Annotated in this window: 47 protein-coding genes, 1 tRNA gene and 1 other RNA gene (2 of these 49 cut by a window edge); 20 read left to right on the forward strand and 29 right to left on the reverse strand. The window is 61.9% G+C overall.

Annotated elements, in window-relative coordinates:
* The 3 genes from hpt to B149_RS16650 form a co-directional block, all read left to right on the forward strand.
* Nucleotides 1-6, forward strand: the 3' end of a protein-coding gene (gene hpt / locus B149_RS0106670; RefSeq protein ID WP_018124407.1) for a hypoxanthine phosphoribosyltransferase. It extends 534 nt beyond the left edge of the window; the window shows 6 of its 540 coding nt (coding positions 535-540); its start codon lies off the left edge, out of view; it ends in the stop codon at nt 4-6.
* Nucleotides 7-30: 24 nt separating this feature from the next.
* Nucleotides 31-1,431: a DUF3426 domain-containing protein gene (locus B149_RS0106675; RefSeq protein WP_018124408.1), complete on the forward strand. Its 1,401-nt coding sequence runs from the start codon at nt 31-33 to the stop codon at nt 1,429-1,431.
* 141 nt (nt 1,432-1,572) lie between these two features.
* Entirely contained in the window at nt 1,573-2,838 is a 1,266-nt protein-coding gene (locus tag B149_RS16650; protein WP_051069525.1) for a GGDEF domain-containing protein, read from the forward strand.
* A gap of 66 nt (nt 2,839-2,904) precedes the next feature.
* Here B149_RS16650 and B149_RS0106685 read toward each other — a convergent pair whose 3' ends face one another.
* The 6 genes from B149_RS0106685 to B149_RS16660 all read right to left on the reverse strand — a co-directional run bounded on the left by B149_RS0106685 (nt 2,905) and on the right by B149_RS16660 (nt 8,432).
* Nucleotides 2,905-3,228 carry a hypothetical protein gene (locus tag B149_RS0106685; RefSeq protein WP_018124410.1) on the reverse strand — a complete coding sequence of 108 codons (324 nt, stop codon included), beginning with the start codon at nt 3,226-3,228 and terminating at the stop codon, nt 2,905-2,907.
* 11 nt (nt 3,229-3,239) lie between these two features.
* The gene (locus B149_RS0106690; RefSeq protein WP_018124411.1) at nt 3,240-4,373 is read right to left on the reverse strand and encodes a DegT/DnrJ/EryC1/StrS family aminotransferase; all 1,134 of its coding nucleotides are present in this window, start codon (nt 4,371-4,373) and stop codon (nt 3,240-3,242) included.
* Nucleotides 4,374-4,385: 12 nt separating this feature from the next.
* Nucleotides 4,386-6,638: an STT3 domain-containing protein gene (locus B149_RS0106695; protein WP_018124412.1), complete on the reverse strand. Its 2,253-nt coding sequence runs from the start codon at nt 6,636-6,638 to the stop codon at nt 4,386-4,388.
* Between the two features lie 87 nt (nt 6,639-6,725).
* Entirely contained in the window at nt 6,726-7,448 is a 723-nt protein-coding gene (locus B149_RS16655; RefSeq protein WP_018124413.1) for a hypothetical protein, read from the reverse strand.
* On the reverse strand, nt 7,445-7,924 hold the full coding sequence (gspM, locus tag B149_RS0106705) for a type II secretion system protein GspM (RefSeq protein WP_018124414.1): 480 nt from the start codon (nt 7,922-7,924) through the stop codon (nt 7,445-7,447). The genes B149_RS16655 and gspM overlap by 4 nt, the downstream gene beginning before the upstream one ends.
* Before the next feature lies 1 nt (nt 7,925).
* On the reverse strand, nt 7,926-8,432 hold the full coding sequence (locus B149_RS16660; protein WP_018124415.1) for a hypothetical protein: 507 nt from the start codon (nt 8,430-8,432) through the stop codon (nt 7,926-7,928).
* Nucleotides 8,433-8,581: 149 nt separating this feature from the next.
* Between B149_RS16660 and asnB the strand changes: the two genes are divergently transcribed.
* From asnB to B149_RS0106735, 5 genes are all read left to right on the forward strand, one after another.
* Entirely contained in the window at nt 8,582-10,522 is a 1,941-nt protein-coding gene (asnB, locus tag B149_RS0106715; protein ID WP_026167487.1) for an asparagine synthase (glutamine-hydrolyzing), read from the forward strand.
* Nucleotides 10,523-10,551: 29 nt separating this feature from the next.
* A complete protein-coding gene (locus tag B149_RS0106720) occupies nt 10,552-11,670 on the forward strand; it encodes a glycosyltransferase family 4 protein (protein WP_018124417.1) in 1,119 nt (372 codons plus the stop codon).
* Nucleotides 11,667-12,284 carry a sugar transferase gene (locus tag B149_RS0106725; RefSeq protein WP_018124418.1) on the forward strand — a complete coding sequence of 206 codons (618 nt, stop codon included), beginning with the start codon at nt 11,667-11,669 and terminating at the stop codon, nt 12,282-12,284. The genes B149_RS0106720 and B149_RS0106725 overlap by 4 nt, the downstream gene beginning before the upstream one ends.
* Nucleotides 12,281-12,703, forward strand: coding sequence for a universal stress protein (locus B149_RS0106730; RefSeq protein WP_018124419.1), 423 nt, complete (start codon nt 12,281-12,283; stop codon nt 12,701-12,703). The genes B149_RS0106725 and B149_RS0106730 overlap by 4 nt, the downstream gene beginning before the upstream one ends.
* 163 nt (nt 12,704-12,866) lie before the next feature.
* On the forward strand, nt 12,867-13,163 hold the full coding sequence (locus B149_RS0106735) for an SHOCT domain-containing protein (protein WP_018124420.1): 297 nt from the start codon (nt 12,867-12,869) through the stop codon (nt 13,161-13,163).
* A gap of 1,476 nt (nt 13,164-14,639) precedes the next feature.
* Here the strand turns inward: B149_RS0106735 and cysS are convergent.
* From cysS to B149_RS0106790, 11 genes are all read right to left on the reverse strand, one after another.
* A complete protein-coding gene (cysS, locus tag B149_RS0106745) occupies nt 14,640-16,097 on the reverse strand; it encodes a cysteine--tRNA ligase (RefSeq protein ID WP_018124422.1) in 1,458 nt (485 codons plus the stop codon).
* Between the two features lie 19 nt (nt 16,098-16,116).
* Nucleotides 16,117-16,995, reverse strand: a complete 879-nt coding sequence (locus tag B149_RS0106750) for a hypothetical protein (RefSeq protein ID WP_018124423.1) — start codon at nt 16,993-16,995, stop codon at nt 16,117-16,119.
* A complete protein-coding gene (locus B149_RS0106755) occupies nt 16,992-18,182 on the reverse strand; it encodes a bifunctional 2-C-methyl-D-erythritol 4-phosphate cytidylyltransferase/2-C-methyl-D-erythritol 2,4-cyclodiphosphate synthase (protein WP_018124424.1) in 1,191 nt (396 codons plus the stop codon). The genes B149_RS0106750 and B149_RS0106755 overlap by 4 nt, the downstream gene beginning before the upstream one ends.
* A gap of 69 nt (nt 18,183-18,251) precedes the next feature.
* Nucleotides 18,252-18,614, reverse strand: an RNA gene (rnpB, locus tag B149_RS17895) — RNase P RNA component class A.
* Nucleotides 18,615-18,651: 37 nt separating this feature from the next.
* Complete coding sequence (locus B149_RS0106760; protein ID WP_018124425.1) at nt 18,652-19,377, reverse strand: zinc ribbon domain-containing protein; 726 nt, start codon at nt 19,375-19,377, stop codon at nt 18,652-18,654.
* A gap of 39 nt (nt 19,378-19,416) precedes the next feature.
* Nucleotides 19,417-20,421 (reverse strand): Nif3-like dinuclear metal center hexameric protein, encoded by a 1,005-nt coding sequence (locus B149_RS0106765; protein ID WP_018124426.1) that lies wholly within the window; start codon nt 20,419-20,421, stop codon nt 19,417-19,419.
* A gap of 165 nt (nt 20,422-20,586) precedes the next feature.
* Nucleotides 20,587-20,662 (reverse strand) — tRNA-Ile (locus tag B149_RS0106770).
* A 54-nt stretch (nt 20,663-20,716) separates the two neighbouring features.
* Complete coding sequence (gene rfaE2, locus B149_RS0106775) at nt 20,717-21,205, reverse strand: D-glycero-beta-D-manno-heptose 1-phosphate adenylyltransferase (RefSeq protein WP_018124427.1); 489 nt, start codon at nt 21,203-21,205, stop codon at nt 20,717-20,719.
* Between the two features lies 1 nt (nt 21,206).
* A complete protein-coding gene (locus B149_RS0106780; RefSeq protein ID WP_018124428.1) occupies nt 21,207-21,977 on the reverse strand; it encodes a YkgJ family cysteine cluster protein in 771 nt (256 codons plus the stop codon).
* Between the two features lie 73 nt (nt 21,978-22,050).
* The gene (locus B149_RS16665) at nt 22,051-23,688 is read right to left on the reverse strand and encodes a glycosyltransferase family 2 protein (protein ID WP_018124429.1); all 1,638 of its coding nucleotides are present in this window, start codon (nt 23,686-23,688) and stop codon (nt 22,051-22,053) included.
* Complete coding sequence (locus tag B149_RS0106790; protein WP_018124430.1) at nt 23,678-25,747, reverse strand: glycosyltransferase; 2,070 nt, start codon at nt 25,745-25,747, stop codon at nt 23,678-23,680. Before B149_RS0106790 ends, B149_RS16665 begins: the two co-directional genes overlap by 11 nt.
* A 153-nt stretch (nt 25,748-25,900) precedes the next feature.
* Here B149_RS0106790 and B149_RS0106795 point away from each other — a divergent pair, with 153 nt between their 5' ends.
* Nucleotides 25,901-27,331, forward strand: a complete 1,431-nt coding sequence (locus B149_RS0106795; RefSeq protein ID WP_018124431.1) for a sigma-54-dependent transcriptional regulator — start codon at nt 25,901-25,903, stop codon at nt 27,329-27,331.
* A gap of 155 nt (nt 27,332-27,486) precedes the next feature.
* Here the strand turns inward: B149_RS0106795 and cydB are convergent, their stop codons facing one another.
* The 3 genes from cydB to B149_RS0106810 all read right to left on the reverse strand — a co-directional run bounded on the left by cydB (nt 27,487) and on the right by B149_RS0106810 (nt 31,319).
* Nucleotides 27,487-28,521 carry a cytochrome d ubiquinol oxidase subunit II gene (gene cydB, locus B149_RS0106800; protein WP_018124432.1) on the reverse strand — a complete coding sequence of 345 codons (1,035 nt, stop codon included), beginning with the start codon at nt 28,519-28,521 and terminating at the stop codon, nt 27,487-27,489.
* Nucleotides 28,522-28,546: 25 nt separating this feature from the next.
* A complete protein-coding gene (locus B149_RS0106805) occupies nt 28,547-29,851 on the reverse strand; it encodes a cytochrome ubiquinol oxidase subunit I (RefSeq protein ID WP_018124433.1) in 1,305 nt (434 codons plus the stop codon).
* A gap of 139 nt (nt 29,852-29,990) precedes the next feature.
* Nucleotides 29,991-31,319, reverse strand: coding sequence for an ATP-dependent 6-phosphofructokinase (locus B149_RS0106810; RefSeq protein ID WP_018124434.1), 1,329 nt, complete (start codon nt 31,317-31,319; stop codon nt 29,991-29,993).
* Between the two features lie 98 nt (nt 31,320-31,417).
* Here B149_RS0106810 and B149_RS0106815 point away from each other — a divergent pair, with 98 nt between their 5' ends.
* From B149_RS0106815 to B149_RS0106835, 5 genes are all read left to right on the forward strand, one after another.
* Nucleotides 31,418-31,840 (forward strand): Hsp20/alpha crystallin family protein, encoded by a 423-nt coding sequence (locus B149_RS0106815; RefSeq protein ID WP_026167489.1) that lies wholly within the window; start codon nt 31,418-31,420, stop codon nt 31,838-31,840.
* A gap of 94 nt (nt 31,841-31,934) precedes the next feature.
* Entirely contained in the window at nt 31,935-32,609 is a 675-nt protein-coding gene (locus tag B149_RS0106820; protein ID WP_018124436.1) for a substrate-binding periplasmic protein, read from the forward strand.
* 90 nt (nt 32,610-32,699) lie between these two features.
* The gene (locus B149_RS0106825; RefSeq protein ID WP_018124437.1) at nt 32,700-33,554 is read left to right on the forward strand and encodes a zinc metalloprotease HtpX; all 855 of its coding nucleotides are present in this window, start codon (nt 32,700-32,702) and stop codon (nt 33,552-33,554) included.
* A 2-nt stretch (nt 33,555-33,556) separates the two neighbouring features.
* Nucleotides 33,557-34,888 carry a trypsin-like peptidase domain-containing protein gene (locus B149_RS0106830; RefSeq protein WP_018124438.1) on the forward strand — a complete coding sequence of 444 codons (1,332 nt, stop codon included), beginning with the start codon at nt 33,557-33,559 and terminating at the stop codon, nt 34,886-34,888.
* A gap of 45 nt (nt 34,889-34,933) precedes the next feature.
* Nucleotides 34,934-35,539: a class I SAM-dependent methyltransferase gene (locus tag B149_RS0106835; protein WP_018124439.1), complete on the forward strand. Its 606-nt coding sequence runs from the start codon at nt 34,934-34,936 to the stop codon at nt 35,537-35,539.
* 88 nt (nt 35,540-35,627) lie between these two features.
* Here B149_RS0106835 and B149_RS0106840 read toward each other — a convergent pair whose 3' ends face one another.
* Nucleotides 35,628-37,232, reverse strand: a complete 1,605-nt coding sequence (locus tag B149_RS0106840) for a lytic transglycosylase (RefSeq protein ID WP_018124440.1) — start codon at nt 37,230-37,232, stop codon at nt 35,628-35,630.
* Nucleotides 37,233-37,422: 190 nt separating this feature from the next.
* On the opposite strand from B149_RS0106840, the gene rlmB reads away from it, so the two are divergent.
* From rlmB to B149_RS0106865, 5 genes are all read left to right on the forward strand, one after another.
* On the forward strand, nt 37,423-38,193 hold the full coding sequence (gene rlmB / locus B149_RS0106845) for a 23S rRNA (guanosine(2251)-2'-O)-methyltransferase RlmB (protein WP_018124441.1): 771 nt from the start codon (nt 37,423-37,425) through the stop codon (nt 38,191-38,193).
* 206 nt (nt 38,194-38,399) lie between these two features.
* Entirely contained in the window at nt 38,400-39,002 is a 603-nt protein-coding gene (locus B149_RS0106850) for a TetR/AcrR family transcriptional regulator (RefSeq protein ID WP_026167493.1), read from the forward strand.
* Complete coding sequence (locus B149_RS0106855) at nt 39,002-39,985, forward strand: HlyD family secretion protein (RefSeq protein WP_018124443.1); 984 nt, start codon at nt 39,002-39,004, stop codon at nt 39,983-39,985. The genes B149_RS0106850 and B149_RS0106855 overlap by 1 nt, the downstream gene beginning before the upstream one ends.
* On the forward strand, nt 39,978-40,898 hold the full coding sequence (locus tag B149_RS0106860) for an ABC transporter ATP-binding protein (RefSeq protein ID WP_018124444.1): 921 nt from the start codon (nt 39,978-39,980) through the stop codon (nt 40,896-40,898). The genes B149_RS0106855 and B149_RS0106860 overlap by 8 nt, the downstream gene beginning before the upstream one ends.
* A complete protein-coding gene (locus tag B149_RS0106865) occupies nt 40,895-42,034 on the forward strand; it encodes an ABC transporter permease (RefSeq protein ID WP_018124445.1) in 1,140 nt (379 codons plus the stop codon). Before B149_RS0106860 ends, B149_RS0106865 begins: the two co-directional genes overlap by 4 nt.
* Here B149_RS0106865 and B149_RS16670 read toward each other — a convergent pair.
* Entirely contained in the window at nt 42,031-43,044 is a 1,014-nt protein-coding gene (locus B149_RS16670) for an HD-GYP domain-containing protein (RefSeq protein WP_018124446.1), read from the reverse strand. The two genes, B149_RS0106865 and B149_RS16670, sit on opposite strands and share 4 nt — an antisense overlap.
* On the reverse strand, nt 43,041-45,647 hold the full coding sequence (locus B149_RS17885; RefSeq protein WP_018124447.1) for a PAS domain-containing sensor histidine kinase: 2,607 nt from the start codon (nt 45,645-45,647) through the stop codon (nt 43,041-43,043). The genes B149_RS16670 and B149_RS17885 overlap by 4 nt, the downstream gene beginning before the upstream one ends.
* Nucleotides 45,648-45,762: 115 nt before the next feature.
* Here B149_RS17885 and arfB point away from each other — a divergent pair, with 115 nt between their 5' ends.
* Nucleotides 45,763-46,188: an alternative ribosome rescue aminoacyl-tRNA hydrolase ArfB gene (arfB, locus tag B149_RS0106880; protein WP_018124448.1), complete on the forward strand. Its 426-nt coding sequence runs from the start codon at nt 45,763-45,765 to the stop codon at nt 46,186-46,188.
* 10 nt (nt 46,189-46,198) lie between these two features.
* On the opposite strand, the gene B149_RS0106885 is transcribed toward arfB, so the two are convergent.
* The 6 genes from B149_RS0106885 to B149_RS16680 all read right to left on the reverse strand — a co-directional run.
* A complete protein-coding gene (locus B149_RS0106885; RefSeq protein ID WP_018124449.1) occupies nt 46,199-47,284 on the reverse strand; it encodes a mechanosensitive ion channel family protein in 1,086 nt (361 codons plus the stop codon).
* 153 nt (nt 47,285-47,437) lie between these two features.
* Nucleotides 47,438-51,673, reverse strand: a complete 4,236-nt coding sequence (gene glgP / locus B149_RS0106890; RefSeq protein WP_018124450.1) for an alpha-glucan family phosphorylase — start codon at nt 51,671-51,673, stop codon at nt 47,438-47,440.
* 10 nt (nt 51,674-51,683) lie between these two features.
* Complete coding sequence (locus tag B149_RS0106895; protein ID WP_018124451.1) at nt 51,684-52,889, reverse strand: glycoside hydrolase family 57 protein; 1,206 nt, start codon at nt 52,887-52,889, stop codon at nt 51,684-51,686.
* A complete protein-coding gene (locus tag B149_RS0106900; RefSeq protein WP_018124452.1) occupies nt 52,886-54,172 on the reverse strand; it encodes a glycosyltransferase family 4 protein in 1,287 nt (428 codons plus the stop codon). Before B149_RS0106900 ends, B149_RS0106895 begins: the two co-directional genes overlap by 4 nt.
* 1 nt (nt 54,173) lies before the next feature.
* Nucleotides 54,174-56,138 (reverse strand): amylo-alpha-1,6-glucosidase, encoded by a 1,965-nt coding sequence (locus B149_RS0106905; protein WP_018124453.1) that lies wholly within the window; start codon nt 56,136-56,138, stop codon nt 54,174-54,176.
* A gap of 184 nt (nt 56,139-56,322) precedes the next feature.
* Nucleotides 56,323-57,671, reverse strand: the 3' portion of a protein-coding gene (locus B149_RS16680; RefSeq protein WP_018124454.1) for a DUF1365 family protein. The gene runs 706 nt beyond the window's last position; the window shows 1,349 of its 2,055 coding nt (coding positions 707-2,055); its start codon lies beyond the right edge, outside the window; it ends in the stop codon at nt 56,323-56,325.

Raw genomic sequence — 57,671 nt, forward strand, 5'->3', positions numbered from 1 at the left:
AAGTAAACCGATCACCCAAAGGTGCGCGCCATGATCGTTACGTGCCCGAACTGCGAGACGAAATACAATCTGCCCGAGGATCGCATCCCCGCCGGCGGAACCAAGGTAAAGTGCTCCCGTTGCAGCCATATTTTCAAGGCTGAACCACCCGCTTCCATGCCCGAGGAGGAAGTGGAGAACCTGCTTGATCAGGAGCCCGAAACCGGTGCCGGAGCCGCCGCACCGGACACGGACGACGAGTTCGACAAGGCGTTCAACGAGGTCGCCGGACAGGGCGAAGCCCCGGCCGACGAACCGGCGGAACAGGAATCGCCCGCTCAGGAGACCGCCGCTGAAACGGAAGAACCCGCCGAGCATGGTGGCGACGTCTTTGCTGACGATGACACGCCCGCGGATGACGACTTTGACAGCCTTTTCGACGAGCCTGTCGGAAACGCGGACGAAGTTTCCTCAGAAGACTTCACCCCAGAGGCCGACGAGCAGCCCGCCGAAGAACCCGAAGCTGCGGCTGCCCCCTCCGAGCCCGAAGACGACCTGAGCGACCTGTTCGGCGACGACGAGCCGGAAGAGGCTGATGCCCCGGCCCCGGGCGGTGCGCAGGCCCCCCCGGAAGATGATGACTATGCCGACCTGTTCGGCGATGACGATGACGAGCCGGAAGCCGCGCCCGAATCCTCTGAAGCGCCTTCCGAGGGAGACGATCTCGAAGGCGGTCTTTTCGATGAGGAACCCGAAGAGGGGGACCTTTTCGAGCAGGAAGAGGACGAAACCGACGAGCCTGCCGAAAAAGCTTCCGAAGGTCCGTTCGAAACCGACTTTGATCTCGACGAGGGCGGCAGCGAACCTCAGACGGGCGGCAAGGGCAAATGGGTCGCCATGATCGTCATTTTCCTCATTGCCGCAGGTATCGCCGCAGGGTGGTATTTCAAGGCGTGGAAGTTTTTCGGCATCGACCCTGCCGCTCTCCTTTCGGACGTACCGGTCATTGGCAGCATGTTCGACGAAGGTGAAGCCGAGGCTCCGCTTTCCCCGGAAGAGAAGATCAAGAACATCGAACTCAAGAACGTCCGCCAGTACTATGTGCAGAATGAAAAGGCCGGACTGGTCTTCGTGGTGCAGGGCGAGGCGGTCAACGCCTTCGATACGCCGCGCGAGCGCATCGAGGTGGAGGTCTTCCTTTATGACGCCAACGGCAATGTGCTGACTTCACAGCGGGTCATGGGCGGCAACACGCTCTCCATGTTCCAGCTGCGCGTGCAGTCCAAGCAGGAAATCGAGGAAGGTCTTGCCTCCGAGGTGGGCATTCTCTCCAATAACACCTTCCTGCGGCCCGGTGCATCCACGCCGTTCATGGCTGCCATCTTCGAACCGCCGACCGACAAGGTGAAGGAGTTCGGAGTCAAGGTGGTGGACGTCCAGAAACCCGAATAGCCCTGTTGCTGAAGAAGTGAATACGCCCCCCGGTCGTTATCGGCCGGGGGGCTTTTGTTGTGGCGAAGCTCTCATTGACATCCGTCGTGATTGCGGATGCAATCGGAGAGAAGGATAAATCAACCCTAAAAGGCGGTGTTCATGGCGCGTTCCAGACAGCGACTCAGCATTCTGGTGGCCCTTGAAGACGATTACGAACGCGAGCGGCTCGTGGAAATGCTGGGCAGAGCCGTGTCCAGCGTCGCGGCGGCAGCGGACGCAGCTACTGCATTGGAGCGTTTCCGGGCGGAGTCGCCGGATGTGACGTTGGTGGATATGAACCTTTCCGACAGCCACGGTAACGACCCCGTGACGCTCATTCGGCGCGAGCGGGAGGATGCCCCGGTGATCGTTGTCTACGACAGCTACAACCCCCGGAGGCTGCTGGAGGTGGTGGAGCGCAACGTGGATGCCTTCATCAGAAGCCCCGTGGATCAGGACCGGTTGCTGACGGCGTTGCGCCGTTGTGCGCGAAACGTCTTCCTTCGGCGCAGGCTGCGTCAGGCGGACCGCGACCTGCATCGCCTGCTGGATGCGTTTCCGGCCATGGCCCTGCTGGAAAAGGATGGGCGCGTTATTTACGCAAACCGCCCGCTGGCCAATTATTGCGGCTACGAGGACCATGAAGCCATGAACGCGGACGGTGCCGGTCCCGGAGAGTATATGGAACGGCTTGACGGGACTGTCTATGAGGGCGGTGACGAACGCTGGATCGCCGCCGTGACTGACGACAGACTGGACGTGGACCACGTGGCGCATTTGGTGAATCCTGCCAACCCGGACGGTCTGCCGGGGGTCTTTTCGGTTAACCACAGTTCACTTCCCGGTTCCGGGATACGTCTCATCAGCTTCCATGACGTGAGCGCGCTGGAGGACGAGCGGCGGCATCTGGCGGACGAGGCATCCACCGATCCGCTGACCCGCGCCCTGAATCGGCGCAGTTTCCTGCGCATTCTCGAAGAGTGCGCGGTTCGCGACAGAACCCTGTCGCTGATCATGTTCGACATCGACCATTTCAAGTCCATCAACGACACCTACGGTCATGACGTGGGCGACAGCGTCCTGCGGGAGATATCCGCGCTGGTGCGGTCGGATATCCGCCGTTCGGATTTCTTCGCCCGCTGGGGTGGCGAGGAATTCATGGTGCTGCTGCCAGCCTCGGACATGGACCGCGCCGTGGAAGCGGCGGAGCGGCTTCGCGAAGCGGTGGAGGCTTCGGACTTCACCGGCGTTCCCCGGCAGATAACTTCAAGCTTCGGCGTCGCCATGCGTCGCCCCGCCGAGTCGTCGGACGAGTTCGTCAAGCGTGTGGATCAAGCCCTGTACGACGCCAAGGAAGGTGGCCGCAATCAGGTGGTGGTTGGCTGAATCGGCATGAAAAACCGCCGAGCGCAAGGCGCTCGGCGGTTCGTGTTTTTGTATCTTCTCTTGTCGCTATTCCGGTGCGACCCAGCCTCGGTATTCTCCACTTTCGCTGTCTCGGTTCACGGACCAGCCGTTGTAGTCCTGTTCGGGGACCAAACCTTCAAAGCGTTCCTCCTGCCCGTAGATGGGGGCCGAGAAGGGGGAGCCGATGCGCAGGATGTTGCGCTGGGTGACCAGAAGCGCTTCGTCGCCGCCCACCACGCCTTGTGCCGTGGCGGTGTGTCCGCCCAGCCGGATGGGATCCGGCAGGTCGGCAAATCCCGTCAGGCAGTATGCCACGGCCAGTCCGAAGGCAAAGGGCCGAAACAGGGCGAAGAAGGTGGGCATGCGCATCAGGAGGCTCCCTAGCAGGCGGTTTTCAGCGCGGTGACGATGGTCTCCTGCTGCTCGGCCGTGAGATACGGGTGCATCGGCAGGCTGAAGATGCGCTCGGCGATGCCTTCGCACACGGGCAGGTCGCCGCGCTGGTACCCCAGCGACTTGTAGGCGGTCTGCAGGTGCAGCGGGATCGGGTAGTAGATCACGGACGGAATGTCCGCGGCCTTGAGCCTGCCCATGAGCTCCTCGCGGTGTTCGGAGGATTCGGCCAGCAGGGAATACTGGGCCCACACCGATTCCAGTCCTTCCGGAACCGTAGGCGGGGTGACGCCCGGCACGTCGGCGAGCAGCTCGTTGTAGCGGGTGGCGATCTCGTTGCGCTTCTCGATCTCGCCGGGGAAGATGGCGAATTTCGCCAGCAGCACGGCGGCCTGCATGGAGTCAAGGCGGCCGTTGATGCCAAGGCGCACGTTGTCGTATTTGTCGTCGCCCATGCCGTGCACGCGGATGGAGCGCAGCAGCTTGTCCATCTCGTCGCTGTTGGCGAAGCACATGCCGCCGTCGCCGTAGCAGCCCAGCGGTTTGGCCGGGAAGAAAGAGGTGCAGGCCACGTCGCCGAAGGCGGTGGTGCGCTTGCCGTGGTAGGTGGCTCCAAAGGACTGGGCCGCATCCACGATGAGGAACATGCCGTTGTTGCGGGCGCGCTGCTGGAGAGCCTCGTACTCGGCGGAGAGGCCGAACAGGTCCACGGCAATGACGCCCTTGCAGCGCAGCTTGCCCTCGTCCTTGACCTTGGCGATCTTGCGCTTGAGGTCGGCGGGATCCATGTTGAAGGTCACGGGATCGATGTCCACGAACACCGGGGTCGCGCCCAGCAGGGACACGGTCTCGGCGGTGGCCATGAAAGTGAACGGGGTGGTGAATACCGCGTCGCCCGGACCGGCACCAAGGGCCATCAGCGCCATCATCAGCGCGTCGGTGCCGGAGGCGCAGCCCACGGCGTGTCTTGTCCCGGCAAAGTCGGCCAGTTTGGATTCGAGCTCGGTGATTTCCGGGCCCATGATGTATTTACCGTGTTCGAGAACCGCGTCGATGCCGCTTCTCACGGCGTCTTCGACTTCACGGTACTGCGTCTTGAGGTCGATGAAGGGAATTGACATATATTCTGTCTCCTATTGCTTTTCCGGGTTGACCAGTTCGTAGATGCGCACAAAAGGCAATCCGTCGGCCACGAGCCGGAAGTGTTTTCGTATCATGGGACTTTCGGGGTCATCGCGCAACAGCCTGACCAGCATGCTGTCGTAGGCCTCCGGGCTGAGCAGGAACGGCTTGCCCATGAGGCCGTTGATGACCAGATGCGGCGTCTTGCGCAACAGGCGCGACGACTGCGCATTCAGGGGGTAATAGCGATTCTTGATCCCGTCCGCGCCGATGATGTCGATGCTCTCGACGCGCATCCGCTGGCCCGAAGGATTGGCTATCGCGCCGTGCTGAACGTTGTATCGAAGCTGGGATGGTTGTGAATTCACGATGTCGTATTCTTCGGTGCTTCCGGTCTTCAAGTTCCAGTTGCCGAAATGGGAAATCCAGCGCGTCAGCCGGATGTTCTTCCAGCTTACCACAAAATATTGCGGCCGTGTCACGCCGAAGGAGGATTCGCTTTCGCCAAGCGATTCTACCATGGCCTGCGCCTTGTCCGCGCTCATGCCCTTGAACGGTTCGAAGCCTTTGGATGTGGCATAGAACAGCATCTGGTTGGCGCGCTGCGGAGAAGTCGTGGCAAGCGCATGGGCCATGGGGAAGACGTCCTCGCCGGTGTGCCTTCCGCCGTCAATGGGCGGGCGGATGCCGGAGTAGTACCATGTGGCGTACCCCCAGTCCCACCATGTCCAGATGACGGAGTCTGGCTCGATGCGCTCGCGCAGGCCCATGAGCGCCTCGGCGTGGGGCTTTGTCACCACCGGAGTGGGCGGCATGGCGCGGTAATCCATGTATGCCGGAGCGAGCAGCGCAAGGCCGATCACCGCTTGAAGCGCGGGCTGCCCCCACTGGCGCAGTCTGTGTTCGCCAAAGAGCAGGTTGCCCGCCGTGTTGGCGGTCAATCCGAGGAATATGGCCGAAGCGCCGCCGCCGAACATGGCGAAGCGCGTGCCGAGCTGAAGCCCCATGACCGCAATGAGCAGCATGGGCAAAAGCAGGATCGTCTCCGGCCGGAAGGCCACGATGATGGCGGCGCAAACGAGGGACAGGCCGCCGAGCCAAACGCTGTTCAGCGAAATCTTGGCAAGCACTTGCGAAAAGCTTACCTCGGCCGCCTCGACAACGCTTGAAATGATGGACGGAAAAGATGCTGCCGACTGACCGGACGCGCCGCCGGAAGATGGAACGGCTCCGAGGTAGGTCGCCACCTTTTCCAACAGTCTGGTGGCAGGATAGAGCAGGACGTTGGTGAGCAGCAGGGTGACGAAAAGAAAGATCGCGGTGCTGAGCCACCACTGCCGCTGATGCTTTTTAAGCAGCGCAGGGATGCGGTCGGCGTGGATCAGCCAGATGATGATGGCCGCCAGCATGATGGAAATGAAGGACCTTGAAAACGCCGGGAGCTGCATGACGGCGGGAAGTGGAAGGAGCTTGAGCATCCCAAGGCCCATGCCCGGAAGCGCGGCCATGAGGATGGCGGCCCATTCAAGCATGCCGCGCAGCCTGCGTTCCGGGACCGCGAGCAGAATGATCATCACGCCCGCGACCATGACCAGCAGCGAGTTCAGGAAGGCGAGGTCCTGATGCCACCAGCTCGCCATGCGCAGGAGCAGGCCCACGGCGAGCGCGGTCCACGGGGAGGATATGGTCTCGCGCATGGGGGCCGCATTGACGGGCAACCAGCTGCGGCGGAAAAAAGAGCGCCCCCACCATGCGAGAGCAAGGGCCGCAAGCAGCGGCATGAGCATGGTGAAGAGGTCGGTGTCGTAATAGCCGAGCTTGCTGCGCTGGAAAAAACCGTAGCTCATGGCGCCGATGAAGCCCGCCACGATGCCGCCGGTGCGTCCGCCGGCAAGCCAGCCCCAGAGAAAACAGACGGGCGCCAGAAGGCTGGCGAAGAAGGCAGGGCCCCAGAAGCCGATGTCGCCCAGTCCGATTCCGGTGAGCTCGTGAATTATTTTTGTCAGCCACGCCATGTGTTCCGGCTCGGCAAAGGTCACGTCGCGCGCCTTGGCAAGCCAGAGGTACGAGTCGTGGGTGGAGAGCAGGAACTCGCCGTTGACCTGAAGCATGGGGTGATCCCATACTGTCCAGAGGCTCAGGCGCAGAACGAGGGTGAACAGGTAGAGGCCCAGGCACCAGCAGGTGGCCCAGAGCGCGTCGCCTTTCCAGGGAGAGCGTCCGCTAATGGCGGTGTCGATGGAATGCACAAGGCCGGTTCCCATGGGGGTCCTTCCGCGTTGTTGCTGGTTGGATGCCGGAATGTGGCGCGAGTGGGACACTAGCCAAAAAAAACAGGCACCGCAAATTCTCTATTTCATGTCAAACAGGCTGCGCAGGCTCGATTCCGTACGGAAGGACTCGTCGCCGTCTGGCGTTTTACGGGTACCTTCCACCTGAAATATCGTCCCCGGAATGTCCGCCGGATCGACCAGAGCCGTTCCCTCGGCGCGGATACTGACCGGTTCACCCAGGGAAAACTCGCGTATCTGCATCATCCTGCCCTCGAATTCCCCCATGAAGGCCACGTCGCCGTAGGCTCTGCCGCCGACGTTCACGGCCTGCGTGCGCAGGTCCACCCAGCCCGAAGGCTTGCTTCCCCCGCCGCGGCGGATGTTTCCGGCCACGCGGACCTGTCCCTTGAGGTCATCGGAGAGCAGGTAACTCAGATTCATGTCGCCTTCGAAGGAGACCTGTCCGTTCTCCTCCAGCGTCAGGAAGCATTCCGCGCCGCCGGTGTCGAGCCGGACGTTCCATTCGTTCAGCCCCACCCGGACGTCGGCGTGATTGAAGCGCAGCTCGCCGGGGGACTGCACGAGGCCCACGTTCAGGCCCACCACCCGGAAGCCGGACAGCCCGGCGCGGTCGATGGATTGCCATGACAGGCGTACGTTGGCGGCCTGTTCGTCCACGGAGACCAGCGCCCGCGTCCAGATGCTCTGCCACGGGGTGAACAGCGCGACGCCCGCCGCGAGGCCGAGAAAGGCGCAGATGAACCAGCCCAGCCCTCTGAGTTCGCTGATGCGCTTTCTCATGTTCCCCTCGCAAGGATCATGCGCGCCCGGGCAAGACCGCGACCGCTGGAGGACGGCTCCACCTCGAAAAATCTGGCCTGCAGGTTGGCGCGGCTGCGGATGTCACTGAGAAACGTCGCCAGATCGGACACGGGAATGCCGGGGAAGGAAACTTCAACACCGTTCTCGCGCCGCAGCAGCATGGAGGGCGGAAACTCGTCGTATCCGGCCAGAATAGTGCGCACGGCGCTCATTGCATCGGTCTGCGACAGCTCACCCATGGAGGCGCGCAGCACCCTGACTTCGCGGACGATGTCCACCACGCGCTCATATTCCGCGCGACGTTTTTCAATGGTCTTGCGTTCTGCGCGGGCCATGTAGTTCAGCCCGGCCCAAAGCATGACGAACAGTACGATCAGCCCGCCGAGCGTCATGCGGAAAAATCGCTTCTGCGACGCAAGATCACGCGATTCCCAGAAATATTCACGGCGCGCCATGCTATCGCCTCCCCACGGTCATGGCGAAGCGCACGGCTCCGGCCACGGGCGTGGTCCGTTCCAGTTCGAAAGTGAAGGAATCCTCTTCCTCAAGGCGTTTCATGAACTGCCTGAGTGCCTTTTTGCCGGGGATCATTTCTCCCTCGACGCGGCCTTCAAGGCCGTCCACGGTGATGGAGTAGACCTGCAGGCCGAGGGTGTCGTTGCGACTCAGGGCGGCCATGAGTCGCAAGGGGTCGAGCCCGATCTTGCGCTCCGCCTGCAGTTTTCCGGCCTCGAACTGGAGCCTGCCGTACGGCTCGCTGCCCATCTCGTCGCCAAGCACGGAGCGGTATTCCTGCTCCAGCGCCGCGTCTATGGTCGAGGATTGCGCGTTCAAGTGAAACCAGCGCACGGCCTGTCCGCCCGCGAAAAGAAGTCCCACAAGGCACAGCCATGCGAGATTGCGCAGAAATCTTCTGCTCAAGGCGGCCTGTGTGGCGGCCGACTGTTTGGGGGATATGCTCATGCTGGGGACCCGGATGCTTGTTGTTCTGCCGCCTTCGCTTGCGGCGCATGGCGGAAACATACTCCAAACACCACCGGATGGGCAAGGAACCCCTTGTGACACCGGGGAAAAACATTGCCCGACACCGGTGGCCCTGCTATGTGACGGACATGTGCGGAATTGCCGGTATCCTCGACATCGCCCGCCGGACCGGGGCCGACGAGCTGCGTACCCGCGTGCGGCGCATGGCCGATACCCTCATTCACCGGGGGCCCGACGGCCACGGCCTGCACGTGGACGAGCTGCAGGGACTGGCCATGGCTCACAGACGCCTCGCCATCATCGACCTGAGCGACGCGGGAGCGCAGCCGATGCTTTCGCGCTCCGGCCGTTTCGCGCTGGTACTTAACGGCGAAATCTACAATTTTCATCAGCTTCGGGCCGATCTTCAGGATGAAGGCGGGCCCTTTCTGCCATGGCGCGGCGGCTCGGATACCGAGGTGCTGCTCGCCGCCATCGAGGCATGGGGCGTCGAAGGCGCGTTGCGCCGTGCAATCGGCATGTTCGCCTTTGCGGTATGGGATACGCGCGAACGGCAACTGATCCTCGCCCGGGATCGCATGGGGGAAAAGCCCCTGTACTGGTCCCTCGACGGCAACCGCTTCCTGTTTGCCTCCGAACTCAAGGCGCTGACGGCGCATCCCGATTTCTCCAGGCAGGTGAATCCCGAGGCAGTCTCCCTGTTTTTGCGCTACCAGTATGTTCCCGCGCCGCACTGCATCTGGCAGGGCGTGCACAAGCTGGAGCCGGGCACCATGCTCACGGTGCTTCCGTACGGACAGGTGCAGACCAAAGCCTATTGGCGCCTGCATGACGTGGTCTCGCAGGGCGGGCTGGAGCCGTTCGAAGGGAGCAGGGAGCTGGCCGCAGCGGAACTGGAAGAGCTGCTGACCGAGGCCGTGGGGATGCAACTGGAGTCGGACGTGCCACTCGGCACGCTGCTCTCCGGCGGCATTGATTCGAGCCTGATAACCGCGCTGGCTCGCAAGGTTTCCGATTCCCCGGTGCGCACCTTCACCATCGGCTACGATGATCCGGCCTTTGACGAATCGGCGCAGGCAAGGAAAATAGCGGAGTATCTGGGCACGGAGCATACGGAGCTGATCGTCTCCCCTGATGAAGCGCTCGATCTGCTGCCGAATCTGCCAGACATGTGGGACGAGCCGTTCGCGGACGCTTCCATGTTGCCCACCGCGCTCGTTTCGAGGCTGACTCGCGAGCATGTCACGGTCTGCCTTTCCGGGGACGGCGGTGATGAAACGTTCGGCGGATACAACCGACACGTCACGGCGCCGAAGCTCTGGAGCAGGCTGTCAGGGCTGCCGCTGCCGCTTCGCAGAGCAGTATCTCGCGCCATTCATTCCGCTTCGCCGCGAAAACTTGACTCGCTGTATGCTTTCTGGGAGCCGCTGCTGCCTTCCTCGCGTCGCATGAACAATCCGGGTTTCAAGCTGCACAAGCTGGCACGGGTCATGACACAGCCGCATCGAGAGGGGCTTTATGCCGCGCTGTGTTCCACATGGGATCGCCCGGAAGAACTGACCGGCGTCCCCGCTCCGCCTCTTCAGGCGCAGGCGCCGGAAGGGCTCTCGTTCCGGGAGTGGATGCAGTATCAGGACTCCCTGAGCTATCTGCCCGGCGACATTCTGACCAAGGTGGACCGCGCCGCCATGGCCGTGGGGCTCGAAAGCCGCGCCCCGTATCTCGACCACCGCGTAGTGGAGTTCGCATGGCGTTTGCCGGAATCCTACAAGGTGGCCCACGGCAGGGGAAAGCTCGTGCTGCGCGACATCCTGGACAAACATGTGCCGCGTGAGCTGACCGACCGCCCCAAGATGGGCTTCGGCGTGCCGCTTGGCGAGTGGCTGCGCGGCCCGCTTCGCGACTGGACGCGAGACACCCTGCATCCGAAGAAGCTGGAGCAGGGCATACTGGAAAACGGTGTGCCCGTGGCCCGGGCTCTTAATGACCACATGTCCGGACGGCGCGACAATGAATACGCCCTCTGGGGCGTGCTCATGCTGCAGAGCTGGATGGACCGCTGGAATTGACCCGAACCCCGTAGCCGACGCATCATTACATGAAGATAGCTCTCCTCGGCGGGTACGCCCCGTCACTCATCAATTTTCGCGGGCCGCTGGTGCGGGCCATGCTGGAGCAGGGACACGAGGTTGTGGCCATGGCGCCTCCGTTTTCTCCTTCACCGGGCCCGCAGCTGGAGGCCATGGGCGCACGCTACCGGGAAATCCCGTTGAACCGGCGCGGGCTGAACCCCCTGAGCGATCTCGGCTCGCTGCTGACCCTCAAGCGCATGTTCCGGGAGATAGCCCCGGACGCGGTGCTGTCCTACACCATCAAGCCCGTGGTTTACGGGTCCCTCGCCGCAAAACTGGCGGGCGTGCCGGCCATCTATTCCATGATAACCGGCCTTGGCTACGCCTTTACGGAAGACGCGGGCATGAAGCGACGTCTGATCTTCAACCTCGTTCGTGGCCTCTATGCTGCCGGACTCCGTCCCAACCAAGCTGTTTTCTTTCAGAATTCCGATGATCTGGCATTTTTCAAAAAGCTCGGTGTGGTGCCTGAAGGAATGCGCACCGAAGTGACCGACGGCACCGGCGTGGATCTGGATCATTACGCCTACTCGGAGCCGCCGCAGGGGCCGCCGGTGTTTCTGTGCCTGTCGCGCTTTCTGCGCTCCAAGGGCGTGGAGCATTTCCTTGAGGCTTCGGAACGGCTCAAGAAGCGTTTCCCCGAAGCAATCTTCCGGCTCGCAGGCAGCCCGGAGCAAGGCCGCGATGCTTTAGGCGAAGACGAGATCCGCGAATGGAAGCGCAGAACAGGAGCCGAAGTGCTCGATCCCGTGGAAGATGTCCGCCCCCTGCTGTCCGGATGTACCGTCTATGTGCTTCCGAGCTATCGCGAAGGCGTGCCGCGCTCGGTTCTTGAAGCCATGAGCACCGGAAGGGCCGTTATCACCACGGATGCGCCCGGATGCCGGCTTACCGTGGAAGACGGCGTCAACGGTTGCCTCATCCCGCCGAGAGACACCGACGCGCTGGAGCTGGCCATGCTCAGAATGATCGAGGCGCCCGAAACGGTGCGCGAGATGGGGCGCAGAAGCCGTGAAATAGCCGAACGCCGTTTCGACGTGCACCGCGTCAACGAACTTATCCTCAAGAGCATGGGGGCCGCATGAAGCGAATGATGGATATCCTCGTCTCCATGGCGGCCTTGATCCTGCTCTCGCCGGTCCTGATGGCGGTGGCGCTTCTGGTGCGTCTGAAGCTTGGTAGCCCGATCCTGTTCCGTCAGCAGCGTCCCGGTCTGCACGGGAAGTCTTTCGACATCCTCAAGTTCCGCACCATGCTCGATGCCGAGGCCCCGGACGGCACTCTCCTGCCTGATGCGCAGCGGCTGACCCCTTTCGGCAAGGCGCTTCGCGCCAGCTCGCTCGACGAGTTGCCCGAACTGCTCAATGTGTTAAAAGGAGACATGAGCCTCGTGGGCCCGCGCCCGCTGCTCATGCAGTACCTGCCGCTTTACAGCCCGAGGCAGGCCAGACGCCACGAGGTGCGACCCGGCATCACCGGCTGGGCGCAGATCAACGGAAGAAACGCAGTGGACTGGCCGGAACGCTTTGAGCTTGATGTCTGGTACGTTGAGAACAGGACGCTGCTGCTGGACCTGAAAATATTGCTCAGGACCGTTACCGGCGTGCTCCGCCGCGAAGGCATTTCACAGGAAGGGCACGTCACCATGGAACCGTTTACCGGCAACGAACAAGGCCGCAACAAAGGAGATTCGCCATGAACGTGAAAAGAATCCTGCTCCCCGTCGACGGCTCCCGCCATTCCGACGCCGCCGCAACCTCCGCCGTGGACATGGCCAAAAGCTCCAACGCAGAAATCCTGCTGCTCGTATGCCGCAAACCCGTCCCCAACGAACTGGGCGAACCCAACGTGCAATGGGTGCTCAATCACTATACACAGGATGCGGAAAACATCCTCTCCGCCTATCGCGAACGCTTTGACAGGCAGGACGTGGTCTACCGTGACCGCATCGTCGGCGGACGCCCCGGGGAAGTCATTGCCGATGTAGCCAAAGCCGAGGACTGCGACATCATCGTCATGGGATCCAAAGGCAAATCCGACCTCGAAGGCCTCCTGCTCGGCAGCGTCACCCACAAGGTGCTCCATACCGCCCACTGCCCGGTGCTCGTTGTGAAGTAATAGTGCAACCCATATGCACATGTTTCGTGCAGAAAGTGACCCCTCTTGCACAAGAATGCAGGAGGGGTCACTTTTTAAACGTCCGGAATAATGAGCTTTACAGTTTTGGCACGCCGGATGCTTAGCCTCAAGTAACGCGAAATTGAAGCAGGAGGTAGCATTCATGGACATGCTGAGCGCATTCGGAAACTGGTTCTGCAACAGCGGATTCGGCTACGGCCACGGCCACTTGGGAGGCGGCGGATTCATGTCGTCCGGTTGGCTTCCCTTTCACATGCCCTTCGGCGGCCTGATCGGACTGTTGCTCCTCGGAACCCTGATTTTCATGGGAGTGCGCCTGTTTCGCAGTCGGCAGCCTTCGCATCAGACAATCGCAATGGACGTGATCAAGCGTCGCTATGCGGAAGGCGAGATCGACGATGCTACCTACGAAAAGCTTCGAGCCGCGATGAAACGATAAATTTCGTACAAAGACCTCTTGAGACAAGCATCCTCCTCCCGACGCCCCCGCCTGACCAGCGGGGGCGTTCCTCTGTGAAGGCCTCCGGCGGCCCTTCGGGGACCCTCCGGGGGCTTAAGAACCCTTTTGCAAAAGGGTTCTTAAGAATCTCCCAAAAACATTTGGCTTGCCAAGCCGCACTCGGCTTTCCGAAAGCTAAGGTGCGTAGGCGGCTTGGCGTATATGCTGACGGCGGTTTTCTGCTCTGAGGGATATGACGAACCTAAGCAGCTCCAAACCGTGCAACCATTACACACAGAACACAAATCCCCGTCAGCAGGGTTGCAGCTGGGACGCGGGTTATGCGGCCGCATTAACCCGGCTGCTGCAAGTCCGCTGACAACCCAGGGATTCCAAAGGGGGCCCGCCCCTTTGGTCCGCCTGAAGGGCCCGCCGGAGGCATTGTCGTTTACACCAGTTGCAGGTTTCGGCCTGTTGGCCGACCTTCTTTTTTGCTTGCGCAGAAAAAAGAAGGCAAAAACTGCGCTTGTGGGGGAACGCCGCCGCTCTCGGCGAGAGGCTCTATGACGCGGTCACTGCTCCGGGAGAAATGTTTGTGCCTACAAACATCACCCGGACCTGCGTGACCGGTCAAAAGAGCCTCTATGCCTCGATCGGCATTGCTGCGGTACTTGGTTGGCGGGAGTAGAAGCTTTGTTGGAAGTACAGGTGGGAAGTCTGTGGGCTGACGGAATCCCGCTTAACTCAGTTCTGCTACGGAAGCTCGTCAGCCAAGACGCACAGAACATAGATTCTCGTCAGCGGGGTTGCAGCTGGGACGCGGGTTGTGCGGCCGCATGACCCCGGCAGCTGCAAGTCCGCTGACAACTCAGGGATTCCAAAGGGGGCCCGCCCCTTTGGTCCGCCTGAAGGGCCCGCCGGAGGCATTGTCGTTTATACCAGTTGCAGGTTTCGGCCTGTTGGCCGACCTTCTTTTTTGCTTGCGCAGAAAAAAGAAGGCAAAAACTGCGCTTTTGTGGGTGCTCCGCCGCTCTCGGCGAGAGGCTCTATGACGCGGTCACTGCTCCGGGAGAAATGTTTGTGCCTACAAACATCACCCGGACCTGCGTGACCGGTCAAAAGAGCCTCTATGCCTCGATCGGCATTGCTGCGGTACTTGGTTGGCGGGAGTGGATGGTTTGTTGGGCTTTCTAGTGGGGAGCTTGTGCACCGAAAGAACTCCTCGGGATGTAGTTTGGTTAACAGAGTTCGTCAGCCAAGACGCACAGAACATAGATTCTCGTCAGCGGGGTTGCAGCTGGGACGCGGGTTATGCGGCCGTATGAACCCGGCAGCTGCAACCCCGCTGACAACTCAGGGATTCCAAAGGGGGCCCGCCCCTTTGGTCCGCCTGAAAGGCCCGCCGGAGGCATCTTTGGGCAAAAAGAAAGGGAGCATCGAAGGATGCTCCCTTTTTTGATTCGTATGACTTTTTCCCTAGATGACGTCCCATGTGGCGCCTTCGGGGGTGTCTTTGACTTCGACGTGCATGGCTTCGAGTTCCTTGCGGATGGTGTCGGCTCGTTCGAAGTCCTTGTCTTTGCGGGCCTGTTGGCGTTCGTCCAGTTTGGTTTGGACGGCGTCGGGGTCGATTTCCTTGCGTTCGGCGCGTTTGTCGCGGAGTTCGGTAAGGAAGTCTGCGGGCTGCTGACCGAAGACACCGAAGACCTGTGCCCAGACTGCGACGTCTTCGCGGATCCGGGTCCAGAGGTCGCGTGCGCCTTCGGACTGGCGCAGTTTCTTGTCTTCGGCGATGCGTCCTGCGAGTCGAACGGCATTGAACAGCTGGCCGAGTGCGGCGGCGGTGTTCATGTCGTCTTCCATGGCTTCGGTCCATTTGGCTTCGATGTCGGCCAGTTCCTGGGTGAGCTCTTCGGGGAAGGGGGATTTCTTCCATTTGGACCGGCCGAGGGCGGCCTCGATCTGGTCGAGGGCGGTATAGACGCGTTTGATGCCTTTTTCGGCTTCTTCGAGTGCTTCGAAGGAGAAGTCGAGCGGGCTGCGGTAGTGCATGGTCAGCAGGAAATAGCGCAGGGTCTCGGGCAGAAACTGGGCGAGGATGTCGCGGATGGTGAAAAAGTTGCCGAGACTTTTAGACATTTTTTCGGAGTTGATGCGCACGAAACCGTTGTGCACCCAGAAGCGGGCGAAGTCCTTGTCGGTGGCTGCTTCGGACTGGGCAATTTCGTTCTCGTGATGCGGGAAGGCCAGGTCCTGTCCGCCGCCGTGGATGTCGAGAGGCAGGGGAGCGTATTTTTCGCTCATGGCGGAGCATTCGAGATGCCAGCCGGGACGGCCGGGGCCCCATGGGGATTCCCAGGAGGGTTCGTCTGGCTTGGCGGCTTTCCAGAGGGTGAAGTCGAGGGGGTCTTCCTTCATTTCACCGGGCTGGATGCGTGCGCCGGATTCGAGTTCGTCGATCTGGCGTCCGGAGAGCTTGCCGTAGCCGTCGAAGGTGCGCACGCGGAAGTAGACGTCGCCGTTTTCGGCGGCGTAGGCGTGGCCCTTGTCGATGAGATGCTGGGTCAGCTCGACCATTTCGGGTATGTGCTGGGTGCATTTGGGTTCCACGGTGGCGCGCTCGACATTGAGGCGGTCCATGTCCACGTAGAATTCCTGAATGTATTTTTCGGCCACTTCGCCGGACTCCATGCCGGTCTCGTTGGCGCGCTTGATGATCTTGTCGTCGATGTCGGTGAAGTTGCGGATGAAGGTGACGTCGTAACCGCGGTGCTTGAGGTAGCGGTAGAGGACGTCGAAGACCACACTGGAGCGGGCGTGGCCGATGTGACAGAGGTCGTAGGCGGTGATGCCGCAGACGTACATGGAGACGTCGTTGCCGTTCGCCGGGGTGAACTCCTGTTTCTTCCTCGCCAGGGTGTTGTAGAGTTTCATCGTATTGCTCCGTTTGTGGCTATTTGGATTTATTGACTTTCGATTCGTTGGTAACCGTGACTTCAAGGGCCAGCATGCGGGCTATCCGTTCCGGGGAATTACCCATGTAGAAGTAGAGCCACGGCACGGGTTCCGGCGGCGCGGTGCTGAGTCTGAGCGTGCCGCCGTTTTCGAAAAACCGTCCGAGATCGGCATATGTCTCGGCCATGATGGGCTGTTGCCTTGTCTCGGCGGTGCGGGCCAGCAGGGCGAGTGATGCGGCGAAACGATCGCGGCGTTCCTTTTCCGGCCCGGCCACCAGTGCGAGGGAGAGCCGGTCCAGCAGGCCGTCGTCGGTAAAGCGCATCTTGCTTCTGCCCACCTGAAGGCCCACGAGATCGGCGAGACCGAAGGTCTCCAGTTCGACGTTGTGCAGCCCGATCATGCCCTCAAGGTCGCCGATGCCTTCAAGGTCGGCGGCCAAGCGTTTCACGTGCAGGGAGTTGTCGCCCTTGTCGAATTTGTAGTCAAGGGCCAGATCGCCGCGAATGCGCTCAAGTCGCATTCCGGAAGCGAGCGCCGATGCCCAGCCAAGCAGTTGTGGGTCAAGGGCGAAGTCCGCACCCTGTACCTCGACGTGCGCGAAGTGAGGCGGGCGGTTCCGATGATCCAGATCAATGAAGTCGATGCGTTCCGCGCTGTATTCGTTGCCGTTCCAGACCGCTTCCATGCCGTCAATGGACACGGAGCGCTCCAAGAGGCTCACGTTCAGGGCCTGCCAGTTCACTTCGGCTCCGTGCGACTGTGCCGCCTGACGGATACCTTTCTCCACCTGCGACTGCACGAACCATCTCAGTCCGCCGTACAGGGCGGCGATGACCACCAGCGCGATGAGCAGAATCTTTATGCCGCGGTTCATGCAAACCTCCGGACGGCGCTGACGCAGGCCACGGCCTTGATGCCTTTCTTTTCACCGGTGAAGCCGAGCTTTTCTTCGGTGGTGGCTTTGAAGTTGACGAAGGATTCGTCCAGGCCGAGCAGCCGTGCCACGTTGCGGCGGATGCCTTTGGCGTGGGGGGCCAGTTTCGGGGTCTGGGCGATGACGGTGAGGTCGGCGTGGACGATGCTCGCACCGGCCTTCATGGCCATGAGCTGCACTTCCTTGAGCAGTACGCCGCTGTTGGCGCCTTCAAAATTCGGGTCGGTGTCCGGGAAGTGGCTGCCGATGTCGCCGCCGCCGAACGTGCCGAGGATGGCATCGGCAAGAGCGTGCAGCAGCACATCGCCGTCGGAGTGGGCATGTATGCCGGGACCGCCGGGTATCGGAACGCCGCCAAGCACCAGCGGGCGTTCTCCGCCGTAGCGGTGGACGTCGTATCCCCAGCCGGTCACGCTGATTTCGGCCACGGGTTCCTCCAGCCGTTTCAGGTCTTCGGGGGTGGTTATCTTGCAGTTGCCGGGCTCGCCGGGGACGGTGGTCACGGTGCCGAGCCGTTCCACCATGCTCGCGTCATCGGTGACTTCCCAGCCTTCCTCTTGCGCGCGGCGGTGGGCTTCTTCGAGCGGTTCGCGATGGAAGGCCTGCGGTGTCTGGACTGCGCGCAGCTCGGAGCGGACCAGTGTCTCGGTGACAGCCGTTCCCTGTACCCGCTTGATGGTGTCTGGGACCGCGATGGCGGGAATCGCGCCTTGGGCATCCGCGTCCAGCGCGTCGAGCAGCGCGGTGACGAGGGAGGCCGAGGCAAACGGGCGGGCGGCATCGTGCACGAGTACGGTGTCGCATTTACGGTCGAGCGCGGCAAGGCCGTTGCGAACCGAATCCTGTCGCCTTGCGCCGCCTTCCACGACGGCAAAGGGCAGGCCGAGATCCTCTTCGGCATTGAGGCGTTCGACTTCGGCGCGCATCCGTTCGGCGTCTGCGGGCGGGAACACGAAAACGAGGCCGCGCATGGCGGCGACCCGGGAGAACGTGCGCGCGCTCAGCCAAAAGAGCGGCACGCCCGCGTAGGTCAGGTACTGCTTGGGAACGCCGCCTGTGGCGTCGGCCATGCGGGTGCCACTGCCTGCGGCGAGGATCACGGCCGTGGGATGGGCGGGTCTTGCCATTGGTGTTTTCACCTTGGTTGCTGCCTGCAAAAACGCGCGGGGGACCGGAGCCCCCCGCGCGGGTCTGTCAAGCGGAGCCGGACTGTAAGCCGGGTTCTGTGTCCCCGCGAAGGGGTGACCACCATTCATCTAGGACGACGATTACTCGCCGCCTCAAGCAACCTACCCGGAAGCTTCGGTCGGGCCGACCTCAAGCGCTTCCCTATTTGGTTTTGCTCCGGACGGGGCATACCTGGCCGGGCATGTCGCCATGCCCGCCGGTGGGCTCTTACCCCACCGTTTCACCCTTACCTTCCGGCGAACCGGAAGGCGGTCTGCTTTCTGTTGCGCTTGCCGGGGATCGCTCCCCCTGGGAGTTACCCAGCGCCCTGCCCTACGGAGCCCGGACTTTCCTCCCCGGTCAACGACCGCGGCGGTGGTCCGTCCGACTCCATGATATCATCTGCCGTCAAGCGGCGTTCTTCACTCTCTAGCTGGCCTGGCTGATGTGCTCGGACCAGAAAATGAGGCGCTGGCAGTTGGAGCAGGAGAGAATCTGCTTGCCCTTCTGCAGCTCGTTGTATTCCTGCGGCGGAATCTTGATGTGGCAACCGGTGCACACGGAGTCTTCCACGGCCACGATGACCGGGTTGTCCAGGCGCGAACGGATGAACTCGTAGCGGCCGAGGATCGGCGGCGGCACGACTTCGCAGGCCTTGGCGCGCTTTTTCTGAAGGGAGTCGAGCTGCTTCTGCGCCTGTGCAACGCGTTCGTCGAGGGTGGTCTTCTTGGCGTCGTACTCTTTCTGTACTTCGTCCATGTCCTCGCCCACCTGACGGGCCAGCTCGGCCTGACGGGCCAGCTCTTCCTTGACGGCCTCGTATTCTTCCTCGCGCATGCGGTTGAGCTTTTCCAGGCTGTCCATCTCGCGCATCATGGCGTGATACTGCTTGGTGTTGTCCACCAGCATCAGCTTGTTCTTGCTCTTCTTGATCTTGGCGTCGTCTTCCTCGATCTCGCCGCCCAGCTTATTGCGCTGTTCGTCGAGCAGGTTCAGCTTTTCCTCGATCTGCTCCTTGCGGGCGCGGAAGCCGTCGAGCTGCTCTTCAAGGGCGGCCAGCTCGCGCGGAGCCTTGCCGATCTCTTCCTCCAGCACGAGGATTTCGTCGTCCACCTGCTGCAGCACCACAAGCTGTTCGATCTGTTTCTGGTACATGTTGATACCTCTCGATTATATTTGGAAAATTAACCGTCTTTATATTTCGGCCACAGACCAGCGAAACGGGTCATCGCCCGGGAAGAAACGTACTTCCACGCCTTCCAGTGCGGCTCCCAGCTCCGCGGCGAAGCGGCGCATCATCTCTTCTTCTATGGAAAAGTGTCCGGCGTCAATGATGCAGACCGAACCCTCGGTTCCGGCATCCACCGCCGGATGGTACTTCATGTCGCCGGTAATGAACACGTCCGCCCCGGCTGCGCGGTGCGCAAGCGAGGAACCGGAGCCGCCGCAGTAGGCCACGGTGCGAACCATTTCCGGGCGCGGCCCGCAGTGGGGCAGGTAGCGGCGTCCGGTGAGGCCGTGCAGACGCTGCAGGAAATCGTCGAAGGCAAGTTCCTCCGGCAATTCGCCCATTTCGCCCAGTCCCGCCACGGTTCTGGGTTCCACAAGCTCGCGGACGTAAAACTCGGGCCGCTCCCCCTGACCGAAGGCGATGGCCTCGGCCACGAAGGGCCATGCGTCCCGCTCCACGATGAGCCTCACCTCGCCCGCAGCGCTCTGCGACACGCTGTGCACGCCGTCACGATCCGCCCAGCGTTCGCCGTCTTCGCGACCCAGCGGCGTGGGGGCGTAGAAGGAGACCTCGATGGGCGTGGTCACGGTTCCCGGCTCCAGCACCCTGCGGTTTTGCAGATCCAGATCGTCCCCGAGCCAGAAGGCGGGGCCTTCGGGAGCAGAGTCGAGCGAGGTGTGCGCGGCATAGAGCCATGCATCGGCGCGGATTAAGGCCCGCAGGACGTCGAGATAGGCTCCGCCGGTGGGCGCCTTGGGCTTCATGTACAGCGGATGGTGGGTCACCACGAGAGACGCCCCCCATTCGAGACAGCGCGTCACCGCTTCGGGAGTGGGCTCCAGCGTCACGGCCACCTTGTCCGCCTTGTCGGCCACGCCGGAAACCTGCACCCCGGAATTGTCCCATCCGGATTGCAGCTCTTCGGGTGCCAACCAACGCACATTTTTGAGAACAGCCTGAATTTCCATGAAATTTATTCCTGCGTCGAAAAGAAGATGCTCCTATCGGGCATTTCCCTCAAGGAGCATCGTATCATCTCATATCAGCATAGAGCCTTGTTCCGGATGCGGCGCGGGATTCGCTTCACGCTCATGGGCACGGTTCTCGTTCCCCCGTATTTGAGGGGTTAGGGGTGGTGGGCCAACCAGGATTTGAACCTGGGACCGACCGGTTATGAGCCGGTGGCTCTGCCAACTGAGCTACTGGCCCACTCCGCAAGAACAAAACCCGATATCCGGGAAAAGGCGGTTTGTCAAGCTTTCGTTACGCAATGCCCGACCGGATGCGCTCGATGACGGAAGTCGTGGAGTACCCCTCAAGCAAGGGAATACTCAGTACTTTTCCGCCGTCAGACTCCACCACGTCGCGTCCCACGATCTTATCTACGGGCCAGTCGCCACCTTTTACCAACACCTGCGGGCGCACGGCGCGGATCAGTTCAAGCGGCGTGTCCTCGTCGAAGAGTATAACGAAATCCACGCAGGCGAGCCCCGCCAGCACGAAGGCGCGCGCGTCCTGCCCGTTGACGGGGCGGTCGTCGCCCTTGCCGAGCCTGCGCACCGAGGCGTCGCTGTTCAGCCCTACCATGAGCGCGTCACCGAGGTCCCGGGCGCGTTGCAGGTAGTCCACGTGGCCGGGGTGCAGCAGGTCGAAGCAGCCGTTGGTGAACACGAGCCGCTTTTCGGCGAGCGCGTCGCGCTTGGCGCGAAACTCGGCCACGGTCAGGACTTTGGGGCTGGCGGGCACGTGCATGCTAGACCTTGGGCTTGAGGTTGCCGACCGGACCGAGGAGCAGCAGCTCCAGCCAGTCCATGCCGAATTCCAGTGCGGCCTCTTCGTTGTCGAGCACGGCCTGCTGGCGTGCCTCGTCGATTTCCACGCGCTCGAACAGTTTCATGTCCTGTGCGAACTGCTGAAAGTCGTCGATCTGGTACAGGCAGAGCATGATCATCTGGACCATGCGGTCGTTGAGCATGCGTCCGGACTGGTTCACCTGCGACATGATGTGCATGTAGCGGTCGTTGAAACGAATGTAGTCGTCAAAGCCCTGATCCGCGAACCACTCGTCGGTGTCCCACTCGTCCGGTTCCTCGAAGCCGCGACAGTGATCCTCGCGTACCACGAAGAATTGTTCCTTGACGCCACCCTCGCCGTCGGGGCGCGCGGCGCGGCCCAGCGGATAGGTGCGGCAGGCGCCCGGGCGGTCCGGGTAGACGGCGCAGCCTTCCTCGCGGACGTAGGGACAGCTGCGGGCGTCGGTGTCGGTCATGCGCAGGTGCAGCAGGGGAAAGTGGCTGCCCTCGGACTTCTGGGCGTCCACGAAGGAGTGGATGAAGTCGCGGCTGGACATGCCGAGGCTGCGGCGCAGGCGAAGCACGTCGTACGGGGCGAGCACGAGGTTCAGGTCGCTGCAGCACTTGTTGAAGCACGTGATCCCCGGATAGCAGCGAAAGTTTATTTTTTCGCCCGGCTTGAGTTCGGGCAGGCTGTCGAGAAAATCTCTGGTCTGGTCTTCTTGGCTCATGAAACCTCCGGGAAGCGACGTGCTCCCGTCTTTTTTGAGACGCGAATAGATGTCGCGGACATGTTTGTCAAATCTACCGGGCCGCAACGTCCAGCATCAGTCCCAGATGCGCGGCCTTTTCCCGCAGGTCCTTCAGCAGCCGCTGACGGCCGATGTGTTCCAGATCACGGAGTTCTTCGTTGGGATGCAGCGCCTGGAGCTTGAACTTGTTGCCCAGCGCGTTGCCCTCGGCCTGCGGCGAGCTGTGGCTGGCCATGCCGCTGCGTTTGCGGTGCCGCACCGTGAGATGGCCCTGATAGACCGCGTGCCCGCCGTTCTTCAGCAGCCGGATGTCGTGCTCCAGATCATCGTATTGGGACGGGGAGAGCCGGATGTCAAAACCGCCGGAGGCGCGCAGGGTCTCGGCGCGGAAGAGATGGCAGCAGCCGGTCACGGAGTCGCAGGGGCGCATGTAGTCGAACAGGCCCGCGTCCAGTGTCTGCACGAACAGGCTGGGGTCACCGGTGCCCTGATTCTCCGGGATTTCGAGCTGGTGGTCGGCGTGCTGGATGATGGCGGTGTTGGCGTGGTCCACCACCTTGCAGCCCCAGACCGACGCTTCGGGATACCGCTGTACGGCCGCACCGAGCTGCCGCAGCCAGTCCGCGGGCAGGTCCACGTCGTCGTCGAGGTAGCAGAGAAAGGCGTATCCGCGCTCCAGCGCTTCCTTGAGCAGCCAGTTGCGGGCCACGGCCGCACCCGTGTTCACGGGCAGTGAGATGCGGGTGAAGCTGCCTTCCCGCCGGGCGTCGAAGCGATATTCCCACTGTTCGAGGATGGTGGCGGTGCCGTCGTCCGAACCGTTGTCCAGCACGAGCAGGTCTGGGTCATCCTCCGCGCGGAACAGGGACCCGAGCGTGGCGTCCAGATCATCCTTTTTGTTCCACGAGTAGAGCAGTACGGCGGTGCGCCCGGGCAGCTCGGACCGCTCAAGGTCCACGCTGCCAAGATGATCGTGCAGCCGCAGCAGCAGGCCGGCGTTCCACGGCATGGCCTTGAAGGCCTCCATGAGCCACAGGGCGGCTTCGTCGCGGTATCCCTCGCGGGCAAGACGCAGTCCGGCGTGCATGGCACCCCAGCCCCTGCCGAAGACGGGATCGCCCTGCGCCACCAATGGGTCGGGTTCGCAGGGGGTGCCGCGGAAGCGTTCGATCTCTTCGCGAAGGGGAATCTGGGCCTTGTCCGCGGGACCGCCGGTGAGCGGGGGCAGCAGGCTCTCCACGAAGTCCGGGTCGTTGTCCACAAGGCCGAAAAAAGCCGCCTTGGAGGCCCAGAAGAGATTCTCCGGGTCCGTGGCGGCCTGTCTGGCGATGAATTCCTTGATGCGCCGAAAGTCCTTTTTGCCTGCCAGCCTGGTGAGATGGTCCGCGCTTCTGGGTTCGCGCCACAGTTCCTTGACCGCCTGAAGCGTGGCCACGGTTTCGTCCGAGAGCAGGCCGGAGACTTCGGGAGAGCGCAGCATCTGTTCGGCAAAGACGCCGTCCAGCGGGTTTTCGGAAAAAGCCGTGGTCAGGGCGCTGCCTGCCACCGGATACAGCTGCTGATCGCCGGATGCCAGCGCGGCGCGCGCCACCTTGAGCAGGTGCGTGCGGCCGGTGAAGCCCTGCGCCAACAGGTACGCCAGCTCCTGCGGCAGATTGCTCCAGAATTCGAGCACCGGGTTATCCGTCATCCGAGACCTCCTCGATGTTCAGCGCGGAGAGCGGGCGCTGGCCCATGTACACGCGCACGAGGTTCATGCCCTTGGCCTGCCGCGTCATGAGCGTGCGCACGATGCGTCGGTTCACGCGGCCCATCTCCGTGCGCAGGTCGCGATCCCCGCAGAGCTGGCGGATGCGCCGGGCGATGCATTCGGCGTCCTCGTCCTCGCAGATGAAGCCGTTGACTCCGTCGCGGACCAGTTCCGGCATCCCTCCCACACGGGTCACCACGGCGGGCAGGCCCGCGTCGAAGGCTTCCAGCAGCGTGTTGGGCAGGCTCTCCTTTCGCGAGGGTACCACGAGAAGGTCGGAAGCGCGAACCTGCTCCAGTGTCTGGGCGTGTTCCAGCACGCCGGTCAGGTGCAGGCGATCCAGCGTGGCGGCCGAAACCACGCCGTCAAAACGCTTCATCTCCGCCTCGCGAACGCCGACGGCCACGAATTCCACGTCGCGCGCATCCTGTTTGCAGAACTCTTCCATGGCACGCAAAAAGACGTCGAACCCTTTCACCACGGCCGCGTTGCCGATGTACAGCACCCGCACGCCGCGTTTCTTGCGTTCGCGCACGCCGCCCAGATCTGGCCCGTTGTAGGCGTTGTAGACCACGGCCAGCCGTTTGTCCGGGATGCGTTTTCTGCGAAGCACGTCCGCGCACATGACCGAGTTGCAGACCACCGCGTCAGCCGGGGCGGTCCAGAGGAAAAAGACGTCGTTGGGCCGGGAGATGACGCCCCGGTTGATGAAAAGCTTGAACTTGCAGCCCATGAGTCGCGCCAACGATCCGAGCTTGTAGGCGCGGTTGTGGAAGGTGTGCACCACGTCAACATTGTGTTCACCGACAAGCGTCTTGAGGTAGGAAGCTCCTGCCAGAGGCTTGTCGAACCCGTCGTACTCCACCACCTTGGCGCCCGCTTTCTCCATCTCCGCCTTGAGGGGAGAGCCGGGCTTGAGCAGGGCCAGCGTGCGCAGGCCGAGATCGCGCATGGCCTCGGCGTTGTTGACCATCTGCCGCGAACCGCCCGAGAGCTTGGATGAGTCGGTTGCGTAGAGCACGCATTTCGGCGCGGGCTTTTTGGTGAACCGCTTGAAGCAGACCGTTGCGCTGACGCGGTTGGAGTACATGCGAAGCCGCTGCTGCACCCATTTGCCGGTCTTGTTTTTGCCGACACCCACACGGTGCATCCTGTACGGGTCGCCGCCGCGGACGTTGGGGCCGCGCTCCAGCGTAAAGGAACCGGTGTATCCGGCTTCCTTGAGCGCGTTCATGGAAAGATCGTCGAAATCGCCCCACGGCCAGCAGAAGAGCTGCTCGTCGAGGCCGTTGAGCTCGCGCACCCGTTCAAGGCTGTCGCGGAAATCCTTGAGGCAGAAGGACCGCCGTTCCTGCTCGGCGCGAAGCCGGAACTGCGGAACGCCGTCCTCGCGCAGGGTGGGCCAGAAGCCGTCGTGAACGTAGGCGCTGCCCACGTCGAGGACGGGCCAGTTCGGATCGAAGCCCGGATAGATGCTCCACGCACCCCAGTGCGCCCGCGCGTTGCCCATGAGCCGGTTCTGGGTGAGGGTGCGGAAGGTCCCCTGATGCCGCAGGCCGTGGGAATGGATCTCCATGCCCATGGACAGCATCTCGGCGGTCTCGCCGGTGTTGATGAACTGGGAGTTGTCCCCGCTGCCGTGGGCGTCGATGAAACACTGGCGCATGTGTTTCGGTTGCGGCATGCGTCGTTCGTCGCGCGCCGGGGCGTCGTCCATGAAGTCGGGGAGCACGAAAAAGCATCCGGTCATGCCGCGCTTGGCCAGCTCGGGCGCAATGACCGTGCGGCTGGAGATGTGGCCGTCGTCGAAGGTCAGGACCACGCGGCGTCCGTCGAGCATTTTTTCGCCGCGCATGAAGGCCGCGAGATCGGCAGCGGTGGCGGTGGCGTATCCGGCGTCCTCGATGGCGTCGAGATGTTCGCGAAAGCGTTCGGCGCTCAGGCCGCCCTCGGGGCCGACGTCGTGGTAGCAGAAAACTGGTATGCTTTTGAAGGACATGTGTCTGGGGAGTCTCCCGGCGATATGTCTCCGGCGGCAGGGGCTTGCCGTCGGGCAGGGAATAGGTATCACGCTGCCGGAAACCGCGCAAGAAAGCGGATTTTCCTCAAGGCTATTGAAATCGTGCGTGTTAGCGGCTATGAATTCGGAATCATGACGGCGAACACGGTCCTTTTCATCGCGGAACCGCAGGCCGTGACGGGCATCTTCCCCGCGCTCAAGGAGCAGGGGTTGCAGGCCGGTCTGGCCGATACACTCAATGGCGCGCTCGGATTCATTCGCAAATCCAGGCCCGCCGTGGTCTTCTGTCGTCCGCGATTGCAGGGGTTTTCCGCCTCGGACCTGCTGACTCAGGCCGCCGCCGATCCCGAGTTTCCGCCCGTTGTCGTCTTCTCCCCCAGCGGATCCGCCGAAGAGGCCCGTGAATTTCTTGAGATGGGAGCGCGCGACTACTGGCTGGAACCGCTCGTCTGGGACAAGATACGGCTGATTCTGCCGCAGGCCCCCCGGGACGCCGAGCCCGAAGCCGAGCCGGAACCGGCCCCGGCCGCCCCCGAGCCGCCGTCCGCCCAGCCGCGCGGGGATTCCAGATTTTCCATCATCGGGCAGCATCCTGCCGTCCTGCGAGTGCTGGCGCTCGCCAAGCGCGTGGCGCGTTCCAAGGCCACCGTACTCATTTCCGGCGAGTCCGGTACCGGTAAGGAAATGTTCGCCCGCTACCTGCACCACAATTCGGACCGAGACGAAAAGCCGTTCGTGGCCATCAACTGCGCGGCTTTGCCTGAGCATCTTCTGGAATCCGAACTCTTCGGGCACGAGAAGGGCGCCTTCACCGGGGCCATCGCCCGCAAGCAGGGCAAGTTCGAGCTTGCCGACGGCGGCACCATCCTGCTGGACGAGATCACGGAAATGGACATGGGGCTACAGGCCAAGCTGCTGCGCGTGCTGCAGGAGTCCGAGTTCGACCGCGTGGGCGGCACCGAGACCGTGAAGGTGGACGTGCGCGTGCTGGCGACCACCAACCGCTCCATCGAGCAGACCGTGCGCGAGGGCAAGTTCCGCGAAGACCTTTTCTACCGCCTGAATGTCATTCCGCTCAAGCTTCCGGCTCTTCGCGAGCGCGGTGAGGACGTGGTTCGGCTGGCGGAATTTTTCACCGCAAAATACTGCGCCGCCTACGGCATGGGCAGGTTGGCCTTTTCAGAGGACGCCAAGAACTGGCTCGTGGAATACGAGTGGCCCGGCAACGTGCGAGAATTGCAGAACCTCATGGAGCGCGCCGTCCTGCTGGCCGGCGACGGCCCCATTCGCCGCGATCACTTCCTGATGGACGACGCCGAATGGGTGCCCGACGATCTCGACGAGATGCAGCAGGCCGGAGAAGAGGCCGCGCCGCCCGAGCCGCAGACAGCGGAAGAGGCGCTCTCGGTCATGCCGCTGCACGAGATGGAAAAGAAGCTCATCCTCAAAAGCCTTGACGAAACGCAGGGCAACCGTACCCGCGCCGCTGAAATGCTCGGCATCTCCGTGCGCACGCTGCGCAACAAGATCAACGAATACAAGAAGCTGGGCATCAGCCTCTAGCCGAACCGTTTTTTCCGATTCGTCAAGGCGATTATGCTATCCACCGCTTGCGGCCATGGCGCATCGGTTTATTGTCGTGTCGTGCTTTTCCGAAACCGGAAAAGAAAAGGCCCGCCGTTTCCGGCGGGCCTTGGTGTTTGTGGCAGTGATTGCGTCTAGTATTCCATGTCCAGTTCTTCCACGTTGTGCGTGGCGAAGGTCTTGTAGGCCCAGAACTGGTAGGCGATGACGATGGGGACGAACACCAGCGCCACGCCGAGCATGATCGTCAGGGTCAGCTCGCTGGACGAGGAGTTCATGATGGTCAGGCTGCGTCCGGGATTCGGGTTGGACAGGATGATCGTCGGGAACAGTCCCGTCACGCCGAACAGCGCCGTGCCCACGATGAACAGGGACGAGGAGCCCCAGGCCTTCCACCACGAGCCTGCACCCATGTAGCTGCGCATGAGCACCAGCCCCGCCACCGGCAGCGCCAGAATCGGCAGCAGCCACGGATAGGCGAGGTAGTTGGCGAACAGCTTGGTCTGCACCGCAGAGTAGACCAGAAAGGCCACGGTGAGCAGCACCAGCAGGGGCCAGAGTTTCACCGCGAGGTTCTCGGCGCGGGCCTTGACCGGGCCGACTCCGCGAATGGAAAGCCACAGCGAGCCGTGCATGAGAAACATCACGAGGAACAGCACGCCTCCCGCGAGGCCGTATGGGTTGATCAGGCCGAACAGGCCGGCCTGCGAAAAGCCTGTCTCGTCCAGAGGCAGGCCCTGAAAGAGATTGGCGAAGGCCACGCCGAGCAGTACGGCGGGCAGGAACGAGCCTATGAAGTGGCAGCCGTCCCAGAGTTTGCGCCACGCGGTGTTTTCGATCTTCGAGCGGAACTCGAAGGACACCCCGCGCAGGATCAGCGCGAAGAGCAGCAGCATCAGCGCCGTGTACAGACCGCTGAACATCTTGGCGTAGGCCAGCGGGAAAGCGGCGAAGGTCACACCGCCGGCGGCGATGAGCCAGACCTCGTTGCCGTCCCAGAAGGGCCCCTGCGCGTTGTAGATGACGCGTTTTTCCGCATCGTTCTTGGCGAGGAACGGCATGAGCGTTCCGGAGCCGAGGTCGAAGCCGTCGAGCATGAAGTATACCGACCAGAGAACGCCCCAGAGGACGAACCAGACGGTGGCAAGAAGATAGTGAGTCGGTTCCATGATTCTTCTCCTGTGATTCCCTGGGTTAGCCTTCTTCGGGTTCCGGGCCCTGTCTGGCGAAGCGGATCATCAACCAGATGCCGGCGATGCCGAGCAGCGTGTAGATGGCGCACATGGTGATGAAGGAGAAGCCGACCTGGCCGGCGGTCACCGGGGACACGGCGTCGGAGGTCTTCATCAGGCCGTAGACGATCCACGGCTGGCGCCCCACTTCGGCCACGATCCAGCCCATCTGCATGGCGAGATAGGGAACCGGAATGAGGAACGGCAGCACCTTGAGGAACTTGGGGAAGTCCTCGATGCGCTTTCGCATGAGCCACGCAAAGCCCGCCACTGCGATCATCAGGGTGCCGAAGCCGACCATGCCCCTGAAGGCCATGAAGGTCAGCGTCACCGGGGGACGCTCGTCTTCGGGCACGTCGTTGAGGCCCATGACCTCGGCGGAGGGATCGTTGTAGGCGAGGATGCTCAGCAGGCCCGGAATGGGCAGGGCTTCAAGCTTGTTGCCGTCCTGTCCGGGAATCTGCAGCAGGTACATGGGGGCGTAGGTGCTGGTCTCCCAGTGGGATTCCATGGCCGCCAGCTTGACGGGCTGCACCTCGGCCACGTGGTTGCCGTGGGCATGTCCCTGCACCGCCACCAGCACCGTGGCCACGAGGCCCAGCGTGGCGCTGATGCGGAAGGACTTGCGGAAGAAATCGACATGGCTCTTGCGGTACAGATGCCATGCGGAGATGCCCATGACGAAGAACGCGGCCACGCAGAAGGCGCCCAGCACGTTGTGCATGAACTGGTGCCACGCGAACATGTTGGTGATGACTTCGGTGAAATTTTCGAGTTCGGCCCGGCCGTTGCGCATCACGTATCCCACGGGATGCTGCATGAAACCGTTGGCGATGAGAATCCAGATGGCGGAAAGGTTACTCGCCACGGCCACACACCATGCAGAGATCATGTGCGCCTTGGGAGACAGGCGTTTCCAGCCGAAGTGCCATACGCCGATGAACGTGGATTCGAGGAAGAAGGCCGCCGTGGCCTCGATGGCCAGCAGCGATCCGAAAATGTCGCCCACGTAGGCGGAATACCCGGCCCAGTTGGTGCCGAACTGGAATTCGAGCGTGATCCCCGTCACCACGCCCAGCGCAAAGTTGATGAGGAAGAGTTTTCCCCAGAATTTGGCCATTCTGCGATACACTTCCTTGCCCGTGCGAACGTAGGCGGTCTCCATGCACGCAATAACCACGGAGAGCCCGAGCGTGAGCGGCACGAAGATGAAGTGGAACGCGGTTGCTGCGGCGAACTGCAACCTTGAAAGCATGAGAACGTCCATTGCAAACCCCCTAATAATGATATTTCAGGCACACTTATAGCCCGAATCGAGCAATATGTTCAATCGTTTTTGAATAATACCCACACAAACGAAGAAATCAATAAGAATTATCATTCTTGTTTGTGTGGGTATTCGAGGGCTATTCGTTGCGCATGTTTATGGGTTGTCCGGTGGATTCGAGCACGGCCCGCCAGTAGTTGGAGCAGGTGTTGATGCGCTTGCGACGCTTGGTCACCAGCTCCATGGGGATGTGCACGTACCGGCCGTTCCAACGGGAGATGACCAGTCCGGTGCGGCCGACCATGCCCGCGTGCACGGCATGGATGCCGAGGAACGAGCAGTAGATCCGGTCGTTGGAGTTGGCCGGAATGGACCGGATGATGTAGCTGGGGTCGATGTACTTCAGCGTCAGGTCGATGCCGAGTTCCTTGAAGTGGCTCTTGATTTCGGAGCGCAGCACCGTGGAGATGTCGCCGAGGACCACGTTGCCCGACTTGTCCTTGGCGCCGGTTTCTCCGATGAGGTTCTGGCCCGCGCCTTCCGCCAGCACGATCACCGCGTGGCCGCGTCGTTTCATGCGCTCTTCAAGGTGCGCGAGAAAGCCGTTTTCACCGTGCAGGTCGAACGGATCCTCGGGGATCAACACGAAGTTCACGTCCTGCAGGGCCATGGCGCTCTGAGCGGCAATGAATCCGGATTCACGCCCCATGAGCTTGACCAGCCCGATACCCCACGGCGCACCCGTGGCTTCCACATGCGCACAGCGAATGGCTTCCGTGGCCTTTTCCACCGCCGTGTCGAAGCCGAAGGACGGCGAGGCGAAGTTGATGTCGTTGTCGATGGTTTTCGGCAGACCCACAATGGAAATGGACAGGTTGCGCTTGGCGATCTCCTTCTGAATGGCCTCGGCCGCGTGCATGGTGCCGTCGCCGCCGATCATGAAGAGCATGGAAATGTTCATGCGTTCCAGTGCGTCCACTATCTGGTCCACGGGCTGCGGTCCTCGGGAGCTGCCGAGGATGGTGCCGCCGAATTCGTGAATCTGATTCACGCTTCCCGGCGTAAGTTCCATGACGTCGTAGCCATATTCGGGTATGAAACCCGCAAGACCGTATTGAATGCCCAGCACGCTGGGCACGTTGTACTCGTGATGAGCGGTCATGACGATGGACCGGATGACGTCGTTGAGACCCGGACAGAGGCCGCCGCAGGTGACAACGGCGCACTTGGCCTTCTTGGGGTCGAAGTAGATCTTCTGGCGCGGACCGGCCAGCTCGAAGTAGATGTGTTCAGGTTCCTTCTTGCGGCCCTTGGTCCTGTCCACGCTCTTGCGGGAGATGTTCACCAGCACGGCGTCATCGTCATCGACGAAGCGTCCGAAGGTCAGCGGGCTGTCCACGCGGGGATCGCCCAGCTGGGGGATGGTGGTGTCTCCGGCTTTGTAGATAGGCTCTCGGCAGGTTTTCATGTCGGTGAGTCTCCTTGGGCAGCGGTTGAAGATTTGGCTGCAATGCTATATCCCATTTTAAAGCAGGGCAAATTATATTCCTGTGAAGCGAGCGTCTCATGGCGAAACTGAACTGGAACCCCTGGATGGGGCTGGACGAAAACGGCGACGACACGGAAAGGGGTTTCGAGGAAATCTCCGTGAATACCGACTCCGCAAACGTGTGGTCGCCCGCTGCCGACATGGTGGAAAGCGAACGGCACATCCACATTCTGGTGGAAGTTCCGGGGCTGAGCCTTGAGGATATGGTTGTCGAGGTTCAGCAGGGGGAGCTTGTGGTCTGCGGCCGCCGCTGCTTCGCGCGCGATGACCGCGACAATCTCTACCACGTGCTTGAACGCGATTACGGGCCGTTTCTTCGCCGGTTCTCCCTGCCGAAACGGGTGAACAGCAGGAGCGTTTCCGCTCGTTTGAGCAACGGATTGCTGACCATCACCATAGCTAAGCGCCCGCCCGGGCGACGGACTATCAAAGTCGGATAGTGCTACCGCATTGAAAAAAAATACGCTTCTTTTGTTTTTCGTGCTCGCGTCGAGCCTGCTCGTACCTGCTGTGTCACACTGCGCGGACGAGCGAATGACCGTGGCCATCGAATCCTTTCCTCCTTACGAGTACATGAAGGACGGCGTTGCCAGCGGGGCCAATGTGGAAATCATCCGCGAGGCCTGCCGCCGGATGGACGTGATTCCCCACTTCATGCAGTTTCCGTGGCGCAGGGCGCTCCTGGAGCTGCGCGAAGGTGGCGTGGACGTCGTTTCCTCGGGCTTCAGAACCATGCAGCGCGAAGTCTACGCCCTGTATCCGAAGCATCCGCTGGCAAGGGAAGAGGTGGTCGTCGTGACCGGTGACGCGAATCCCCATTCGCTCGGATCCCTCAACGGTTTGCGTGGCCTGCGCGTCGGCGTTGTCCGGCAGCACTCTTACGGCGAGGAATTCGACAGCATGCGCGGGCTGGACAAGGATTACAGCATGGACGTGGTCTCCCAGCTCAGAAAACTTGCCCGCGGAAGAACCGACGTGGCGCTCGTGAACCGGGAAGTCTTCGAGTTTCAGACCCGGCATCACGGCATAGGCGGGCTGCGGGTGGTGCGCAGTCTGGGCCGAACCGAGCTGTTCGCCATGTTCTCGCGGGCCGGGGGCAACCGCGTGCGCTCGCTCTGCGAGCGATTTGACCAGGTGCTGGGTGACATGTGGGCCGACGGTACCGTCACGGCGATTCACAAGCGCCATGGTCTGGAAAATGGCCGGTAACGATTGCCAAGCGCACGGGGCTGATTATATAAACTGTCTCCCGTTCGCTTGATGACGGGTAAAGCTGACTGCAAGGAGACGGACAATACAATGACCAGCCAGATTAAAACCGTGGTTCTGCTCGGCCTGCTGACCGGGCTGCTTATGCTTCTAGGCGGCGCGATGGGCGGTCGCGCGGGCCTGATGATCGCTTTCATCATCGCCATGGTGATGAATGTGGGGAGCTATTGGTATTCCCACAAGCTCGTGCTTTCCATGTACAAGGCCAGAGAACTTTCCCGGGGCGACGCGCCCCACATCCACGCCGTGGTCGAGGAACTCGCCGCCAATGCGGGGATCCCCAAGCCCAAAGTCTACCTTGTGCCGCAGGACCAGCCCAATGCCTTTGCCACGGGCCGCAACCCCGAGAATGCCGTGGTGGCCGTGACGAGCGGCATCGTGCGCATTCTTGACCCCGAAGAGCTGCGCGGCGTGATCGCCCACGAGATCGGCCACATCGTCAACCGCGACATTCTCATCCAGACCATCGCGGCCGTGCTCGGCGGTGCCATCGTCTTTCTCGCCAACATGTTGCAGTGGACCGCCATCTTCGGCATCGGCGGCAGCGACGACGATGAGGGCGCCAACCCCATTGCGGCCATCGCCATGGCCATTCTCGCTCCCATCGCGGCAACGTTGATCCAGATGGCCATCTCCCGCTCGCGCGAATACCTTGCCGACGAGACCGGGGCCAAGCTCTCCAGCAAGCCCAAATCGCTGGCTTCGGCGCTGGGCAAGCTCTCCAACGCTGCCGCACAGGTGCCCATGAAAGGCAGCCCGGCAACGGAGAACATGTTCATCGTCTCTCCGTTTTCCGGCGGCAAGCAGATGGCGAATCTCTTCAGCACACACCCGCCCGTGGAGGAACGCATCCGCAGGCTGAACCAGATGGCGGGGGGCCGGTAACGATGCGCTCCCTCTGGCTGTTGATCGCACTGCTGATGGCGATTCCCGCGCCTTTCGCCCGTGCCGACGACGGTCTTGAGGCGCGGCGCACCCCCGTGGTGCGCGCTGTCGAACGCGTCAGCCCGGCCGTCGTGAATATCACGGCGGTCTCGGAAACCGCCACCAGCGCCTTTCCGTTTCCCAACGACGCCATCGGCCGCTGGTTCGAGATGTTCAACAACCTGCCCAAGCGCAAGCAGCAGCGCAACAGCCTCGGCTCCGGTGTGATTATCGACGGCGAGCGCGCGCTGGTGCTGACCAACGCGCACGTGGTGGCCGGTGCCGACTCCATCAAGGTGCGGCTCAACGACGCCAGAACCTTCGACGCGGAGCTGCTCGGCGCGAACCTCGACTTCGACCTCGCCGTGCTGCGGTTGAAAAAGGCCAGACGGTTGCCCGAAGTGCCCATGGGCCGGTCCGACGACATCCTGATCGGCGAAACCGTGGTGGCCATCGGCAATCCGTACGGATTCAGCCACACCGTGACCACCGGCGTGGTCTCGGCGCTCAATCGCTCCATCCGCACCAAGCGCGGAGCCATGGGCAATTTCATCCAGACCGACGCGGCCATCAACCCCGGCAACTCCGGTGGCCCGCTGCTGAACCTCAACGGCGAACTAATCGGCGTGAACACCGCCATTTTCGCCAAGGGCGAGGGCATCGGGTTCGCCATCCCCATCAACAAGGCGCGCGTGGTGGTGGAAGAGCTGCTCACCACCGGCACCGTGGCTCCGGTCTGGCTCGGCGTGTCCGGGCAGGACATCGATCAGGGCACGGCGCATTATTTCTCACTGCCCTCGCTCAACGGCCTGCTTGTGGCCGAGGTGTACGAGGCCACCCCCGCAGCCGGCGCCGGACTGCGACCCGGCGACGTCCTGCTTACCCTCAACGGCAACAGGATTCTCGACCGCGACGATTATCTGCTCAAGATGCGCGGGCTGACCCGCAAGGAGACGATCCGGCTGGAAGTGTTCCGGCAGGGCAAGCGGATCAGCGTCGAGCTGCGTCCGCAGGCGGTGGATCGCGATATGGCGCTCAAGCTGTCGCAACGGCTCTGGGGGCTCTCCCTGAGCCGCTCAAACAGCGGTGGCGTGCGCGTCTCCGCTGTGGAAAAGGGAAGCCCCGCCGCCAAGCTCGGCATCAAGCGGGGCGACGTCATACATCGTATAGGCAACGTGGGCCTTCGCGGCATGGACGACGTGGTCAGGGCGGTTCTCATGAACCGGCTGCAGGCCACGGTGTTCCTGAACGTGCGCCGCGGCGGCAAGCTGTACCACGTCCCACTGCAACTCTAACAGGAGCTGACGGCCATAGACCCCTATCGACGATACTGGAACGAGGTGGGTGCGACCCGTATCTTCACCACCCCCTTCGACCTTGAACTGTTCAAACGTCACGTACCTTCGGACGCCCCGGTGCTCGACTTCGGCTGCGGCTATGGCCGTACCGTGGCGGAGTTGCGGGATGCCGGGTACAGCTCCATCATCGGAGCGGATATCTCCCTCTCCCTCGTGGAGCGCGGCCTGCGTGAGCATCCGGACCTTGACCTGCGCCATATGCCCGATGAATGTCTGCCGTTCGACGATGAGTCGTTCGACGGCGTGCTCATGCTGGGCGTGCTGACCTGCATCCCGGCCACTTCGGATCAGGAGCAGTGCATCGCCGAGGCCTGCCGCGTGCTGAGGCCGGGTGGATATCTCTACATCAACGACTTCCTGCTCAACAACGACCGCCGCAATCTGGACCGGTATGCGGAAGGGCAGCGCAAGTACAAGGTCTACGGCATGTTCGACATCGAGGACGGTGGCACCTTCCGCCATCACGAGATGGATCACCTGACTTCGCTGCTCTCCTGCATGGAGTTGCTGCATATGGAGGAGACCGTCTTCGAGACCATGCAGGGGCACGTCTCCAATGGCTGCCGGATGCTGGCCCGGAAGAAGTAGATCGAAATACGTACAGCCTTTCAACGTGAAAACGGGCGACGCGGTACATCCGCGTCGCCCGTTTTCCTTTCAGGGGATTGAATCGGCTCTAGTTCACGTAGACCTTGAGCCGCTGATTCACATAGATGGTGTTGCGGTTCAGCTTGTTCCACTTGCGCAGCTGGGCCACGGTGCAGCCGAACCGGCGGGCGATGCTGATGAGGTTGTCGCCGCGGCGAACCTTGTACTGCACCAGTTTGGCGCGGACTTCTCCGGCACCCTTTTTGGCCTGCTTGGTAGCCTTGGCCCCCGCGTTGGGGATGTACAGGCGCATGCCCGGCTTGATCCTGCGGGAGTTGGTGATGCCGTTGCTGCGCTTGAGCGTATTCACGCTCACGCCGAAGGTGCGGGAGATGGACCACAGGGTGTCGCCCCTGCGGATGATGTAGTCGCCCTTGGAGTTGGCGATGCGGCGACGCTTGCTGCTGGAGGCCGAAGCCACCGAGCGGCGGGACCCCTTGCCCGGGACCATGACGGTCTGACGCGGGCGCAGGATGTTGGAGCGGCGGTTGTTGATCTTCTTGAGCACCGAGATGGGCACGCCGAAACGGCGGGAGATCTTCCACCAGGAGTCGCCGCGACGCACACGGTAGGTCAGGTAGCCGGCGTAAGGCTGGGACTTGGGATTTTCGAGGTAGGCCACCATCTTGGGTGCTTCCTTGGCGGGAAGATACGCAGTGGTGGTCCAGTGGGGGGGGCTGACCTGTCTGCGGTAAGCGGGGTTGAGCTTGTGGAATTCCTTCCAGCTCAGGCCGCCCGCACGGGCCAGTGCCAGCAGATCGGTGCCGCCGGGCACCTCGACGGGCGTCAGGTCCGGCTCCTGATCCCAGCGGACCGGATCGAACCCGAGGGTGTCGAGGTTCTGGAATATCTTGGAAAGGGCGATGAATTTCGGGACGTAGTGGCGGGTTTCCTTGCGCAACTGATAACGATACTGGAGCTTGCGGTTGTTCTTGGTCAGCTCGAAGAAGTCGTTGCAGTTGGTCTTGCGCAGGGCGCGGGAAATCTTGCCTTCACCGGCGTTGTATCCGGCAAGGGCGAGGTACCAGTCGCCAAAGCGTTCGTGCAGGTCCTCAAGGTATTCGAGGGCTGCCTGTGTGGCCTTGTATGGGTCGCGCCGTTCGTCGATCCACCAGTCGATGCGCAGGCCGTACTTGCGGCCCGTGCCCTTGATGAACTGCCACATGCCGCCGGCCCCGGCCCATGAGTAGGCGTAGGGGTTGTAGCCCGACTCGGCAAAGGGCAGAATGGCGAGATCCTGCGGCATGCCACGCTTGGTGAGTTCCTGCCGGATGTACGGCAGGTAGGGCTCGGCGCGCTTGAGCCAGCGTTCCATGACGCGGCGCTTCTTGTGAGTGAAGTAGGCGAAGTACTGGCTGACTTCCTTCGTCTCGCGATAGTCGAGGTCGAACATCAGCCCGAAGCGGGACTCCAGAACGGTCTTCTCCGTTTCCGTAAGAGACTCTTCCTCTTTTTCCTCGGGTTCGGCGTTGACCGCCTCTTCAAGGGGCTGGACAGCCTCGTCCGCCTCGGTGAAGACTTTGGGAAGCTCCTCGTCCTTGGGAGAGGGAGCCTTTTTCTCGGCACAGCCCGCGAGCAGTCCGAGAGCGAGTGTTGCGATCAGAAGACCGCGAAACCATTTATAATCGAGCAAAGTTGCCTCCGTGGTTGCGCCAAACCTTAGCAGAAAGGCGCGTTGCAGGGAAGTCTAGAAAACTTCTTGATCTACCTGTTTGGCTGAGAGTACGTGCTATCTCACCTGCGTGCCGATTGCAATAGCGACGGAAAACGACTACTCGGAACACAGGCCGATATGGCCCCTCAAACGTCCAAAAGGCGAGATAATGCGAAACAAAAGTGACGATCGCGCCCCTTCGAGGGGCGGAAAGGATTTTGTGGTAGGCACCAAGCCGGTGCTGGAGCTTCTGGAAGCCAACCCGGAACGCGTGGACCACGTCATGTTCAAAAAAGGCAGGCACGACAAGCAGCTGGACCGCATCGTGACCCTGTGCCGCGATAATGGAATTGCATTCAAATCGGTGCAGACAAAGGACCTGGATCGGGCTTATTCCGGCAACCATCAGGGCGTGGCCGCACAGGTTGCCGCGCTGGAATACACGCCCGTGGAGCAGCTGCTGGAAACCGCTCCGGACGCACCGCTTCCGCTCATCGTGGCCCTTGATCAGGTTCAGGACCCGGGCAACGTTGGCGCTCTGGTGCGCACGGTCTACGCCATGGGCGGGGCCGGGGTCATCGTCTGTCGCCACCACGGCGCATACCTCGGTGCCGGAGCGGTCAAGGCCAGTGCGGGCGCGCTCAACCGTTTGCCCGTGGCCAAGGCCAACAACCTCTCCCGCACTCTGGTGGACTGCCGTCAGCATGGCTATGAAATATACTGCACCCGCTCCGGGGAGGACTCTGAAAACGCCTTCGACACCAAGCTGAACCTTCCGGCCGTGCTGGTGCTCGGCAACGAGGAAAAAGGCGTGCGTCCCGGTGTGGCCAAGCAGTGCACCCGCGAGATATATCTTCCTTTCAAGAGGGACTTCGACTCCCTCAATGTGGCGCAGGCCGGAGCCATGCTCGTGGGCATGTTCTCCCTGCGCAACTCTTAGCTCGTCTACGCGAATGAAGCCTCATGCGGACCGTCCACCGGGCGGTCCGTTTTTTTGTTGCGAGCACTTTCCAGGGTTCTGCCCACATTTTCAGCCCTGTTTTGCCGGATGATTGTGTGACGATTTGCAGATTATAACCTTCTGCAGTTGACAAAACCTGTCGTCAAAGTGAAGGTGAAATCACATTCACCAAATGGAGGTCTGCCGTGGCAAAGCGGATGTCGGGCGAAGAAAGAAGGATGCAGGCGGCCGAGGCGGCCTTGAAACTCGCCGAGGACGGGCTTTCCGCAGTGACGCTCACGGGCGTTGCCGAGGAAATGGGCGTGGTGCCATCCGCGCTATACCGTCACTTCAAGAGCAAGGATGATCTGATGCTGGCCGTGCTGGCGCGTATGCGCGAGGTGGTGGAGGAAAACGCCAAAGAAGCAGTCAGTGACGCGACCGATCCGCTGGATGCCTTGCGCCGCCTCTCGCGTTTGCAGGCCGACTCGCTGTACAGCCGGCCGGGCGTCATGCACCTGATGTTTTCCGAAAAGGTCGTCGGCTCAAGCCCCGAAGTACGTTCCGGATTCGACCGCACTTCCGGCAGTTTTCGGGAGCGGGTCCGACTGCTTGTAGAGCAGGGACAGCGCGAAGGTGTGATTCGTGACGATGCCGACGCCACCGATCTTATGTTCATGTTTCTTGGCATCCTTCTGCCGCCGGTGTTCCTGAATCATATCAGTGGCGGTGAGTTCGATTTCCGGGAACAGGTCCAGCGCAACTGGCGGTTCTTTGAACAGACCGTCCGTGCACGAAAGGAGGACTGATGAGACCTCTCGTTTCGTTTGTTTTCTCACTCTCGGTGCTTCTGTTGGCCGCATGCTCCGAATCTCCCGACTCATGGCAGGGGTATGTGGAGGGGGAATACGTGCACGTCGCCGCTCCCATCGGCGGCAGGTTGCAGACGCTCTCGGTTGAGCGCGGGCAGACCGTGGCGGCCGGAGCGCCCCTGTTCACGCTGGAGCGCAGCTTCGAGGCTGCCGGGGTTGCCGAAGCCGAGGACAACCTGCGCCGCGCCGAGAACGAACTCGCCAACCTCTCCAAGGGCAAGCGTCCGTCCGAGATAGCTGAAATCGAGGCGCGGCTTCGCAAGGCCCGTGCATCCATGATTCTTGCCGAGGCCGAATACAAGCGCCGCGAAAGGCTGCTCGACGAAAAGACCATCTCCGAAGAGGAGCGTGACCGGTCGCTTACCGAATACCGTACGGCCCGCCAGCAGGTGGCGCAGATCCGCGCGCAGCTCGACACCGCGCGGCTCGGAGCGCGAGAGGACGAGGTCAAGGCGGCTGAGGCCAACGTGAGTGCGGCCCGCGCCAAGCTGGAGCAGGCCCGCTGGAATTTCGACCAGAAGGCGCAGGACGCCCCCGAAGAATCGCTGGTTTTCGATACCATCCGTGAGGAAGGCGAATGGGTGCCCGCAGGGAATCCGGTGGTCTCCCTGCTGCCGCCGGAAAACCGCATCGTACGCTTCTTCGTGCCCGAAACCGTGGTCTCGCGGCTGAAGCCGGGCATGGATGCCTCGGTGCGCATGGACGGTCGCGATGAGCTGCTGCCGGTCCGCATCAGCTATGTCGCGCCGGAGGCCGAATATACTCCCCCGGTGATTTATTCCAGCTCCACCCGCTACAAGCTGGTGTTCATGGTCGAGGCGCGGCCTGTTGATCCGCGGGACGCGGCGGGACTGAAGCCGGGGCAGCCGCTGGACGTGCTGCCGCCGCAGGGCGTTCCCGTGGAGGTCGGGCATGAGTGACGAGCGCGTCATCGACGTCAGCGGCGTGACCAAGTCCTTTGGCGACCGCACGGTGGTCCGGGACGTGGACATGCATGTGTCGCGCGGCGAGATATACGGTTTTCTCGGCCCCAACGGCTCGGGCAAGACCACCTTCATCCGGATGCTCTGCGGCCTGCTGGAGCCGGATGCTGGCGAAGGAACCTGCCTGGGCTACGACATCCGCACCGAAGGCGACCGCATCAAGCCGCATGTTGGCTACATGGCCCAACGATTTTCCCTGTATGAAGACCTGACCGTGCGCGAAAACCTTGAATTCATGGCCCGCGCCTACGGCATGAGGAACGTGAAGCGACACGTGACGCGGATGCTCGATTCCATGGGGCTGGACCGGTTTGAGAATATCCTTGCCGGGGGCCTTTCCGGTGGCTGGAAGCAGCGGCTGGCGCTGGGCGCGAGCATACTGCACGGGCCGAAGCTGCTGCTGCTCGACGAACCAACGGCGGGCGTGGACCCGGGCGCACGGCGCGACTTCTGGGACGAGGTGCACCGGCTGGCGGCCGAAGAGGGCGTCACCGCGCTCATCAGCACGCACTACATGGACGAGGCGGAGCGCTGTCACCGGCTGGCCTACATCGCTTACGGCGACCTGCTGGTGCGAGGCACGGTGCATGAGATCATCGAGCAGTCCGCACTGGTCACGTGGCGGGTGCGAGGTACGAAGCTTCATGAGCTTGCCGAAAAGCTCAAGGGCATGGATGGCGTTCGCCAGTCCGCGGCGTTCGGCAACGACCTGCATGTTTCCGGGCCGGACGGCCGGCTGCTGGAAAAGGCCATCCGTGCGGTTTCAGGACCGGATCATACAGCGGAACAGGTGGACACCTCGCTCGAAGAGGTCTTCATCGACATGATGCGAAGGAGCGGCAAGCAATGAGCGTCGGGCGGTTCAGCTTCAGCCGGTTCGCGGCCATGGCCGCCAAGGAGTTCGTGCAGATGCGGCGCGACCGCCTGACCTTTGCCATGATGATCGGTATTCCGCTTATTCAGCTCATCCTCTTCGGCTACGCCATCAATTCGGACCCTCGCCATTTGCCTACGGCAATCCTTTCAGCGGATGAGTCGGCGTATTCGCGCTCCATCGTGGCCGCCATGCAGACCAGCAGTTATTTCGACGTGAACCGCATCCTCGACAGCAGAAGACAGGCGCGCGAGGCCATGAACCTCGGCACTCAGCAGTTCGTGCTGACCATCCCGGAGGGCTTCGGCCGAAAACTCATGCGCGGCGAGCGTCCCGTGCTGTTGCTGGAGGCCGATGCCACCGACCCGTCCGCCACGTCCGGGGCCATCGCCGCCGTGAACCGCGTGGTGACCACGGCCATCGCCCGCGACCTGAAAGGGGCCTTCGGGAATCTCATCCCCCGGAAGGCGCCTGTGGACCTGCGCATCCACCGGGATTTCAACCCGGAGGTGCAGACGCAGTACAACATCGTGCCGGGCCTGATGGGGGTCATTCTGACCCTGACGCTGGTCATGATCACCTCGCTGGCCATCACCCGCGAGCGTGAACGTGGCACCATGGAGAATCTGCTGACCACCCCCATCCGGCCGCTGGAGGTCATGCTCGGCAAGATCGTGCCGTATATTTTCGTGGGGTACGTGCAGATGGTGCTGATCATGGTGGCGGCGCGTTTTCTGTTCGGGGTGCCGTTCGAGGGCAGCGTGCCGCTGGTGTTCCTGCTCTCCGTGGTCTTCATCGCCGCGAACCTGACCGTGGGCGTGACCGTCTCCACCATAGCAAGGAACCAGTTGCAGGCCGTGCAGCTCTCCATCTTCTTTTTTCTGCCGTCGCTGCTGCTTTCGGGCTTCATGTTTCCGTTCCGTGGGATGCCTGAGTGGGCGCAGACCATCGGCTCCGTGCTGCCGCTGACGCATTACCTGCGGCTGGTGCGCGGGGTGCTGCTCAAAGGCATCGGGCCGTTGGACGCAATGCATCACGTCTGGCCGGTGGCGATATTCCTGCTGGCGGTGCTGCTGGTGGGGCTCAAACGGTTCAGGCGCACGCTGGATTAGCCGGTCTGCGGGGCGGCAGCGGTGTCCTGAATGAGACGGTAGCCGTCATCAAAAAGCTCGACGCAGATGTCGGCGAAACGGGCGTCGTACTGTGTCTGGCGTTTGGCCCGCAGTTCCTTGAGTGCTGCCCCGACGCCAAGGGCGGGCCGGTAGGGCCGGTGCGAGGCCATGGCGTCCACCATGTCGGCCACCGCGATGATGCGCGCCTCGGTGCAGATGGCGTCGCCTTGCAGGCCGTGAGGATATCCTGACCCGTCGAGGCGCTCGTGGTGTTGCAGCACGACCTCGGCTATGGGCCATGGAAAATCGACGTGGCGCAGCGTTCCCCACCCCGTCTCGGGGTGCTCGCGGATGATGGCCATCTCCGCCTCGCTGAGCACGCCGGGCTTGTTCAGGATGCTGAACGGAACCCCGATTTTGCCAATGTCGTGCACAAGCGCGGCCAGTCGCAGTCCGTGCAGCCTGTCGTCGTCCAGTCCGGCCTTGCGGCCTATGGCGACGCTTAGGCGCGCCACGCGGTTTTGGTGTCCACAGGTGTACGGGTCGCGGGTCTCCACCAGATCCACGAAAGCGTGGATCATGCCCTCCATGGCGGATTGGGTGCGTTTGAGAATCTGCAGTTCCCTGTCGCTTTCCAGGAATGACCGGTAGCGCATGGCCTGATCAATTGCGTGCTGCAGATCTTCGGTCTGGAAGGGCTTGGCGAGGAACCGGAAGATTCCCCCATGGTTGACGGCGTCAACCGCTGCGGCGAGGTCTGCGTATCCGGTCATGAGGATGCGGATGCAGTCCGGCTGGAGTTCCTGCGCCCGGCGCAACAGTTCGATGCCGTCCATGCCGGGCATCTTCAGGTCCGTGACAAGCACGGCCGGATTTTCCCGCCTGAGTATGTCCAGTGCCTTGCCGGGGTTTTCTTCCGTGATGATTTCGTAATCGACCGCACGCATGTGCCGCCGCAACGCGCTCAAGAGATTCTTTTCATCATCGACGATGAGGACCCGTGGCATCATTCCCCAGCGTCCTCTGGGGTCAGCGGCAGCCTGATTTCGAACGTGGAGCCCTCGCCGGGAGTGCTGCGGACGTTGAACTTGCCGCCGTGGCCGGTGACGACCACGTTGTGAGCGATGGAAAGCCCCTGTCCCGTGCCGCGCCCCACATCCTTGGTGGTGAAGAAGGGGTCGAACACACGCTGACGGACTTCCTCGGTCATGCCGATGCCGGTGTCCTCCACTTCCAGCACGACCCAGTTGTCCTCGCGCCGGGTGCGGATGGTGATGCGTCCCTTCTCCTCGCTGTCGCCAATCTTGTCGGCAATGGCGTGCGCGGAGTTGATGATCATGTTCAGCAAGACCTGATTGAGTTCGCTTATCTGGCAGTGCACGGTCGGCAGGGAGTCGTCCAGGTCCGTCTCAAGGTCGGCAACGTATTTCCACTCGTTGCGCGCCACGTTGATGGTGTTGCGAATCCCTTCGTTGAGGTCCGAAGGCTTCATGCCCTCTTCGCCGGGATGCGAGAATTCCTTCATGGACCGCACGATCTCGGTCACGCGCGCGATGCCTTGCGTGGACTGCTCCAGAGCCTGTGGCACTTCCTCGTACATGAACTCCACGTCGGCCTCGTCCGCGATCTTCGTGATGGTCTGCCGGGCCTTTTCCGCCTCTTCGCCGGAAAGCTGCTCCACCTGTTCCATCGCAGTGTCAAGCACCGTCTTGATGTGGCCGAACGCTTCTTCCAGAAAACGCAGGTTGTCCCCTACGTACTGGATGGGCGTGTTGATCTCGTGCGCGATGCCCGCCGCAAGCTGGCCTATGGATTCCAGCTTCTGGCTGTGCCGAATCTGGGCCTCGTTCTCCACCCGCTCGGTGATGTCGCGCGCCACGGCCACGTAGTTGACTATCTGGCCGTCTTCGTCCTTGACCGGTCCCACCGTGCATTCCTGACTGTAAAAGCTGCCGTCCTTGCGGCGGTTACGGAACTGGCCGTTCCAGACATGCCCGGAAGAAATGGTCTCCCAGAACTCACGGTAGAATTCACGGTCGTGCTCACCGCTTTTGAGGATCGAAGGCTTTTTGCCGACGACATCCTTGCGCGTGTATCCGGTGACTTTCTCGAAGGCGGGGTTGGTGTATTCGATCACTCCGTCCGCGTCGGTGATGATGACCACCTCGGCGGCCTGATCCAGCGCCTTGGCAAGTCTGCGACTGCGGGCCTCGGCCTCCTTGATGGCGGTGATGTCGGTGAAGGTGCCCACGATGCCCACGGGCTTGTCCGGGTCCTCTCCCATGGGAACCGCCATGCCCAGCACCCAGAACTGGCGCCCGCCGCGGGAAATGATGCGGAACTCCGAGCGGCTGCTGCGCTTGCGGCTGGTGCCGCCGAGCCAATCGCTCCGGACGCGCTTGCGATCAGCGGGGTGCACCATCTTCATCCAGCCTTCGGAAAGCAGCTGAATGAGTGTGGTGCCGAACATGTTCAGGAACTGCTCGTTGGCGTAGGCCGGGTTGCCGTGCAGGTCGGTTATGAGAATGCCAACGGGGCTGGCTGCGGCGATGCTGCGGAAGCGGGTTTCGCTTTCGCGTCTGGCGTCCTCGGCCCGTTTGGTGGCGGTGATGTCGTTGCCGACGGCCAGCACTTCAGTGAGGCGGTCATTCTCATCGGTAAGGGGGGAGAACGTCCATGCGAACCATGCTGGATGCCCTTTGCAGGTGGGGCATTGCATGTCCAGAGATACCGAAGCTGAACTGGAGGCGAGTTGCCTCACTGCCGAAGCGAAGGCTTCCCGGTTTTTGGAGTCCTCAGGAAAAACAAAGCCGAAGACCTCTTGATTCCGCTTGTTTTCGTTCGGGCCGAAAAGAGCGGCGCCATATTGGTTCAGAAAGCGAATCCGCCCGTCGGGGGACAGTCGCATGATGACGCTGCCGCTACTCTCCACAAGGTGCCGATAGCTGTCACGGCTCTGGCGAAGACTGTCGAGGATGGGCTCCCATGCGCGGATCAGGACCACCATGCAGAACAGGGCAATGCCGAAGCCCGTGGCGAGCGCGATAACGCCGCCTTCAAGCAGCGGGGCGCGGATGGTGTGAAGGTCAACCTTGACCACCATACCCAGCAGGATGTCCCCGTTCAGGCGAAGCGGCTTGTAGGCCGCGAGCACGGCTGTTTCGCCCTGATCGCTCACCTCGGTCACGCCCTGTTCGCCCGCAAGGGCCAGCGCCATGGGGCTGGCCAGCCCGTTGCCGAAGGCGAGGCTTGAAAGTTCTAGTTCGGTGTCGCGCACGAGGCGGCCGTTGACCACGAGGAAGCGGGTGCCCCCGGTGGCTTCCTCGTGGATGCCGATGCTCGCCTTGGGGGCAGCGTCCGAAAGGGTGGATTGTGCGAAGGCCACCTGCCCGATGGTGGCGTCGAAAGCGCGCTCGCGGTGCATGATGGAAAGATTCGAGCGGTACATTTCCCGGATCATGGCGCTGTCCTTGAGCAGGCTTCGCCAGATCCATTCGCGCTGCTGGGAATAGGCGGATTCATACTGGACGTAGAAGGAAATCGCCGCAACCGCCATGATGGCTGCGGCCAGCGTGGCGCCGAAAATCCAGATGTTGCTTTTGGTCAGTCGCATCCCCTCTCCCGCCGGCAGTTCGAGTCTCGAATTGAAATTACGGGAAAAATGATCCGGATGCCATGATAAACCGCTTCGGTTTGACGCTTCCCGCTCATGGCGGTAGCTTCCGGCCATGGACATCAGGATCAACGACAGGCTGATCATCCCGGAAGCCGAGCTCAGGTTCACCTTCAGCCGTTCCTCGGGGCCGGGGGGACAGCATGTGAACACGGCCGATACGCGCGTCACCCTGCTCTTCGACGTGGAAGGCTCTCCAACGCTGTCGCAGTGGCAGAAGGACCGCCTGATGCGGGCGCTCGCCTCGCGCATCGGCAAGGACGGGATGCTGCGTATCTCTTCCGATTCCGAACGCAGTCAGAAACGCAACCGCGAGGATGCGGTCCGACGTTTTGCCCAGCTTCTGCGCGACGCCCTCAAAAAACGCAAGGCCAGACGCCCCACGCGTCCCACGCGGTCCAGCGTTCGCCGCCGCATCCAAGGCAAAAAGCACCGCGGGGCCATCAAGAAGGCGCGCGGCAAGGTTGGCAGCGACGAATAGTCTGCGGGCCCTACGACGATTCTTCAAGCGGCTCCGCAGTCGCGCCCGCTTCATCCTGCAAACGAACGCGATGCCTCGGCAGACACTGCGGACATTTTTCGTTTATGTATCCGATGAGTCCTTCGCGGACGATGCAGCGCAAATCCCACGCCGCCCCCGCGTTGTCCGCGCTCACCAAAGCCCGCAGCGTCACGGTGTCCGGGCCTGCGTCCGTCACCTGAAGTACGCAGGTCTTGCCGTTCCAAAGCCCGGAATTGGCTTCGCACAGACGGCGCAGCTCTTCGCGCAGTTGATCCATCGGCACGGTGTAATCCGCATGCAGGAACACGCTGCCGAGAATCTCCGCGCTCTTTCTGGTCCAGTTCTGGAACGGGGTTTCCAGAAAGTAGGATATGGGCAGGATGATGCGGCGCAGGTCCCACGTTCTGACCACCACGTACGTGAAGGTTATCTCCTCGATGCGGCCCCATTCGCCTTCCACGATGACAACGTCGTCAATGTTGACCGGATGCGACAGGGCCACCTGAATTCCGGCCACCATGGCGCCGAAGGTTTTCTGGGCGGACAGGCCGAGCAGGATGCTGAGCACCCCGGCCGAGGCCAGCAGCGTTCCGCCGAGGGCCCGGAAGCGTTCGAAAAGCATCAATGCCCCGGCCACGGCGACGATCCAGACGACCACCACCACGATCCGCTGAAGAACCCTGACCCGCGTATGCACCTGCCGCGCGCCGAGGTTGTCCTCCACGTTCACGTCGTATCGCCACAGCGTTACGTCGCAGAAAATGGAGACCACCGCGGTAACACCCCAGGCAGCGAACATGATCCAAAGGATGTTCAGGATGGTACTGATCGTCTTTGACGCGGCCTCGTCAAGTTGTGCAAGCGGCACGAGGACTCCCACGGCGAAGATGACGGCTGCGGCGGGAATGAGCATTCGCGTTCGTGAACGCAGGGAATCCAGAAGAGCGTCCCGAAAGCGGACCGTGCCGGGCGTACGACCCCTGAAGAGCCAGATGAGAATGCCCGCCGCCGCGATGAGCGTCGCCGATGCCAGCGCGATGCGGGCAGAGAGTCTTATGAGTTCAACCGATTCCATTGCACCTCCTTTCAGTCCCCGTTTTGCAGGATAAGGCGAACCTCAGAATAACCGTAAACGGATGAAGTTTTGCATTATAGTTCTGGAATCAAAAAGGCCGCCGGGGCGCCAAACGGTGTGCTCCCGGCGGCCATGATGGCTGGTTGGGTCGGATCAGCTCCAGCGGATGAGGCGGGTTTCGTACTTGCTGCCGAGGCCCGGATGCACGGGCAGGATACGTACGCCGTATCGCACCGGTCCCACCGTTGTGGGTGAATATTCGGCGGTGAACGTCAACGTGTTGCCTTCGGAGTGCTTGATGGTCATGGGCGCCACGTCCAGCGGCTTACTGCCGGAATCGTCCGCCACCACCAGTTCCGCCAGCAGCTCTTCGTCGTGCAGCTGCCCCTTGTCCACCTGCGCAGTGACGTGCAGCGGTTCGCCGTAGCGAATGATGTCGCCGCTGATGCCCGTGACCCGCACCTCCTTGATCGAGGCCGTGGCAAATCTGCCGGGAATGCGCTTTCGCCAGCCGCCCACTTCGCGGGCCAGAGAGTATCCGTCACGCGAGCGTCTTGATGAGAGTTCCAGAGCGGGCTTATACAGTTCTTCGATGTAATCCTCGACCATCCTGTGGGTTCCATACTGCCCGAGAGAGGTCTTCATGGCGGCTCGCATACGGGATACCCATGCGTGGGGGACGCCGTGCTCGTCGCGATCGTAGAATTCGGGCACCACTTCGTGTTCCAGAACGGAGTAGAGGTGATCCGCGTCCACGATGTCCTGATTGACCTGCGTGTCATAGACGATGCCCTGACCCACGGCCCAGCCGTTGGAGCCGTTGTAGGCCTCGTCCCACCAGCCGTCCAGTACGCTACAGTTCGGAACGCCGTTGGCCGCGGCCTTCATGCCGCTGGTGCCGCTGGCCTCCATGAGCCTTGTGGGCGTGTTGAGCCACAGGTCGGAGCCGGACACGAGCAGGCGCGCCAGCCGGATATCGTAGCCTTCGAGGAAGATGAGCCGTCCCATGAAGTCGTCCTGCTTGGCGAGCCTGACGATGAGGTTGATGAAGCTTGCGCCCACGGTGTCCGCCGGATGCGCCTTGCCTGCAAAGATCAGGTTCACGGGACGGTCCGGGTTGCACAGGATGCTCTTGATGGTCTGCATGTTGTGCAGGATCAGCGTTGGCCGCTTGTAGGCGGTGAAGCGGCGGGCGAAGCAGATGGTCAGGTGTCCCGGATTCAGCTCGCGCAGGAAGTGCCTGAGCCGGTTCGGCGCTTCGCCTTCGCGCTCCCACTGGTTCGAGATGGAGCTGCGGATCTTGTTGTAGAGTCGTTCCTTGAGACGGCAATGGATGTCCCACAGCTCGCGGTCCTCAACGGCATCGAGGCAGTTCCAGTCCTGATGCTGGCGCAGTGCGTCATGCAGGCCGACATGGCAGTTGCGTTCGATGGCACCGCGCATGTCCTCATCCACCCAGGAAGGCATGTGGACGCCGTTGGTCACGTGGCCGATGGGCACCTCGCCCAGCAGGAAGCCACGCCAGAGGTCCATCCACATTTTGCGCGAGACCTCGCCGTGCAGCCTGCTTACACCGTTCCTGCGGCAGGACAGGCGCAGGGCGAGTACGGTCATGTTCAGATGGTCCGATTCCTCGGCGTACATGTGCCCGAGGTTCCAGAGGCTGTCCCACGGGACGCCCATACCGGCGGCGTAGTTGCGAAAATAATTCTCCACCAGCGACTTTTCAAACCGCTCGTTGCCGGCGGGGACAGGCGTGTGCATGGTGAAAACCGTGGCTCCGCGCACTGCCTCCTTGGCTTCGGAGAATTCCATGCCCTCCATGACCATGAGTTGCCGGATGCGTTCCAGCAGCATGAAGGCCGAGTGTCCTTCATTGAGGTGGAAGATGCTCGGTTCGATTTCAAGGGCGTTAAGCAGTCGAACGCCGCCGATGCCGAGGATTATTTCCTGCTCGATGCGTCCCTTGGAGGATGGCTCATACAGCCTTGCGGCGATGTCGCGGTCCGGGCGGGAGTTTTCCATCACGTCCGTGTCCAGCAGGTAGAGCGAGGCGCGGCCCACGCGTACTTCCCATATCTGGGCGAAGACCTGCCTGCCGGGCAGGTCCACGGTGACGAGGATGCGCTCGTCGTCAACGTTGTGCAGCGGTGTGACGGGCATTCCCGCAAACTCGTTTTCCCGGTACTCCACCACCTGATCGCCGTAGCCGTTGATGCGTTGGTGGAAGTAGCCGTTCTTGTACAGCAGCGAGACACCCACAAAGGGCAGGTTCAGGTCGCTGGCGGATTTGATGTGGTCCCCGGCGAGCAGGCCGAGACCGCCGGAGTAGACGGGGATGCTTTCATGCAGGCCGAATTCCATGGAGAAATAGGCCACCGGGTTGTCCCAGGTGATGCCTTCAACATCTGCGTCGCCCTTTTGCGCCATGTAGGCGTCGAAGCGGGCGATGATGTCATGAAAGCGGCCCATGAATGCATCGTCGGACGTCAGACCGTTCAGACGGTCGCGGTCCATGGTGTCCAGAAAGCGTACCGGATTGGACTCGCACGCATCCCAGTGTTCCGGGTCGATGTCGCGGAACAGGGCTTGCGCGTCCTTGTTCCAGACCCACCACAGGTTGTCGGCCAGTTCCCGCAGACGGGTCAGTGCCTCGGGCAGTTCGGTCACTACCGAAAACGAGCGCAGGCGTGGCTGTGTGGTGTTGACTCCGGAAAAGCTGATGAGTTCGCTCGGCGCCGCAGCCAGCCGTTGCACTCCGGCCACCCGCTCCGTCCGTGAGGCCGCAGAGCAAGTGTAGGCTTCTTCGTACAGGGGGTAGAAGTTGTCCCATGTGGTTTCTTCGGCAAGCTCGCGTGCGGCGTCACAGCGTTGTTCGTGCTCCTTGGCATCCCAGTGGGTGAAGCGATCCAGAAAATCGGTAAGCTGGTTCTTCGCCCCCGCGTAATCCTGATTCAGCCGATCCAGCACCATTACGCCCGGGTGTCCGTCGGGATGCTTTTCCAGCACCCACTGCCCGAATCCTGCGCGGTTCGAGGTGACGGTGGGCACGGCGAAGCTGGCACTTTCCATGGGGGTATAGCCCCACGGCTCATAGAAGGACGGGAAGACCGTCAGGTCCATTCCGGCGAGCGCGTCATAGTATTCCATGTCGAGCACGCCGTCGTGCCCGTCAAGATAGACGGGGATGAAGATGGCACTGCACCGGTCATCCGTTTCGTTGTCGAGGCCCGCGTTGCGGCAGGCATTGACGATGGGATCCTGTTCCGGGCTTCCGATATGGTGCGTGGCGATGCCCGCGTATTTTTCCATGCCGTAGTGGCCCTTCTTGATGCGCATGCGCGCCTCGTCGCTGAATCCGGCGTAGCCGCAACTCACGAGGATGAACGTGACCACCTCCACGTCCTGCCCCTGAAGTCTGCCGTTGAGTTCCCCGAGACTCTCGATGAGCATGTCGATGCCCTTGTTGTGGAATTCGTATCGTCCGCTGGTGGCCAGAAAGAGTGTTTTTTCCGGATCAAGGTCCCTTTCGAGGAAATGCGAGGTAAACTCCACCAACCGTTCCCGCGAGCGCTGCTTTCTTGTCATGACTTCTTCGGGCGCGCCGAAGTCGTCGAGGTTGAAGCCGTTGACCGTGACCACGTTCGGATCGGTGCCCAGCAGGGTCGCTGCCTCGCGCCGCGTGATGTTGCTGACCGTGGTGAAGCAGTCCGCCTCCCGTGCCGAGACCGATTCCATGGAGTGCTTGGCCGCCACGCCGAAGACCTTGGCCTCCTGCGTGGGTTCGATCTCGTCCAGATTGGCGTAGATGTCGTTTCCCGAGCCCGACATGGCCCGTCCAAGCATGGTGGCGTGGGTGGTCAGCAGAGTGCAGACCGCCGGAGCGTGTTTGCGCAGGTGCAGCACTCCGGCTCCGGACATCCATTCGTGGAAATGGGCGTAGACGTCGGAGACGTCTGCCGCGTCATCCGCAAATTCCTTGATGATCATGGCCGCCGCAGTGCTGAAGATTACCGGCTCCACGTAATCCCAGCCGCCGGTCATGGAATCCACGCCGAAGTCGTTCCAGAGCTGGAAGAGCAGCTTGTCGTGGTCGGGGACGGCCTGCAGAAAGTCCACGAGCAGAGCGTAGGGTTTGCCGGGCGCGTCCCAGCGTCCGGTTTCCACGTGGATGGAGCGATCGGCAAGCCGTTTGAGCGCAGGGCGCAGGTCATCCGGCGGCTCCCCCGGTTCGAATCCGGGGTTGCGGGCCAGTTTCGGGCCGATGACGGCGTACCGTTGCTCAAAAAGACGCGAGGCGTGTCCCGCCTTGCTGTTGAGGACGGTGTGGATGCCGCCGACCTTGTTGCAAACTTCCCAGGATATCTCGAAGAGCCAGCTGTTTTCCATGCCGATGCTCCTATGCGGCCTTGTCGGCGGTTTGTCTTTCAATGGTCAGGGCTATATCGTTGAGGACGTTCATGTACGTGATGAACGCCTGATGCGGCGTCGGATACGGGTTGAAGTACTTGTGCACGTCGCCGTCGGAAAACCACTTGGTGCACATGTAATAAAAGTGGTCCGAGGTCAGAAGCTCGCGCCATGTGGCGATCACTTCGTCGTCGTCGCAGGCGAGCACCTTCTCCTCAAGCGAATAGGCCAGCTCTGCGGCCGCATCCTGCATGGGGTTGCCCAGCCATGCGGAGATGTCGCGCTCGAGGTCTGCCCACGAGGTGAAGTAGGGCACGTCCAGCTGCGCCACGGGGTCACTGATGGCCGAGGCCTCCGCAGGGGTGCGGAAAGCGAAGTCCCCGTGCTTCATGAGCATGTCCGGCAGGGCCCGGAAGAACTCGAAGATGCCGGTATCGGCCCACTGGTGCTCCCCGAAGGTTTCGTAGTCCATGAACAGGTTGATGGTCTCTCCGGTTCCCGCCGTGGCGTGCACCCAGCGCGCGAAGGTGTCCGCGGACACGGGCCACTGGTCCCAGTTACGGTCCGAAAAACGAAACGCGATGTCGTCCGAGAGCCGGTAGTTCTTGAGCAGGGTCTTGAGCTTGTAGCACCCGGCGGGCTGATACGCGAAGTTTGGAGAGCGCCAGCCGAGCACCTGATCCGCCCCTTCGGCGAGGATGGTGGAAAAGCCCAGACGCTCAATCTCGCGAGCCAGATCATTGTTGTAGATCAGTTCGGTGTTGCGGAAGGTGCGGGTCTCCATGCCGAAGAAATCCTTGATGACATCCCGGTGCTGCTTCACCTGCCTGCGGAATTCCTTTCTGGAGAAAAGAAAGGAGAGCGAGTGGTAATAGGTCTCTCCTATGAATTCCACGCAGCCCGTATCCGCCAGTCGCCGGAAGGAGTCCAGCACGTCGGGCCGGAATTCCTGCATCTGTTCCAGCGCCACGCCGGTGATGGAGTAGGCGATGCGGAATTTCCCCCGGTGCTGTTCGATGAGGTCCAGCATCATCCGGTTCGAGGGAATGTAGCATTTGTCCGCCACCTTGTTCATGATCTCCCGGTTGGCCCGTTCGTCGCGATGGGGCCTGCCCGTGCCCAGATCGAAGAACGAAAACGACTGGTCCAGCCGAGCGGGCTGGTGCACCTGAAAATAAAAGCATATCGAGGTCATGCCTGTTCTCCGCACAGTTGCGAGTAAATGTCGATCACCTGTTCCGCCGCCTGTTCCCAGCGGATCTTCTTGAGCGTCTCAGCGCCCTTGCGGGCCAGCTCTGCGCTCAGGTCGTCGTCGGTGATGATTTCGAGGATGCTCTTGGCAAGCAGATCCACGTCCCAGAAGTCCACCTTCACGGCGTTGTCCAACAACTCCGCGACGCCGGACTGACGGGAGACGATGATGGGCACGTCATGCACCATGGCTTCCAGCGGCGTGATGCCGAACGGCTCGGAAACGCTGGGCATCACGTACAGGTCGCTCATGGCGTATATGCGCTCCACGTCCGTGCCGCGCACGAAGCCGAGGAAGTGAAAGCGGTCCGCCAAACGCTTGTCCGCCATCAGTTCCACCATTCGCGGGAACATATCCCCGGAGCCGGCCATGACGAAACGCACGTCGCGGTACTGCTTCAGCACTTTCGCGGCAGCTTCGACAAAATAGTCGGGCCCTTTCTGGAGTGTGATGCGCCCGAGGAAGAGCACGATCTTTTCCTTGTAGGGCTTGTGCAGCCGCAGCGCGCCGAAACGCCGATCCCGCGAGACCGCGTTGTAGACGACCTTCACCTTTTCCGGCGGGATGGAGTACCGGGTAATGATCCGGTCGCGCGTGTAATGGCTCACGGCAATGACGGTGTCTGCGGCCTCGAATCCGGCTCGTTCGATGTCGTAGACCTGCTGGTTCACATGCTCGCCGCTGCGGTCGAATTCGAGCGCGTGCGCATGGACCACCAGCGGCTTTCCGGAAACGCGTCTGGCCTCGATTCCCGCAGGAAAGGTCATCCAGTCGTGCGCGTGAATGACGTCGAAATCGCCCTTGGTGGCGAGATGCGCGCCGATGACGCCGTAACGCACGATCTCTGCCATGAGGTTCTCGCCGTAGCCGCCGGAAAAATCGGAGTCCAGCTCGCCGACAATGTCCTCGATGCGCAGGTTGCGCTCGGTTTCAAGGATGGAGCGGTACTCCTTTTCCGTGATGTAGGGCCGAAGCGGCGAGAGCACTTCCAGCACCTTGACCCTGTTGGTCAGTTCGGCCACTTCGCGCACGCCCACCGTGCTGCGAATCTGGTTGGCGCCGATAAGGTCCAGATGCGAGGCGTCCTCCCCGGTTTCCAGCCGGGGCAGCACGAAGCTCACTTCCGTGCCCAGCGAGGCAAGCCCTTTTGTCAGGCCGAGGCAGGCGGTACCGAGGCCCCCCGAGATGAATGGTGGGAACTCCCACCCGAACATGAGTACCCGCATCTTATTTTCCTCCCAGCAGACGATGCAGCCTGATCACTTCCCCGACGCTCCAGGCCTGCGCGATGCAGCCTTCCGGCCGGTGGGGCGGATCGCCCGTGTAGATTTCCGGGATGGAGGCGATGCCGTATTCCTCGGGAAATGCGTCAAGCAACGGCTTGAGGTAGTCGCGCAGGAACTTTCGTGCCGATGTCGCATCCTCTGCCTGTTTCAGGAAGGCTTCTCCGAAGTGGCCGGCCAGCCATGGCCAGACCTGCCCCTGATGGTAGGCCGCGTCCCGCTGATCCGGACCGCCTTCGTAGAACGGGGCGTAGGCCGGGTTGCGGGGGGAGAGGGTGCGCAGGCCGAACGGCGTGAGCAGATGCTCCTGCACGGTCTGGATTACGGCGCGCATCCTGTCGATCCCCAGCATGGAGTGAGGCAGGGAGATCGCGAAGACCTGATTGGGGCGTATGGAGCGGTCTTGACCGTTGCCGTGCACCACGTCTGCGAGGCAGTTGTCCTCATGGTTCCAGAAGCGGTCTTCGAAGGCGGCGTGGAGTGCTCCGGCTGCGGACTCGGCGCGCCCGGCGAGCGCTTCTGCCGAATCCCGTTCTCGCGTCAATTCAAGGAAGAAGCGTAAGGCGTTGTACCACAGGGCATTGATTTCCACGGCGGCCCCGTGGCGCGGAGTGACGGGCCTGCCGTAGGCCTGCGCGTCCATCCACGTGAGCTGGGTGTTTTCATCACCGGCAAAGAGCAGCCCGGATTCGTCCACCCGGCAATGCGGGACCCTGCCCTCAAGGTGTGCGGCGACGATGTTGTGAAGCGCAGGATAAAGGGCCTCCTGCACGAATTCCATGCCGCCGCCGAAGCGCAGGTATTGCTGCACGGTCCAGAAGAAGAGCAGGGATGCGTCCACCGAGTTGTAGGCCATGTGCGAGGACTGCTGGGCCAGATAGTTCGGCAGCAGTCCGTCGCGTTCAAGAGAGGCGTAGGCGGATATGATCTCCTCGCCAAAGCCCTGCCTGCCGCAGCAGAAGGCCAGTCCGGGCAGGGCAAGCATGGTGTCGCGGCCCCATTCGCCGAACCAGTGGTACCCCGCCACCACCGAAGGCATGTCGTCGCGGTTGCGCACGAGAAACTGCCTGCCCTGGAATTTGAGGAACCGCACGTGCTTGCGGTTGGAGCGGCAACGGGAATATTCTTCTTCGCGTCGCGCCAGTTCCGCCTTGCGTCTGCGTTCGGGGTTCTTCACTTCCTCGGTGGATGCCGCGAAGACCACGGGATTGCCCTTCTTCAGGACGACTTCGAACACGCCCGGGCAGAACAGGTCCTCATGATAGTCAAAGCCTCGGCTTCGTTCCTTGAGGTATTCAAGGCTATTGTACCACTTGGGTCCCGGGAAGAATTCGTTGGACCTGTTCAGCGTCATGTAAAGGGGCGGCATCCCCTCGTAGGGGTCGATCTTGCGTCCGTTGCGCACCGGGAAAGTCTTGGGACGCAGGTGCATGTTCTCATGAGCGAGGGCGTGGATATCCCGATAGGCCAGCAGCGGCCTGAGCCGAAGCGTGGGGGAGATGGAACCTTCAAGCAGTTCGTAGCAGATCAGCACGCTGTTTTCCCCGTGCACCATCATGGTGCTTTTTCGCACCACCGTATCGCCGATGCGGTAAGTCGCGCTCGGCGTCAGCCCCTGTTCGAAGCCGTCAAAGAACTGGTGCCCGGTGGGGTGGTACACGCCGGGATATTTGTTGGTGGAAAGGAGGAACTCCTTTTCGCCGTGCATGAGCGAGGCTTCCACCTTGGAAAGCAGCACAAAGCTGCCCCGGGGTTCGCGCAGGGCGGCCACAAGCATGCCATGGTACTTTCTCGTATGGCAGTTGATGACCGTGCTTGAGGCATAGCCGCCAAGACCGTTGGTATCGAGCCATTCCCGGCGCTGTGCCGCCTCGGTGTTGATGCAGTCTTCCCGTTGGACTTTTCGCATGTTCCGTGCCCTTCGTTGCGTGCTGTGGTTGTCTCCGGCAAAGAACCGGAGGAGACGGGTCAAACCTCAGCATAAATACAATCGGGGACAGGATTGCAAGCGAAAGATGGCAATCTTGCGTTATTAAAATGCAGTCGCCGGAGATGTTGAATGTCAACAGAGTGTTGGCGAATGTAAAGTCTGTTTATTCAGTGTTTTGAGGGGGCTTTTCTACAATGCCGCAACAGTGGGCGGTGGCGGCGGGCTCTGCGCGTGAGAGCACGATCTGCAGGTCGTTGATATGTCCGTGGATGAATCCGGCTTCGCACACGCCGAGGTAGTAGTTCCATGTGCGGCGGAAGTATTCGTCGAACCCGAGCGGAGCGATGGATTCCCAGTTCTCGTTGAAGTTGCGTCGCCACTGCCGCAGCGTATTGGCGTAATGCAGGCCCACGGCGTCCACGTTCTGCACGGTGAGGGCGGTATGACGCGTGGCGGTGGCGCAGATTCTGGTCAGCGAGGGCAGCGCTCCGCCGGGGAAGATGTGCTTGCGGATCCAGTCCATGCTTCTGCGGTAGCGGTCATAGTGTGGATCCTGAATGGTGATGACCTGAATCACCGCCACGCCGGACGGCGTCAGCAGTCGTTCAAGCGTCCGGAAGTACTCGCCGTGATAGCGGTGTCCCACGGCCTCAAGCATCTCGATGGAGACGATGCGGTCAAACCGTTCGTTCAGTTTGCGGTAATCCTGAAAACGAATCTCCACCCTGTCTTCCAGCCCGGCCCGGCGGATGCGTTCGCGCGCGTAGTCGTACTGCTCGCGCGAGACCGTCACCCCGGTGACGCGGCATCCCCGTTCCCGCGCGGTCTGCTCGGCAAAACCGCCCCAGCCGCAGCCGACTTCCAGCACATGGTCGTCCGGGCCGATGCAGGCCTTGTCCGCCAGCACCCGGTTCTTGCGAAGCTGCGCCTGCTCCAGATCCTCATCCGGATCGCACGGGTTGCGGTAGATGCCGCTGGAGTAGGTCATGGTCGGGTCAAGGAAATGGGAGAAAAGCTCGTTGGAAAGATCGTAATGGGCCGAAATATTGGTGCGGGAGCCGGCCTCGTCATTCTTTGGCGCTTTCTGGTGGCAACAGCGCTGGAACAGGCCGCAGGAGTCCAGCGCGAACCGTTTGAGGAAGTTCCCCGGCGGCACATGCACCTGCCTGTTTTCGAGAAAGAAGCGGAACAGGGCCACCAGATCGGGCGAATCCCAAAGCCCGTCGCTGTAAGCCTCGCCGAGTCCGATGTCGCCGTGCAGGGCTGCCATGGGAAAGAAGGCATCCGAATGTATCCGCATGGACGCTTCGCTGCCGGGCCGCTCGCCGCCGAAGCGCTTTTGCGAGCCGTCTGGGAGCGAGATGGCCAAGCTGCCGCGCTCCATGCCGCGAAGGTGACGGAAAACGAAGTGGCGACAAATGGACTCCTTTATAGATTTCGCTGACTTGCTGCGTATGGTCATGGGGCTGTCTGGAGCGGGTTTGGGGTGGTAGGCGGCCTTCTTTCCGAAAT

The organism is Desulfovibrio oxyclinae DSM 11498, assembly GCF_000375485.1.
Classification (GTDB): Bacteria; Desulfobacterota; Desulfovibrionia; order Desulfovibrionales; family Desulfovibrionaceae; genus Pseudodesulfovibrio; species Pseudodesulfovibrio oxyclinae.

Bases quoted from the DNA above. Each gene is read 5' to 3' on its own strand.
- rfaE2 (WP_018124427.1), bottom strand. From the start codon at position 21,205: ATGCACGTGCCCGCCAGCCCCAAAGTCCTGACCGTGGCCGAGTTTCGC.
- B149_RS0106895 (WP_018124451.1), bottom strand. From the start codon at position 52,889: ATGACCTCGATATGCTTTTATTTTCAGGTGCACCAGCCCGCTCGGCTG.
- B149_RS0106860 (WP_018124444.1), top strand. From the start codon at position 39,978: ATGAGTGACGAGCGCGTCATCGACGTCAGCGGCGTGACCAAGTCCTTT.
- B149_RS0106695 (WP_018124412.1), bottom strand. From the start codon at position 6,638: ATGGGAACCGGCCTTGTGCATTCCATCGACACCGCCATTAGCGGACGC.
- B149_RS16660 (WP_018124415.1), bottom strand. From the start codon at position 8,432: ATGAGCATATCCCCCAAACAGTCGGCCGCCACACAGGCCGCCTTGAGC.
- rlmB (WP_018124441.1), top strand. From the start codon at position 37,423: ATGCGAAACAAAAGTGACGATCGCGCCCCTTCGAGGGGCGGAAAGGAT.
- B149_RS0106825 (WP_018124437.1), top strand. From the start codon at position 32,700: ATGACCAGCCAGATTAAAACCGTGGTTCTGCTCGGCCTGCTGACCGGG.
- B149_RS0106760 (WP_018124425.1), bottom strand. From the start codon at position 19,377: ATGTACCAGAAACAGATCGAACAGCTTGTGGTGCTGCAGCAGGTGGAC.
- B149_RS0106885 (WP_018124449.1), bottom strand. From the start codon at position 47,284: ATGGAATCGGTTGAACTCATAAGACTCTCTGCCCGCATCGCGCTGGCA.
- B149_RS0106795 (WP_018124431.1), top strand. From the start codon at position 25,901: ATGACGGCGAACACGGTCCTTTTCATCGCGGAACCGCAGGCCGTGACG.
- asnB (WP_026167487.1), top strand. From the start codon at position 8,582: ATGTGCGGAATTGCCGGTATCCTCGACATCGCCCGCCGGACCGGGGCC.
- B149_RS0106780 (WP_018124428.1), bottom strand. From the start codon at position 21,977: ATGAGCCAAGAAGACCAGACCAGAGATTTTCTCGACAGCCTGCCCGAA.
- B149_RS0106905 (WP_018124453.1), bottom strand. From the start codon at position 56,138: ATGCGAAAAGTCCAACGGGAAGACTGCATCAACACCGAGGCGGCACAG.
- B149_RS0106750 (WP_018124423.1), bottom strand. From the start codon at position 16,995: ATGAACCGCGGCATAAAGATTCTGCTCATCGCGCTGGTGGTCATCGCC.
- cydB (WP_018124432.1), bottom strand. From the start codon at position 28,521: ATGGAACCGACTCACTATCTTCTTGCCACCGTCTGGTTCGTCCTCTGG.
- B149_RS0106820 (WP_018124436.1), top strand. From the start codon at position 31,935: ATGACCGTGGCCATCGAATCCTTTCCTCCTTACGAGTACATGAAGGAC.
- B149_RS0106685 (WP_018124410.1), bottom strand. From the start codon at position 3,228: ATGCGCATGCCCACCTTCTTCGCCCTGTTTCGGCCCTTTGCCTTCGGA.
- B149_RS0106900 (WP_018124452.1), bottom strand. From the start codon at position 54,172: ATGCGGGTACTCATGTTCGGGTGGGAGTTCCCACCATTCATCTCGGGG.
- B149_RS0106725 (WP_018124418.1), top strand. From the start codon at position 11,667: ATGAAGCGAATGATGGATATCCTCGTCTCCATGGCGGCCTTGATCCTG.
- B149_RS0106730 (WP_018124419.1), top strand. From the start codon at position 12,281: ATGAACGTGAAAAGAATCCTGCTCCCCGTCGACGGCTCCCGCCATTCC.
- B149_RS0106830 (WP_018124438.1), top strand. From the start codon at position 33,557: ATGCGCTCCCTCTGGCTGTTGATCGCACTGCTGATGGCGATTCCCGCG.
- arfB (WP_018124448.1), top strand. From the start codon at position 45,763: ATGGACATCAGGATCAACGACAGGCTGATCATCCCGGAAGCCGAGCTC.
- B149_RS16665 (WP_018124429.1), bottom strand. From the start codon at position 23,688: ATGACGGATAACCCGGTGCTCGAATTCTGGAGCAATCTGCCGCAGGAG.
- B149_RS0106765 (WP_018124426.1), bottom strand. From the start codon at position 20,421: ATGGAAATTCAGGCTGTTCTCAAAAATGTGCGTTGGTTGGCACCCGAA.
- B149_RS16650 (WP_051069525.1), top strand. From the start codon at position 1,573: ATGGCGCGTTCCAGACAGCGACTCAGCATTCTGGTGGCCCTTGAAGAC.
- B149_RS16655 (WP_018124413.1), bottom strand. From the start codon at position 7,448: ATGAGAAAGCGCATCAGCGAACTCAGAGGGCTGGGCTGGTTCATCTGC.
- B149_RS0106675 (WP_018124408.1), top strand. From the start codon at position 31: ATGATCGTTACGTGCCCGAACTGCGAGACGAAATACAATCTGCCCGAG.
- B149_RS0106720 (WP_018124417.1), top strand. From the start codon at position 10,552: ATGAAGATAGCTCTCCTCGGCGGGTACGCCCCGTCACTCATCAATTTT.
- B149_RS0106690 (WP_018124411.1), bottom strand. From the start codon at position 4,373: ATGTCAATTCCCTTCATCGACCTCAAGACGCAGTACCGTGAAGTCGAA.
- B149_RS0106810 (WP_018124434.1), bottom strand. From the start codon at position 31,319: ATGAAAACCTGCCGAGAGCCTATCTACAAAGCCGGAGACACCACCATC.
- B149_RS17885 (WP_018124447.1), bottom strand. From the start codon at position 45,647: ATGCGACTGACCAAAAGCAACATCTGGATTTTCGGCGCCACGCTGGCC.
- B149_RS0106865 (WP_018124445.1), top strand. From the start codon at position 40,895: ATGAGCGTCGGGCGGTTCAGCTTCAGCCGGTTCGCGGCCATGGCCGCC.
- B149_RS16670 (WP_018124446.1), bottom strand. From the start codon at position 43,044: ATGATGCCACGGGTCCTCATCGTCGATGATGAAAAGAATCTCTTGAGC.
- B149_RS0106815 (WP_026167489.1), top strand. From the start codon at position 31,418: ATGGCGAAACTGAACTGGAACCCCTGGATGGGGCTGGACGAAAACGGC.
- gspM (WP_018124414.1), bottom strand. From the start codon at position 7,924: ATGGCGCGCCGTGAATATTTCTGGGAATCGCGTGATCTTGCGTCGCAG.
- B149_RS0106790 (WP_018124430.1), bottom strand. From the start codon at position 25,747: ATGTCCTTCAAAAGCATACCAGTTTTCTGCTACCACGACGTCGGCCCC.
- B149_RS0106735 (WP_018124420.1), top strand. From the start codon at position 12,867: ATGGACATGCTGAGCGCATTCGGAAACTGGTTCTGCAACAGCGGATTC.
- B149_RS0106855 (WP_018124443.1), top strand. From the start codon at position 39,002: ATGAGACCTCTCGTTTCGTTTGTTTTCTCACTCTCGGTGCTTCTGTTG.
- glgP (WP_018124450.1), bottom strand. From the start codon at position 51,673: ATGGAAAACAGCTGGCTCTTCGAGATATCCTGGGAAGTTTGCAACAAG.
- cysS (WP_018124422.1), bottom strand. From the start codon at position 16,097: ATGAAACTCTACAACACCCTGGCGAGGAAGAAACAGGAGTTCACCCCG.
- B149_RS0106805 (WP_018124433.1), bottom strand. From the start codon at position 29,851: ATGGACGTTCTCATGCTTTCAAGGTTGCAGTTCGCCGCAGCAACCGCG.
- B149_RS0106755 (WP_018124424.1), bottom strand. From the start codon at position 18,182: ATGGCAAGACCCGCCCATCCCACGGCCGTGATCCTCGCCGCAGGCAGT.